This window comes from Pseudomonas sp. PICF6 (assembly GCF_009831705.1).
GTDB classification, from domain to species: domain Bacteria; phylum Pseudomonadota; class Gammaproteobacteria; order Pseudomonadales; family Pseudomonadaceae; genus Aquipseudomonas; species Aquipseudomonas rhizophila.
The window spans coordinates 165,864-221,486 of sequence record NZ_WUUD01000018.1 but is presented as its reverse complement, the minus strand read 5'-3'; the positions used below and the strand labels follow the sequence as shown (position 1 = coordinate 221,486).

Annotated in this window: 50 protein-coding genes; 32 read left to right on the top strand and 18 right to left on the bottom strand. The window is 60.2% G+C overall.

Features of this window, described 5'->3' with window-relative positions; translation table 11 throughout:
- Positions 1-484: AraC family ligand binding domain-containing protein (locus GSM73_RS27245; RefSeq protein WP_256676868.1), on the bottom strand; the 484-nt coding region annotated here is incomplete at its 3' end.
- A gap of 215 nt (positions 485-699) precedes the next feature.
- Between GSM73_RS27245 and GSM73_RS12120 the strand changes: the two genes are divergently transcribed.
- Together GSM73_RS12120 and GSM73_RS12115 are read left to right on the top strand one after the other, a co-directional pair.
- The gene (locus GSM73_RS12120) at positions 700-1,776 is read left to right on the top strand and encodes an aromatic ring-hydroxylating dioxygenase subunit alpha (RefSeq protein WP_047226530.1); all 1,077 of its coding nucleotides are present in this window, start codon (positions 700-702) and stop codon (positions 1,774-1,776) included.
- Positions 1,773-2,723, top strand: a complete 951-nt coding sequence (locus GSM73_RS12115) for a PDR/VanB family oxidoreductase (protein WP_076384957.1) — start codon at positions 1,773-1,775, stop codon at positions 2,721-2,723. Before GSM73_RS12120 ends, GSM73_RS12115 begins: the two co-directional genes overlap by 4 nt.
- Positions 2,724-2,850: 127 nt before the next feature.
- Here the strand turns inward: GSM73_RS12115 and GSM73_RS12110 are convergent, their stop codons facing one another.
- The 4 genes from GSM73_RS12110 to GSM73_RS12095 all read right to left on the bottom strand — a co-directional run bounded on the left by GSM73_RS12110 (position 2,851) and on the right by GSM73_RS12095 (position 8,217).
- Positions 2,851-3,564 (bottom strand): GntR family transcriptional regulator, encoded by a 714-nt coding sequence (locus GSM73_RS12110; RefSeq protein WP_160892651.1) that lies wholly within the window; start codon positions 3,562-3,564, stop codon positions 2,851-2,853.
- Positions 3,565-3,820: 256 nt separating this feature from the next.
- Complete coding sequence (locus tag GSM73_RS12105; RefSeq protein ID WP_047226637.1) at positions 3,821-5,689, bottom strand: feruloyl-CoA synthase; 1,869 nt, start codon at positions 5,687-5,689, stop codon at positions 3,821-3,823.
- Positions 5,690-5,831: 142 nt separating this feature from the next.
- A complete protein-coding gene (locus GSM73_RS12100) occupies positions 5,832-7,280 on the bottom strand; it encodes an aldehyde dehydrogenase (protein WP_160892649.1) in 1,449 nt (482 codons plus the stop codon).
- Positions 7,281-7,386: 106 nt separating this feature from the next.
- Positions 7,387-8,217 carry a p-hydroxycinnamoyl CoA hydratase/lyase gene (locus GSM73_RS12095; protein ID WP_003202420.1) on the bottom strand — a complete coding sequence of 277 codons (831 nt, stop codon included), beginning with the start codon at positions 8,215-8,217 and terminating at the stop codon, positions 7,387-7,389.
- A 216-nt stretch (positions 8,218-8,433) separates the two neighbouring features.
- On the opposite strand from GSM73_RS12095, the gene GSM73_RS12090 reads away from it, so the two are divergent.
- From GSM73_RS12090 to GSM73_RS12050, 9 genes are all read left to right on the top strand, one after another.
- On the top strand, positions 8,434-8,922 hold the full coding sequence (locus GSM73_RS12090; RefSeq protein WP_047226534.1) for a MarR family winged helix-turn-helix transcriptional regulator: 489 nt from the start codon (positions 8,434-8,436) through the stop codon (positions 8,920-8,922).
- 57 nt (positions 8,923-8,979) lie between these two features.
- Positions 8,980-9,543 carry a nicotinamide riboside transporter PnuC gene (gene pnuC, locus GSM73_RS12085; RefSeq protein ID WP_047226535.1) on the top strand — a complete coding sequence of 188 codons (564 nt, stop codon included), beginning with the start codon at positions 8,980-8,982 and terminating at the stop codon, positions 9,541-9,543.
- The gene (locus GSM73_RS12080; RefSeq protein WP_047226536.1) at positions 9,540-10,064 is read left to right on the top strand and encodes an AAA family ATPase; all 525 of its coding nucleotides are present in this window, start codon (positions 9,540-9,542) and stop codon (positions 10,062-10,064) included. Before pnuC ends, GSM73_RS12080 begins: the two co-directional genes overlap by 4 nt.
- Before the next feature lie 320 nt (positions 10,065-10,384).
- Complete coding sequence (locus GSM73_RS12075; protein WP_076384961.1) at positions 10,385-10,834, top strand: hypothetical protein; 450 nt, start codon at positions 10,385-10,387, stop codon at positions 10,832-10,834.
- Position 10,835: 1 nt separating this feature from the next.
- Positions 10,836-11,414, top strand: a complete 579-nt coding sequence (locus GSM73_RS12070; RefSeq protein ID WP_139050352.1) for an adhesin — start codon at positions 10,836-10,838, stop codon at positions 11,412-11,414.
- 63 nt (positions 11,415-11,477) lie between these two features.
- A complete protein-coding gene (locus GSM73_RS12065; protein WP_107322510.1) occupies positions 11,478-12,461 on the top strand; it encodes a heme utilization protein in 984 nt (327 codons plus the stop codon).
- 65 nt (positions 12,462-12,526) lie between these two features.
- On the top strand, positions 12,527-13,207 hold the full coding sequence (locus GSM73_RS12060) for a C39 family peptidase (RefSeq protein WP_092397940.1): 681 nt from the start codon (positions 12,527-12,529) through the stop codon (positions 13,205-13,207).
- 58 nt (positions 13,208-13,265) lie between these two features.
- A complete protein-coding gene (locus tag GSM73_RS12055) occupies positions 13,266-14,012 on the top strand; it encodes a hypothetical protein (protein ID WP_076384967.1) in 747 nt (248 codons plus the stop codon).
- A 46-nt stretch (positions 14,013-14,058) separates the two neighbouring features.
- Positions 14,059-15,321: a transporter gene (locus GSM73_RS12050; protein ID WP_076384969.1), complete on the top strand. Its 1,263-nt coding sequence runs from the start codon at positions 14,059-14,061 to the stop codon at positions 15,319-15,321.
- 119 nt (positions 15,322-15,440) lie between these two features.
- On the opposite strand, the gene GSM73_RS12045 is transcribed toward GSM73_RS12050, so the two are convergent.
- Positions 15,441-16,766 carry a sigma-54 dependent transcriptional regulator gene (locus GSM73_RS12045; protein WP_047226543.1) on the bottom strand — a complete coding sequence of 442 codons (1,326 nt, stop codon included), beginning with the start codon at positions 16,764-16,766 and terminating at the stop codon, positions 15,441-15,443.
- Positions 16,767-17,106: 340 nt separating this feature from the next.
- Here GSM73_RS12045 and GSM73_RS12040 point away from each other — a divergent pair, with 340 nt between their 5' ends.
- Together GSM73_RS12040 and GSM73_RS12035 are read left to right on the top strand one after the other, a co-directional pair.
- Positions 17,107-17,373, top strand: coding sequence for a hypothetical protein (locus GSM73_RS12040; RefSeq protein WP_047226544.1), 267 nt, complete (start codon positions 17,107-17,109; stop codon positions 17,371-17,373).
- A gap of 187 nt (positions 17,374-17,560) precedes the next feature.
- Positions 17,561-18,850 carry a hypothetical protein gene (locus tag GSM73_RS12035; protein WP_160892647.1) on the top strand — a complete coding sequence of 430 codons (1,290 nt, stop codon included), beginning with the start codon at positions 17,561-17,563 and terminating at the stop codon, positions 18,848-18,850.
- 13 nt (positions 18,851-18,863) lie between these two features.
- Here the strand turns inward: GSM73_RS12035 and GSM73_RS12030 are convergent, their stop codons facing one another.
- The 3 genes from GSM73_RS12030 to gnd are packed head-to-tail and all read right to left on the bottom strand — an operon-like array spanning position 18,864 to position 22,202.
- A complete protein-coding gene (locus tag GSM73_RS12030; RefSeq protein WP_047226638.1) occupies positions 18,864-19,685 on the bottom strand; it encodes an HAD family hydrolase in 822 nt (273 codons plus the stop codon).
- On the bottom strand, positions 19,678-21,201 hold the full coding sequence (gene zwf, locus GSM73_RS12025; RefSeq protein WP_076384973.1) for a glucose-6-phosphate dehydrogenase: 1,524 nt from the start codon (positions 21,199-21,201) through the stop codon (positions 19,678-19,680). Before zwf ends, GSM73_RS12030 begins: the two co-directional genes overlap by 8 nt.
- Positions 21,198-22,202, bottom strand: coding sequence for a phosphogluconate dehydrogenase (NAD(+)-dependent, decarboxylating) (gene gnd, locus GSM73_RS12020; protein WP_256244141.1), 1,005 nt, complete (start codon positions 22,200-22,202; stop codon positions 21,198-21,200). The genes zwf and gnd overlap by 4 nt, the downstream gene beginning before the upstream one ends.
- Before the next feature lie 250 nt (positions 22,203-22,452).
- Between gnd and GSM73_RS26420 the strand changes: the two genes are divergently transcribed.
- Together GSM73_RS26420 and GSM73_RS12015 are read left to right on the top strand one after the other, a co-directional pair.
- A complete protein-coding gene (locus GSM73_RS26420) occupies positions 22,453-22,626 on the top strand; it encodes a DUF6026 family protein (RefSeq protein WP_171061379.1) in 174 nt (57 codons plus the stop codon).
- A gap of 349 nt (positions 22,627-22,975) precedes the next feature.
- Complete coding sequence (locus GSM73_RS12015) at positions 22,976-24,715, top strand: phosphoethanolamine transferase CptA (protein WP_160892645.1); 1,740 nt, start codon at positions 22,976-22,978, stop codon at positions 24,713-24,715.
- 36 nt (positions 24,716-24,751) lie between these two features.
- On the opposite strand, the gene GSM73_RS12010 is transcribed toward GSM73_RS12015, so the two are convergent.
- From GSM73_RS12010 to GSM73_RS11995, 4 genes are all read right to left on the bottom strand, one after another.
- On the bottom strand, positions 24,752-25,246 hold the full coding sequence (locus GSM73_RS12010) for a GNAT family N-acetyltransferase (protein WP_047226549.1): 495 nt from the start codon (positions 25,244-25,246) through the stop codon (positions 24,752-24,754).
- 57 nt (positions 25,247-25,303) lie between these two features.
- On the bottom strand, positions 25,304-26,425 hold the full coding sequence (zapE, locus tag GSM73_RS12005) for a cell division protein ZapE (RefSeq protein ID WP_076384977.1): 1,122 nt from the start codon (positions 26,423-26,425) through the stop codon (positions 25,304-25,306).
- A gap of 151 nt (positions 26,426-26,576) precedes the next feature.
- Positions 26,577-26,918, bottom strand: coding sequence for a nuclear transport factor 2 family protein (locus GSM73_RS12000; RefSeq protein WP_047226551.1), 342 nt, complete (start codon positions 26,916-26,918; stop codon positions 26,577-26,579).
- A gap of 51 nt (positions 26,919-26,969) precedes the next feature.
- Positions 26,970-27,686, bottom strand: a complete 717-nt coding sequence (locus GSM73_RS11995; protein WP_047226552.1) for a YafY family protein — start codon at positions 27,684-27,686, stop codon at positions 26,970-26,972.
- Between the two features lie 191 nt (positions 27,687-27,877).
- Here GSM73_RS11995 and GSM73_RS11990 point away from each other — a divergent pair, with 191 nt between their 5' ends.
- Positions 27,878-28,348, top strand: coding sequence for an LEA type 2 family protein (locus tag GSM73_RS11990; RefSeq protein WP_047226553.1), 471 nt, complete (start codon positions 27,878-27,880; stop codon positions 28,346-28,348).
- Position 28,349: 1 nt separating this feature from the next.
- Here the strand turns inward: GSM73_RS11990 and GSM73_RS11985 are convergent, their stop codons facing one another.
- Complete coding sequence (locus GSM73_RS11985) at positions 28,350-29,273, bottom strand: carbon-nitrogen hydrolase family protein (RefSeq protein ID WP_076386674.1); 924 nt, start codon at positions 29,271-29,273, stop codon at positions 28,350-28,352.
- Between the two features lie 94 nt (positions 29,274-29,367).
- On the opposite strand from GSM73_RS11985, the gene GSM73_RS11980 reads away from it, so the two are divergent.
- Positions 29,368-30,267 carry a LysR family transcriptional regulator gene (locus tag GSM73_RS11980; RefSeq protein WP_172833799.1) on the top strand — a complete coding sequence of 300 codons (900 nt, stop codon included), beginning with the start codon at positions 29,368-29,370 and terminating at the stop codon, positions 30,265-30,267.
- Between the two features lie 3 nt (positions 30,268-30,270).
- Here GSM73_RS11980 and GSM73_RS11975 read toward each other — a convergent pair whose 3' ends face one another.
- A complete protein-coding gene (locus GSM73_RS11975) occupies positions 30,271-30,525 on the bottom strand; it encodes a hypothetical protein (protein ID WP_076384979.1) in 255 nt (84 codons plus the stop codon).
- A gap of 160 nt (positions 30,526-30,685) precedes the next feature.
- Between GSM73_RS11975 and GSM73_RS11970 the strand changes: the two genes are divergently transcribed.
- On the top strand, positions 30,686-31,003 hold the full coding sequence (locus tag GSM73_RS11970) for a YqjD family protein (RefSeq protein WP_047226556.1): 318 nt from the start codon (positions 30,686-30,688) through the stop codon (positions 31,001-31,003).
- 100 nt (positions 31,004-31,103) lie between these two features.
- Here GSM73_RS11970 and GSM73_RS11965 read toward each other — a convergent pair whose 3' ends face one another.
- Positions 31,104-32,135 (bottom strand): Ldh family oxidoreductase, encoded by a 1,032-nt coding sequence (locus GSM73_RS11965; RefSeq protein ID WP_076384981.1) that lies wholly within the window; start codon positions 32,133-32,135, stop codon positions 31,104-31,106.
- A 226-nt stretch (positions 32,136-32,361) separates the two neighbouring features.
- Here GSM73_RS11965 and GSM73_RS11960 point away from each other — a divergent pair, with 226 nt between their 5' ends.
- Positions 32,362-37,200 carry a dermonecrotic toxin domain-containing protein gene (locus tag GSM73_RS11960; protein WP_160892643.1) on the top strand — a complete coding sequence of 1,613 codons (4,839 nt, stop codon included), beginning with the start codon at positions 32,362-32,364 and terminating at the stop codon, positions 37,198-37,200.
- 196 nt (positions 37,201-37,396) lie between these two features.
- On the top strand, positions 37,397-38,398 hold the full coding sequence (locus GSM73_RS11955) for a FecR family protein (RefSeq protein WP_160892642.1): 1,002 nt from the start codon (positions 37,397-37,399) through the stop codon (positions 38,396-38,398).
- A 49-nt stretch (positions 38,399-38,447) separates the two neighbouring features.
- Here the strand turns inward: GSM73_RS11955 and GSM73_RS11950 are convergent, their stop codons facing one another.
- Complete coding sequence (locus tag GSM73_RS11950) at positions 38,448-40,796, bottom strand: acylase (protein ID WP_160892640.1); 2,349 nt, start codon at positions 40,794-40,796, stop codon at positions 38,448-38,450.
- 267 nt (positions 40,797-41,063) lie between these two features.
- Between GSM73_RS11950 and GSM73_RS11945 the strand changes: the two genes are divergently transcribed.
- Entirely contained in the window at positions 41,064-41,444 is a 381-nt protein-coding gene (locus tag GSM73_RS11945) for a fe2+ zn2+ uptake regulation protein (RefSeq protein ID WP_047226560.1), read from the top strand.
- Positions 41,445-41,453: 9 nt separating this feature from the next.
- Here the strand turns inward: GSM73_RS11945 and GSM73_RS11940 are convergent, their stop codons facing one another.
- Positions 41,454-41,642 (bottom strand): hypothetical protein, encoded by a 189-nt coding sequence (locus GSM73_RS11940; protein ID WP_047226561.1) that lies wholly within the window; start codon positions 41,640-41,642, stop codon positions 41,454-41,456.
- 308 nt (positions 41,643-41,950) lie between these two features.
- Between GSM73_RS11940 and GSM73_RS11935 the strand changes: the two genes are divergently transcribed.
- The 11 genes from GSM73_RS11935 to GSM73_RS27240 all read left to right on the top strand — a co-directional run.
- The gene (locus GSM73_RS11935; protein WP_160892638.1) at positions 41,951-43,186 is read left to right on the top strand and encodes an MFS transporter; all 1,236 of its coding nucleotides are present in this window, start codon (positions 41,951-41,953) and stop codon (positions 43,184-43,186) included.
- A 27-nt stretch (positions 43,187-43,213) separates the two neighbouring features.
- Entirely contained in the window at positions 43,214-44,341 is a 1,128-nt protein-coding gene (locus GSM73_RS11930; RefSeq protein WP_160892636.1) for an acyl-protein synthase, read from the top strand.
- 1 nt (position 44,342) lies between these two features.
- The gene (locus GSM73_RS11925) at positions 44,343-46,754 is read left to right on the top strand and encodes an acyl-CoA reductase (protein WP_160892634.1); all 2,412 of its coding nucleotides are present in this window, start codon (positions 44,343-44,345) and stop codon (positions 46,752-46,754) included.
- 52 nt (positions 46,755-46,806) lie between these two features.
- Positions 46,807-48,081, top strand: a complete 1,275-nt coding sequence (locus GSM73_RS11920) for a phenylacetate--CoA ligase family protein (RefSeq protein ID WP_160892632.1) — start codon at positions 46,807-46,809, stop codon at positions 48,079-48,081.
- Positions 48,078-49,022: a GNAT family N-acetyltransferase gene (locus GSM73_RS11915; RefSeq protein WP_160892630.1), complete on the top strand. Its 945-nt coding sequence runs from the start codon at positions 48,078-48,080 to the stop codon at positions 49,020-49,022. Before GSM73_RS11920 ends, GSM73_RS11915 begins: the two co-directional genes overlap by 4 nt.
- Positions 49,023-49,225: 203 nt before the next feature.
- Positions 49,226-51,220, top strand: coding sequence for a methyl-accepting chemotaxis protein (locus tag GSM73_RS11910; RefSeq protein WP_047226567.1), 1,995 nt, complete (start codon positions 49,226-49,228; stop codon positions 51,218-51,220).
- Between the two features lie 259 nt (positions 51,221-51,479).
- A complete protein-coding gene (locus tag GSM73_RS11905) occupies positions 51,480-51,926 on the top strand; it encodes a DUF411 domain-containing protein (protein WP_076385001.1) in 447 nt (148 codons plus the stop codon).
- Positions 51,926-52,360, top strand: a complete 435-nt coding sequence (locus GSM73_RS11900) for a YqaA family protein (RefSeq protein ID WP_160892628.1) — start codon at positions 51,926-51,928, stop codon at positions 52,358-52,360. Before GSM73_RS11905 ends, GSM73_RS11900 begins: the two co-directional genes overlap by 1 nt.
- Positions 52,361-52,446: 86 nt before the next feature.
- Entirely contained in the window at positions 52,447-53,478 is a 1,032-nt protein-coding gene (locus GSM73_RS11895; protein ID WP_047226570.1) for an alpha/beta fold hydrolase, read from the top strand.
- An 11-nt stretch (positions 53,479-53,489) separates the two neighbouring features.
- A complete protein-coding gene (locus tag GSM73_RS11890) occupies positions 53,490-54,455 on the top strand; it encodes a D-2-hydroxyacid dehydrogenase family protein (RefSeq protein ID WP_160892626.1) in 966 nt (321 codons plus the stop codon).
- A gap of 558 nt (positions 54,456-55,013) precedes the next feature.
- On the top strand, positions 55,014-55,623 hold a 610-nt coding region (locus tag GSM73_RS27240), incomplete at its 3' end, for a glycogen/starch synthase (RefSeq protein WP_372241381.1).

The following is a 55,623-nucleotide window of genomic DNA, read 5'->3' as shown; positions in this document are numbered from 1 at the left end:
CACGCCAGTGCAGGTGCTGGGTCAGGTTGGCCAGCAAGGTGTCGAGGGCCGTCTGGCGCACGATGCGCATCTCCTGCTGATGCAAACTCTGGAACGCCATGGCCGTGGCGTTCGCCAGCCGCGCATCGTCGGCCAGGGTGGCGGCGAATCCCAGCTGTGCATTATCCGGAGCCACGTCGAACAACGACCGCAGTTCGCGCTCCAGCCACTGTGGCTCGAGGTACAACGTGCGATAGGTGAAACCGCTGGCGTGGGGCGCGTTGCCGTCATGCAACTCCCCAGGCTCGAGCAGAAACACCTTGCCCGGCGTGCTGTTGTGCTGCTGGCGGCGACAATGGAACTGCTGCACGCCCTGTTCGGTCACGCCCACCAGATAGGCGTCGTGCCAATGGGGATCGTAGGCATGCCCCTCGAAATGCGCGCGCACGGTCTCGATGCCGGACGTGGCGTCCTGCTTGAGATCGATCCAGTTGCGCGTTGTCATGGGCAGTCTCGTTTTGTGTATCAGCACGAGCAGGTTAACCGCTGGCGGCGAGGGTGTCTGGAAGATTTGTGCAGTTTTGTTTTCGCCGAAACGAAGCAAATGGATCCATTAAAGACTGCCAACCGTCTACCAGGACACCAAAAATATTGACAACCGAATTAGTTAAGAGAGTTAATGGATCCATAAGCACAACAACATCCGCCCGGAGATCCGTCATGTATCCCAAGAACACCTGGTACGTTGCCTGCACCCCCGATGAAATCGCTGACAAACCTCTGGGCCGCCAGATCTGCGGCGAGAAGATGGTTTTCTACCGTGGGCATGAAGGCAAGGTCGCGGCTGTCGAGGACTTCTGCCCCCATCGCGGCGCCCCGCTCTCTTTGGGTTATGTCGAAAACGGTAACCTGGTGTGCGGCTATCACGGGCTGGTGATGGGGTGCGACGGCAAGACCGTCGAAATGCCCGGGCAACGGGTGCGTGGGTTCCCTTGCAACAAGACGTTTGCGGTGCAGGAACGTCATGGGTTTATCTGGGTCTGGCCCGGTGACCAGGCCTTGGCTGACCCGACGCTGATCCATCATCTTGAATGGGCCGAAAGTGACGAGTGGGCTTACGGCGGCGGCCTGTTCCATATCCAGTGCGATTACCGCCTGATGATCGACAACCTGATGGACCTGACCCACGAAACCTACGTGCACGCCTCGAGCATCGGCCAGAAGGAAATCGACGAGGCACCGCCGGTGACCACGGTCGAAGGTGACGAAGTGGTCACCGCCCGGCACATGGAAAACATCATGGCCCCGCCCTTCTGGCGCATGGCCTTGCGCGGCAACAACCTGGCCGACGACGTGCCGGTGGACCGCTGGCAGATCTGCCGTTTCACCCCGCCCAGCCACGTCCTGATCGAAGTCGGCGTGGCCCATGCCGGCAACGGCGGGTATCACGCCGCGCCGCAGTTCAAGGCGTCCAGCATCGTGGTGGACTTCATCACCCCGGAAACCGAGACATCCATCTGGTACTTCTGGGGCATGGCCCGGCACTTCCAGCCCCAGGACGAAGCACTGACCGCCAGCATTCGCGAGGGCCAGGGCAAGATTTTCAGCGAAGACCTGGAGATGCTCGAACGCCAGCAGCGCAACCTGCTGGATCACCCGCAACGCAGCCTGCTCAAGCTCAATATCGATGCCGGCGGCGTGCAGTCGCGTCGAGTGCTGGATCGTTGGATTGCCCGTGAGCGCGAGCCACAAGCGGGATTGATTGCCAGCACCCATCAGGGAGAGCAGCGAGCATGATTGAAGTCCAGGTCACGGCGCGACACAACGAAGCCCAGGACATTTGCAGCTACGAGCTGACGAGTGTCGACGGCCAGCCTTTACCGGCGTTCACCGCCGGTGCCCATATCGACGTACACCTGCCCAACGGCATGATTCGTCAGTATTCGCTGTGCAATCATCCCGAGGAACGGCATCGCTACCTCATCGGGGTGCTCAAGGATGCCGCGTCCCGAGGCGGTTCGCGCAATTTGCATGAACAGATTCTGCCAGGCGCGCGCTTGCTGATCAGCGAACCGCGCAACCTGTTCCCCCTCGCCCCCGAGGCTCGACGTAGCCTGCTGTTTGCCGGCGGTATCGGTATTACGCCGATCCTGTGCATGGCCGAACACCTGGCCCAGAGCGGTGCGGCGTTCGAACTGCATTACTGTGCCAGGTCCAGGGAGCGTGCAGCCTTTATCGAACGCTTGCGCCAATCGCCTTATGCCGACCGGGTGTTTCTGCACTTCGATGAAGAGCCTGCAACCATGCTGGACGCTGCCAGGGTCCTGGCCGCCCCCAGTGAGGATCTGCACCTCTATGTGTGCGGTCCCGGTGGCTTCATGCAGCATGTCCTCGACACCGCCAAGGTTCAGGGCTGGCGGGAAAGCTGTGTGCACCGCGAGTACTTTGCCGCTGCGCCCACCGACACCCGCGCGGACGGCAGCTTCTCGGTGAAAGTCGCCAGCAGCGGTCAGGTCTTCGAAGTACCCGCCGACCGAAGCGTGGTCCAGGTGCTGGAAAGCCATGGCATCGAGATTCCGATCTCCTGCGAACAGGGCGTGTGCGGCACCTGCCTGACGCGTGTGCTGGAAGGTGTGCCGGAGCACCGGGACATGTTTTTGACCGAGGCCGAACAGGCTTGCAACGACCAGTTCACGCCGTGCTGCTCCCGCTCGAAGACGCCACTTTTGGTGTTGGATATCTGACCAATACCCTGTGGGAGAGCTTTGTGGGAGCAAAGCTTGCTCGCGATGGCGGCGACTCAGTCAGCATTGCTATCGGCTGACAGACGGCTATCGCAAGCAAGCTTAGCTCCCCCAGCCGTATGCGCGCTCACTGCGACCGAACAATCACCTTCACCCGCTCATCAGCCAACGTCGAGCCGAACACCTCGGCATAACGCAAAGTCGCATTGGCATGTTCGCGCATGATTGCCTCGGCGCGGGCTCCCTGGCGATGGATCAGCGCATCGAACACCGAGTGGTGCTGCATGTGGGCGTAGTTGAAGCGGCGAAATTCGCCGGCCATGTTCTGACGATCCACCGCCAGGGCGGTGACTGAGGCAAATGGCAGGTGATCGTTGCGAGCCAGGGCATCGGCAATCGCCGGGTTATGGCTGCCCTCGACGATCACCTGATGAAAGCGCATGTTCAAGTCGTGATAGACCTCAAGGTCATCCTCGGTCACATAGCCCTTGGCAAACAGTTCGTCGCCCTGCACCAGGCATTGTTCAAGTGCCGCTCGCCCCTCTTCGGATAAGCCACGCTCGGCCGTTTGCCGCGCGGCCAGGCCTTCGAGCACACCACGCACCTCCACGGCCCCGGCGATTTCCTCGGCACTGACCGAGCGCACCTGGAATCCGCGACCACCGAAGCGCACCAGCAGCCCTTCCTGCTCCAGGGTACGAAACGCCATGCGCACCGGCATTCGCGAAACACCGAACAACTCAGCCGTGGGAATTTCCATCAAGCGCTCACCGCCCGCCAGCTCGCCTGAGGCGATCATCCTGCGCAATGCGACCAGCACCGTTTGGCCGGGCTTACTCATCCAGGTTCTTCCAGAGAAAACAGAGTCGCCATAGTAGAAGGCTTGGGACGGTGTGTCACGGCGGGAGTATGGAGCGAACGCAAGAGCAATCGAGCGCAGGAAAATCAGCGGGGCAGCCAGACCGCCATCGCGAGCAGGCTCGCCCCCACAATGGGTCCGCCATAGATCCTTGTGGGAGCGAGCCTGCTCGCGATGGCGGCAGACCAGACAACATTGATGGCAAGCCTTGCTGTCACGGATTTTGGGTCTGGACCGACTAGTTCGCCCGCAGGATCGACAGATCTTCGCCGCAATACAGCGCCTCGACTTTCGCCGCGCGCCATTGCAACACCGCCCGTTGGTTGATCGAGCCCTTGTCGGTGATTTCACCACGATCGATGGAGGGCGGCTCATCGAGCAAGGCAATCCACTCTACGCGGCTGGCGTTGCCGCTCGCCTCGCGGTTAAGACGTTGCAGCCAATCGGCAAACCACTGGCGTACCGGTGGGCTGGCCAAGACCTCGGCATCGCTGGCGCTCGGGGACAGGCCTGACAAGCGCCGGCATTCAGCCAGCCGTGGGAACACCAGCGCGCCCAGGCACTCGCGATCCGGCGCGGTCACCACCAGGTCCTGGACGTACGGGGTCCCCTCCAGCACCGCTCGGTTGCGCAGCGGCCCGACACTGACGAACACCCCGGAGGACAGCTTGAAGTCCTCGGCTATCCGTCCGTCAAACATCAGGCCCAATTGCGGGTCATGGGGATCGGCCAACTTGATCGCATCGCCCGAACAGTAAAAACCGTCTTCGTCGAACACCTCAGCGGTCTGCTGCGGCGAGCGCCAGTAGCCGGGCATGATGTGCGGTCCGCGGAAGCGCCCTTCGAACTTGCCGTCCACCGGCACCAGCCGTACCTCGCAGCCGGGTGCCGGCAAGCCGATGTAACCGGCCATGGACAACGGCCCGGTGGTAAAAGTGCAGGACGGCGACGCCTCCGTCATGCCCAGCCCGGCCATCATGCGAATGCGTTCGCCGCAATGCTGTTCGGCGACCTTGTCGAGCCGGTCCCAAGTACTTTGGGACAGACCCGCTGCCGCAAAAAAGAACAGACTGATGCGCTCGAAGAACCGCTCGCGCAACTCGCCGTCCTGCTCCAGGGCACTGACCAACTCTTCCCAACCTTTGGGCACGGTCAGGTACGCAGTGGGAGAAATCTCCTTGAGGTTGCGCAAGGTTTCGGCGAAGCCCTGGGCGGTGGGCTTGCCGTCGTCCAGGTAAAACGTGCCGCCGTTGTACAACACGATGCCGACGTTGTGACTACCACCGAATGTGTGGTTCCACGGCAACCAATCCACCAATACCGGCGGCGCTTCACCGAACACCGGAAAGGTCTGCAACAGCATTTGCTGATTGGCGCAGAGCATGCGTTGGGTCGTGATCACAGCCTTGGGCAGCTTGGTGGAGCCCGAGGTGAAGAGAAACTTGGCAATGCTGTCCGGTCCGGTGGCGGCAAAGGCGCGCTCGGCCTCAATACCACCGGGTTGCGCCAGCAGGCTGGCAAAGCTTGCCCTGGACCTTGCGGCCATTTCCCCACGTACCGTGATCAAGGGAATGTCCGCCGGCAACACCGCATTGATCGCCCGCTCAAACGGCGCGGCCTCGCTGACAAACACCAGCCCCGGCTGCAACAAATCGCAAACGTGCCGCAGCTTGGCAAAATCCTGGGACAGCAACGAATAGGCCGGCGACACCGGGCAATAGGGAATCCCAGCGTACATCGCGCCAAGGGCCATTTGCAGGTGCTCGATGTCATTACCCGATAGCAGCGCCAGGGGCTTTTCGGCTGACAGGCCATAGCTCAACAAACCTTGAGCGATGGCCCGCACGCTGTCGAGCATCTGGGCATAGCTGACTCGCCGCCAGTCCCCGCCCGCCTGGCGGGCTGCAATAAAGGTCTGTTGCGGGCGCACCTCGGCCCAATGCACCAGGCGATCAAGCAAGCGCGTCGGCAACGCAGCCAACGGCTCCAGGGAGCGCATGTGCAGGATGCCCTGCTCTTCTCTGACTTCAACGGCTGGATGACCAATCGACACCTGGCGATAGCGCCCGGGGCCGGCTCGGGAGGACGATCTGAACTCAACACTCACGTACATTTCCTCCATCAAGGCACGCCGAACCCGCGCGAAGCGAGCGGAGCGTGGCAGCATCTGGCTGCGGCCTTGTTATTGTTATGTCTGGCCTGCATCGGGCCGGCGATGTCCACGCGCCGCCGCCCGCATGCAACGGATATCAGATCGGGTAATGCCGGGCGCCGTTCTGCATCGTCACCCAGCGCAACTGGGTGAAATGCTCGATGGACGCCTTGCCGCCAAAACTGCCGTAACCGCTGGACTTGACTCCACCGAAGGGCATCTGCGCCTCGTCGTGCACGGTCGGACCATTGATGTGGCAGATGCCCGACTCGACCCGTTGGGCCAAAGCCAACGCCCGAGTGGTATCGCGGCTGAAAATGGCTGCCGAAAGGCCGAACTCGGAGTCGTTGGCCAGGCGCAACAAGGCTTCGTCGCCTTCACCACGCAGCAACACGGCCACCGGACCGAAAGACTCTTCGCGGTACAGGCGCATGTCTGGAGTGACGCCGTCGAGCAAGGTCGGCTGCAGAATGCTGCCGTCCAGTTGCCCTCCCGCCACCAGCGTCGCGCCTTTGGCCAAGGCATCGTCGATCAACTCCTTGATACGCTGGCCGGCACTGACGTCTACCAGCGAACCCAATACCGAATCACCGGCCGCAGGATCACCGGCACGCAAGGTGGCGATCTTGGCGCTCAGCCGGGAAACAAAGGCATCGGCCACGCTGGCATCGACGATCAGCCGCTCGGTGGACATGCAAATCTGCCCCTGATTGAAGTACGCCCCGAAGGCGGCGGCTTCTACCGCTGCATCCAAGTCAGCGTCATCCAGCACCAGCAACGGCGCCTTGCCGCCCAGTTCCAGTAATGCCGGCTTGAGGTGGCGCGCCGATAGTTCGCCAACGATGCGCCCGACATGGGTCGAGCCGGTGAAATTGACCCGGCGTACCGCCGGGTTGGCGATCAGCCGCGCGACAATGGCCGGCGCATCTGCCGGGGCATTGCAGATGACATTGACCACGCCATCGCCCAGTCCGGCGTCCTGCAATACCTGGCCAATCAAGCGGTGCACCGCCGGGCTGATTTCAGAAGCCTTGAGCACCACGGTGTTGCCGCAGGCCAGCGGCATGGCGATGGCGCGGGTGGCGAGAATCACCGGGGCATTCCACGGCGCGATACCCAGCACCACACCACACGGCTGACGCAGGGCCATGGCGAAACTACCAGGCACATCCGAAGGAATGATTTCGCCGTTGATCTGGGTGGTCATGGACGCGGCTTCGCGCAGCATATTCGCCGCCAGATGCACGTTGAAACCGTACCAGTTGGCCATGGCGCCCGTCTCGCCGGCAGCGGCGATGAACTCGCCAGTGCGCGCCTGCAATTGCTCGGCGGCACGCAGCAGACGCGTGCGTCGCTCATTGGGCGCCAGCGCTGCCCAGACGGGAAACGCAGCTTGCGCGGCGGCCACGGCGGCGTCGGCATCCTCCAGCGTGGCAGCCGCCACACGGGAGACCACTTCACCGGTTACCGGATTGCAACGCTCGAAAGTCCGACCGTCACGGGCGGGGCACGACTGGCCGCCGATCAACAGGGGCACGTCCAGCATGGTGATTCCTCTTTATTGTCTTTATAGGGAACACATTCACAGTAGCGCCAAGGGCTTTTGAACAACAGCCTGCGGGCGCAGGATAGACACCCGCCGCGCCGTCGTCTCAGCGCTTGTAGGTCTGCAACCCCGGCTTGATGCTCTTGTCGTCGAGGAACTGCTTCATCCCCTGCTCGCGACCACCCTCGGTGTCGAGCAGGCGCGACTGATCGAGCTTGGCATACAGGTAATCCTCATTCTGCTCCCAGGTCAGTTCGCGGCAGCGTTTGAACCCGTGCTTGGCTGCTCGCAACACCACCGGGTTTTTCTCCAGCAGGTTACGCGCCAGCTCAACGGTGACTTCGCGCAGTTGCGCCAGGGGCACGCTTTCGTTGACCAGTCCCATCTCGGCGGCTTTCTGCCCGCCAAAGGTTTTGCCGGTCATGATGTAGTACAGCGACTGGCGATGGCCCACAGTATCAGCCATGGCCTTGCTGACCAGATTACCGGGCGGGATGCCCCAGTTGATTTCCGAAAGGCCGAAGGTCGCCTCGTCAGCGCAGATCGCCAGGTCACACGCCACCAGCGGGCTGAAGCCGCCACCGAAGCACCAACCATTGACCATCGCAATGGTCGGCTTGGCGTACATGCGCAGCAGTTTCCATTGCCACTGGGAGGCTTCGCGACGGATTTTTTCTTGCAGGATTTCAGGCCCGGCATCTACTTCGCGGAAATACTCCTTGAGGTCCATGCCGGCCGTCCAGGCATCACCGGCCCCGGTCAGCACCAGTACACCGGCGGCCGGGTCCTGCTCCAGGGTTTCCAGCACGTCGATCATCTCGCGATTGAGCGTCGGACTCATGGCGTTGCGTTTTTCCGGACGATTGAGGGTGACCCAGGCAATGCCTTCCTCGATATCGACCTTGACCGTTTTCCAGCGACCTTCGTAATTGCTCATGGCGGGCGTGCTCTCTTGTTCTTGGCTGAAGATGAGCAAAAATTAAACTCGAAAACTAGTTATGTCAATTAACTATTAATCCATTTATCTGTATTTTTCCCAACGGACAGGACAAAGCGACAAATCACGATTTCGATATCCACCATAGCCATCGCGCTTCAACCTCGGCAAAATGGATAGCCTTGTTAATCACTCACCTTGAGGATGCTCCCTCCGATGGCCAAGTCTTCCAAGCTTGCCGAACCCGCCGAGCCCCAGGCCAGCGGTACCGACGCACAGGCCCCGCTGGACTCCGCGCTGGATGATCTGATCGGTTACGCCCTGCGTCGCGCCCAGTTGAAACTGTTCCAGAACCTGATCGGTCGACTCGCCATCCACGATCTGCGGCCCGCCCAATTTTCGGCCCTGGCGATCATCGACCAGAACCCCGGCCTGATGCAGACCGATCTGGCCAAGGCCCTGTCGATCGAACCGCCGCAAGTCGTGCCCCTGTTGAACAAGCTGGAAAGCCGGGCACTGGCCGTGCGGGTGCGGTGCAAGCCCGACAAACGCTCCTACGGGATATTCCTGAGCAAAACCGGCGAAACCCTGCTCAAGGAACTCAAGCAAATCGCCGCACAGAGCGACCTGGACTCCACCTCAACGCTTGACGGTGCCGAGCGCGAAGAATTGCTGCGCCTGCTCAAGAAGGTTTACCAGGCATAGAAAAACGGGCGCCAGCGTTTACAATCGCCGCCTTCTCCTACTACCCAAGGAATCGCCATGTCCGGGCTTGAACTGTTTGCCGCAGCCCTCGGCGTGATTGCTGTCTGGTTGACCGTCAAGCAGAACCCCTGGTGCTGGCCGATCGGCCTGGTCATGGTGCTGCTCTATAGCTGGATCTTCTTCGAAGTGAAGCTGTACTCGGACATGTTGCTGCAGTGTGTCTACGCCGTACTGCAACTCTATGGCTGGTACCAATGGACTCGTGCGGGGCAGCATCATGAGGGGCGACAAATCACCCGTCTGGGCGCGCCTTCAGTATTGCGTGGCCTGGCGGTCGGCGCGGCAGGCAGCCTGATGCTGGGTGCTGCCATGGCGCACTGGACCGACGCCGCCCAGCCCTGGCTCGACGCTGCACTCACCGGCTTCAGTCTCGTGGCGCAGTGGTGGATGGCGCAAAAACGCGTGCAATGCTGGCCGTTGTGGATCGCCCTGGACATCATCTTCGTGGGCTTGTTCATCTACAAGGACCTGTACCTGACCGCTGCGCTCTACGCTTTGTTCACGCTGTTGGCCGTACAAGGCTGGCGCGAATGGCGCGCCGACCCGGTCCTGCGCACATGAAGGTGATGGTGCTCACCGGCCCGGAGTCCAGCGGCAAGAGCTGGCTGGCGGCGCAGTTGCAGGAGCACTTCGGCGGCTTGCGGGTGGACGAATACGTTCGCCACTTCATGGAGCAGAACCCGCGTGAGACCCGCCTGTCGGACATCACCGATATCGCCGCAGGACAGTTGGCCTGGGAAGACGCAGCCCGCGCCGGTAAACCACCGTTGTTGATCCTCGACACCCACCTGTTGAGCAACATCCTCTGGAGCCAAACCCTGTTCGGCGACTGCCCAAGCTGGCTGGAGCCGGCCTTGCTGGCCCGCCATTACGACTTGCACCTGCTGCTGAGCCCGCAACAGGTCGAATGGACGGGCGACGGCCTGCGCTGCCAACCCGAACTGGAAGACCGAATGAGGTTTTTCGAGGCTATCGAGCAATGGCTGGTTCGGCATCAGCAACCCTTCCAGGTTATTGAAGGCGATTGGGCGCAACGTCGGGAACGGGTGTTTGCAACCGTGACTCGACTGCTCCAAGCCTGATTTACCCCTCTGTTTGTACCACTCTTGAAACACCCCAGTCGTGGCAAACCCGGCTCCAGAGCACTTCGATGGTTTTTCCAGTGCCTTTGTCAGGTTCTTGAAACACCTGCTTGCGAAGCCTTGAACCAGAGCCAAGCGATAGCGCCCGGCCATTAGCCTCTATCGGCATGTCTCACGGATGAAACAGGTGCTGGGCGAAACTCCCCTTAAATATAGCAAACCATTGAATTTGATAGATTTTTTATAACCGGCACAACACCTGCTCTTCCTCCTTCGCAACGCTGGACCAAGGCCAGCCCACCGAAGAAGGAATCGATGCCGTGGGGACTTTCAATAGAAGCTTGACCTGCCTGCTGTTGATCGGCTGCGCCGCTGGCGCGACGTTCAGCCTCCCTGTGCAGGCCGAGGGCAACGGCGTCATTGTGCTCACCCGTGACGTACAGCCCGTTCATATCGGTCGCAACGGTGGCAAAGACCCCTACCCGAGCACCGTCAACGCCAACCCATCTGATCGAGTCAATCAAGCGACCGCCAGCATCGAGCTGAGCGACGGCGAATTCGCCAGCGTCGCCAGCGGCTCGTCGATCCGCAACGCCGTGAACCCGAACAACACCGGCGTACAAGGTCTGAACATCGTGACCAACCCCAACGGCTTGCCGGGCATGCGCGCCGGTCACGGTGGCGGCAACGGTGGTGCCATCTCCGGCACGATCAACCGCTCGCTGAGTTCAGGGCTGGCCCCGCTGGGCCGGCTGGCCGGAGGTCAGTGACATGAAGCCAACCCTGTTTCTGCTTGCCCTGCTCGGCTCGTCCACCGCGTTCGCCGATCCGGGCGCGGCGGTGATCAGCAATGCCAATCTGCAGGATTCCGGCAGCCGCTATACCGGCAACTTCAACGTCAACCAGGCCGCTGGCGATCAGACCCAGCAGACCAACACCCGGGCCATCGCCATCGGCACTCACGCCCAGGCCACCACTGTCGTGCGTCAACGACTGGACACCGCGGCCGACCCGTCGATGAACGCAACGGCCCGCATCGGCGGCAGCTCATTTAGCAACGGCAACGGAGTACTGGGCGTGAACCAGTCCGCCGGCGCCAACAACCAGATGGCCAATGTCATGCGGGTGGGCATCAGTGCCCGGCCGCAGAGCATCGACGATAGCGCCCTTTCTCAACAGAACGTGGCGTTGTTACCAAACTCAGGAGCAACTGGCACCCCAACCGGCAGTCGCCAGGTCGTCACCAGCGACCAGGCCTTCACCGGCAGCCGAGGGGTTATCCAGGTGAACCAGAGTGCCGGGGTGGGGAACCGCATGGCTAACACCCTGAGCATCCGGGTCGCTGACTGACCCGAAAAACGTGGGCATAAGAAAGTACTGACACTTAACCAACGACACGCAAGGAGAAACACCATGAAACCAACAATGGCACTTAAACCATTGGTTTTCGCTCTCGCCGCTGTCATGGCAATGGCTGCACAGGCTGATGGAAACGGACGTGGCAACGGGCACGGCAACGGGCATGGCAATCACGGTCCGCAAGGTCCGTCGTTTGAACAACTGCTTTCGATCACCGCCGGGGCTAGCGCGACCGTGATGGATGAGCAGAACAGCGACGGCAACGTGGTGACCAACCAGGCCACCCGCAACACGGCTGAAGCCGCTGACTCGCTCAATGGCAGCAACGGCAATATGGGCGCCAACATCGCCGCCGGCGATGGCAACCAGCAGGACAATGCCGCCGCCATCGCCACCGCTGACGAAGCATTCATCTTCGGCTCGGCGGTCGCGACCTCCAGCGCCATGCAGGTCAATAACAATAACTACGTCAAAAACAACTCGACCCGAAACAACGCCTCGCTCACCAATGCGGGCAACAATGGCTCCGGCAACATCGGCATCAACGTGACGGCCGGCAACTTCAACCAACAGAAAAACAACCTGGCCATCGCTGTATCGGGCGGACGTGTCGCAGAGGCCGCAGCCTCGGCTGATCAGTCTTCCACAGGCCTTGTGGTCGACAACAAGGGCGTACGGACCTACAAGACCGACACCCTCACCAGCACCTATGCCGCTTCCGGCACCTTCAAGGCCAAAGGCACCGGCACCGTTGAAGACGACGACCATGGTGGCTGGGGCAACAGAGGCGGCTACGGCGGCGGTCACGATGACGACAAGTTCAAGTTCTCCGCCGTGGGCACTTTCGAACTGGCCGGCAGCAACACTCAACAAGTGCTGACCCGCGATGGCTGGAAAAACCCTGTCATCAACAACGCGACCATGACCAACTCCATGAACGGCTTCTCCGGTAACGGCGGCGCCAACGTGTCGGCGGGCGTGGGCAACCAGCAAAGCAACTCGCTGTCCATTTCGGCCGGTTGCAGGGCTTGCATGTAAGCGCGATCGAAACGAAGCCCCGGAAACGGGGCTTCTTTCCCAGGTGTGCATAAGGCGTATCGATCATGCGAGCGGCAGCCCTTTCTCTGCTCCTTTGTCTGGCCGGCGTGGCTGAAGCTGCGCAGATGCCGGTCGCCGCCCTGCCCGGCGGCATGCTGGTCTACAAGCCAGTACAGAGTGTGCGCGAGCGCAAATTCAGTGACATCGTCGAACAGAAAACCGATTTCAGTTGCGGCGCCGCCGCGCTGGCCACGGTACTGCGCCAGGCCTATTGGCTTGACGTGGATGAAGAGCACGTCATCAAGGGCATGCTGGTCAAAGCCGACCATGACCTGGTCCGCACCCAGGGATTTTCCATGCTCGATATGAAGCGCTACGTGGAAAGCATCGGCATGCGCGCCAGGGGCTACCGGATACCGCCGGAAAAGCTCGAGGCAGTGACAATTCCGGTGGTGGTCCTGATGGACATCCGTGGCTACAAGCACTTCGTGGTATTGCAGCGAGCCGACCAGCAATGGGTTTATATCGCCGACCCCGTACTGGGGCACAAGCGCTACGCCCATGACGATTTCGTCAAAGGCTGGAACGGCATCGTGTTTGCCATCGTCGGCCCGGGTTACGACAAGACCAACGCACTGCGCACCCCTCCGCAACCGCTAACGGCGCGTAACAAACTGGACGGGTTCAACCCGGTCAAAGATGCAGAGCTGATGGATTTTGGTTTCATACAGAGCGACTTTTTCTAATCGCCGACCAATCGCCAACCATAAGTACAAAAGGAGCAGGAAGCTCCGGGAGCAGCACATGAAAACTTCACGTTGGCTGGCGTTTGCCAGCCTTGCCGCGGCTGTGTCGGGCCATGCCCACGCCGGATTCAAACCCATCGAAGTCAAGGATCAGGAGCTTGCCGAACTGCGTGGACGCTATGTCATGCCCGGTCGGGTCATCAGCTTCGGCATCGTCATGAGCAGCACCTGGCGCAACGCCAGTGGCGACCTGATCGGCGCGAGCAGTTCCATGCAAATCCAGGCGGCCACCGTCAAACCCCAGTTCTATGTTTCAACGATCAAGCAGACCGGCAATGGCCAGGCCCCGCAACAGGGCAGCGGCAACATTGTCGGTGGCGCGGGCCTGGCCGGTGGCCAGGGCGTGACCCAGAGCGTGCGCGCCGCGGGCGATGGCAATTCCGCCTACAACAACGTCAGCATCAACGTCAGGGAAAGCAACCAGGCACCCGCACTGGTGCCTGCTCAAGGCCAACTGCTGAGCAAAGGCCAAACCATCAGCGGCAGCAACGCCGCCGGCAGTGTCGCGGTTACCGCCACCGGCAGCGGCGTGCAGATGGCGATCCAGGCCAACCACAACCAGGGTAGTTCTCTGCAACAAGTCGCCCAGGGCGGCTTGCTGCAAAACACTCGCTTGCTGGGTAACAGCAACCTGGTCAACAACATGACGCAACTCAACGTGGTGTTGAACAACAACGGCCTCAGCGCCGGAGCTTTGGACTGCAACCTGACCCAGCTGCGCGGACTGCGCAATCTCGGATATTGAACTACGCTGCCTTGCGACCACTGGGCAAATAGGGACGGCATATTTCATGTATCGATCCGTATCGTTGCGCGCTGTGATGTGCGTAAGCACCCTTTTACCGGCGCCCCTGCTGCAAGCAGCACCTGACGCCGACATTCAAGCACTGAAGCAGGAGCTTCTCGAGCTCAGACAACGATACGAGGTCCAGCAAAGAGCCCTGGCGGTACTCGAACAGCGAGTCCGCCAGGTCGAAGATCAACCCGCTGCTCCCGCGCCCAAGCGCCTGGCCAAATCCCCAGCCGACATGAAAGGCAACCAGACTGCGGCTGGCGGCAGCGGTTACGGGCAGTCCCTAGCCGATGATTCACAGCCCGCCCAGAGTGTCTCCAACCTCTATGACGAGGCCAGCGGCTTTTTTGGCGGTGGCAAGTTCAGCTTCGAAACCGGCGTGACTTATTCGCGCTACGACACACGACAATTGATTCTGAACGGCTTCCTGGCCCTGGACTCGATTTTCCTGGGCAACATCAACCTGGACAGGATCAAGGCCGACACCTGGACCCTGGACCTCACTGGCCGTTACAACTTCGACAATCGCTGGCAGTTCGACCTCAACGTACCGGTGGTCTACCGCGAATCCACCTATCAGTCCGGTGGTGCCAACCAAGGGGCAGCTGGGGTGACCAGCGAAGAAACCGTTACCCGCGATCCCACCATCGGTGACGTCAACTTCGGCATCGCCTACAAATTCATGGACGAATCGATCAACAGCCCGGACGCGGTGCTCACTCTGCGCGTCAAGGCGCCAACCGGCGAAGAGCCGTTCGGCATCAAGCTGCGCCAGTCCCAGGCCAACACCAACCTGTTCGTGCCTGAAGAGCTGCCCACCGGCAACGGCGTATGGTCGATCACACCCGGGATCTCGCTGGTCAAGACCTTCGATCCGGCCGTGCTGTTCGGCAGCCTTTCCTACACCCATAACTTCGAAGAATCCTTCGACGACATAAGCTCCACCGTCAACCAGAGGATTCCGGGCAAGGTGCGGATCGGCGACAGCTTCCAGATCGGCGCGGGCATTGCCTTCGCGCTGAACGAGAAGATGAGTATGTCGTTCTCGGTTTCCGACCTCATACAAAAGAAAAGCAAGCTCAAACAGGACGGCGGAGATTGGGAATCGGTGGTTTCCAGCGACGCCAATGCCGGCTACTTCAACATCGGCATGACCGTAGCCGCCAGCGACAACCTGACCATCGTCCCCAACCTGTCCATCGGTCTGACCGACGATGCACCGGACTTCACCTTTAGCCTGAAATTCCCGTATTACTTCTAACGCAGTGCCCTGTGGGAGCGAGCCTGCTCGCGGTAGTGGTAGATCAGTGACCTGTTGGTGACTGACACACCGCTACCGCGAGCAGGCTCGCCCCCACATCGAATAGGGCAAGGCTTGATTCAGCGGATTTGATGCTTGTGCAGAAGCCGGTAGAACGTCGGTCGGGATATGCCCAGCACGCGGGCAGCAACACTCAGGTTGTCACTGTGCCGGTTAAGCACATCGCTCAACGCCTGGCGCTCAGCACGGGTCTTGTAGTCTTCAAGGGTGCCCATCGGCGCCACCGGCCCTTGATGACCTGTCAGGCCAAGGTCCATCGCTTCGATCTGCCGCCCCTCGGCCAACACCAGGCCGCGACGTACCCGGTTGGCCAGCTCACGCACATTGCCCGGCCAGTCATGCTTGCCCATGGCCACCAACGCGTCTTCACTGAAACTGCGAGGCCGGCGACCGGTTTCCTGACTGTAGAAATGCGAGAAGTGGCTGGCCAGCATCGACAAATCGCCATGGCGTTCACGCAACGGCGCCATCAGCACCTGCAGCACGTTCAAGCGATAATACAGGTCTTCACGAAACAGCTTGTGCTCGATGGCTGCTTCCAGATCCACATGGGTGGCGGCCAAAATCCGCACATCGACGGCGATCGGCTGGCTGCCTCCGACCCGCTCGATGTGTTTCTCCTGCAGGAAACGCAACAGATTGGCCTGTAGCTCCAACGGCAGGTCGCCAATTTCATCCAGAAACAACGTGCCGCCGTGAGCCGCTTCGATCCGCCCGATCTTGCGCTGATGGGCACCCGTGAAAGCGCCTTTCTCGTGCCCGAACAATTCCGACTGGATCAAATGCTCCGGTATCGCGCCACAATTGATGGCAATGAACGGTTTGTTGCGCCGATGGGATTGGCGATGCAGCGTGCGCGCCACCAGCTCCTTGCCGGTGCCGCTTTCACCGCGAATCAACACTGGCGATTCAGCAGGTGCCAGCTTGCTCAACAATTTGCGCAGCTCCCGAATGGGTTTGCTGTCGCCCAGTAATTCATGTTCGGGCTCATTGATGTGAATCGAGCCCTGTCCGCGCAAACGCGCCATGCCAAAGGCGCGCCCCAGAGTCACCTGAACCCGGGACACGTCGAATGGCAAGGTATGAAAATCAAAAAACCACTCGCAGACAAAGTCCCCCACATTCTTCAGACGCAACACTTCCTGATTCAGCACGGCGATCCACTCGGTGCCGCTGCGGCTGATCAACTCCTTGACCGCCTCCGGCCGTTCCAGATGAAAAGGTTGAAGTCGCAACAGGCCCACATCGCACGTTCGATCGCCCGCATGTTCAAGGGAACAGCTCTCCACGTCCCAGCCAATGGTGCGTAATCCGGGCAACAGGCGATGGCAATCATCGCAGGGATCAACCACGAGCAGACGACGCGACGTACTGGCTTCGATCATGACTGATCCTTGGCGCCAAAATAAGGAATATGAGGAAAAACAGTCGTTTGGCGAACCTGCATGTAACAGTAGCAAGAAGTTGACACCTGCTTGTATCAATTGATTATCGAGTTCGCTTTAAAGTGGTTATAAGCGCGCGTTTCGTTAGTTGTCGCCCGCTTGAATCTTTCATCAAGCTTTCAAACAAAAGTCCAAAAGCCGGGTCTGAAAGAAAATCGAAATTTATTTAAGGAATGTGTGACCTGCCCCCCCTTACAAGACATCAGTACAAGTAACCAGCCGCCCGGTACGCCCAACCGACGGCACATCATTTGATTGGGCATACTTAAGAGATAACGCCATGAACGCCCCGCTCCGTATCAACGAAGCTCTTTTGATTGCCGACCGCGCCTTTCGTCCTTTTCAATGCGTGGCCTGGGCTCCACAAGACGGTAATGGTGAACTGAGCCTGACCGTCATTGACCGCACCAATACTCATATTGGCCGCACTCAGATTCCAAGCAGTGCCTACACCGACCCGGCCCAACTGGCTGACTGCTTGAAACAGGCCCGTGCCGAGTTGAGCCAGGAAGGCTACACCCTGCAATCCTGGTCCATGCCTGAGTAAATCCTTAGCGGTAAACCTGATGATGGATTGCAGGCTTTGCACTGGATCGAAAAGCCAGTGTTCTGGCACGATTCGCTGCTGTTTCTGCAGCGTCTGATAGTTGTGCATTGTCACATTCAGGGATTGAATGTTGCCCTCATGCAGTCGTCGCCCCTCCGGGCTTATCGACACGCAAGGAGAGGCATGCATGCTCGATCAAACCGCGTTTGCAATGCCGACGGCCGCAGCCTGTGCCGGCCAACTCGACCCAGGCTTTGCCGATAACGGTAAAGTCTGGGTGCATTTTACCGGTAGCTTCGGGAGCCGGACCACGGGCCTGACGGTCGATCATGCCGGAAGGATCCTGGTGGCAGCCCGGATCGAAACGACCGAAGGCAGCCGGTTCGGGCTTGCACGGCTCAACCACGACGGTTCGGCTGACGCGAGCTTCGGACACCATGGCTATGTGATCGGCTCTTTTGAGCGCGGCTTCGAAGCCACGGCAGGCAAGGTGATGGAATTACCCGACGGCCGTATCCTGCTGTCCGGTCTGCACTACGAAAACACCGACCGCACCCTGCCCGCCATCGCGCTGTTCGATCAGCAGGGCCGCGCCGTTCAAAGCTTCGGCAGCGCCGGGCGGCAGGTCATACGGCTGTGCGGCAATCTTTCCCAAGGTCTGCGCGACACCTGGCTCCCACCCGGCGTACCGGGTCTTGAAGCCTGCGACATGCGGGTGCAGGCCGATGGCCGGATCCTCATCCTCGCCAATCATCATTACCAATTATCTGACCATGTCGGCATCCTGATCCGGCTCCTGCCCGACGGCGCATTGGACACTTCGTTCAACAACCGCGGCTTTGTGATGGTCCGGCATCTGTTGAAAAACACTTGGCTGGGTTGTGTGGCGCTTCAGGCCGACGGCAGCATCGTGGTCGGCGGAGTGATTGACTTGCCCCAACAAGGTTTGATGGCCCGCTATGATCCCAGCGGCACACTTGATGACAGCTTTGGCGAGGACGGTTTCCTGTCCATCACGACCCAACAGCACAGCGTGATGGTCAGCCAGATCGTCCAACTTCCAGACGGTGATCTGCAAGCACTGGGCAGCAGCCGCGACCCGATGCATTGCCTGTCGCTAAGAGTGGGCAGGGACGGCAAGCCGGACCCTCGCTGCAATCAAGGACAGTGTCAGTTCCTGAAATTTGGCAACAGCGCCAGTCAGTGGACGGCGGCCCAGCTTCAAGCAGACGCAAAGCTGGTGAGCGCTGGGGCCACCATCGGCGGTATCGAAACTGACTTCGTTCTGGCCCGGCACTTGCCGGACGCCAGCCTCGATCCGGATTTCGGTGAGGGCAGAGGTTGGGTCCGCACTCGGCTGGGCTACAGCCTCGACACCGCCACATCCCTGGCGCTGCAGGCAGACGGGAAGATCCTGGTGGGCGGCTATTCTCTGCATGGCAAGTATCGAGCAGTGGTGGTGCGGTACCGGCCCTGAGGATTTGCTTGGTTCATCGAGCCAGAATGAATCGCTCGATTGCCAGCGCCGCGCCGTCTTCGGTGTTGGCTGCGGTGATGACATCGGCCTGACGCTGAATCGCCTCCTCCGCCTGCCCCATGGCAATCGACAACCCCGCACGGTGAAACATCGCCGGATCGTTGCCACCGTCGCCCATGGCGGCAGTCTGTTCCAACGGCACCCCCAGGAACGCTGCCAGGGTCGCCAGCGCTTCACCCTTGTTTGCCCGCATCGCCGTCACATCCAGATAGATCGGTTGCGAACGCGAGACCTGAGCCTGGCCCTTGAGCAGCGGATGCAAACGCGCCTCCAGCTCAACCAGTAGCTGCGTATTGGCGCTGGTGGCGACGATCTTGTCGATACGTTCCAGGTAAGGCTCGAAACTCTCGACTTGCACCGGCGGATAGCCAAGCCCACGCGTCTCCACCGGCACCATCGGACCGTTGGCGTCGCGCACCAGCCAGTCGCCGTCGGCAAACACCCAGACCTCGATATCAGGCTGGTCGGCGTACAAGGCCAGCGTCGCCAAAGCCGCCTCAGGTGGCAGGTAGTGCACGGCGAGGAAACTGCCGTCCGGGTGGACCAGCGTACCGCCATTGAACGCGGCGGTAGGCAGGTCCACGCCCAAGGCTTCGATCTGCTGCAACATCGCCCGGGGCGGCCGCCCGGTGGCGAGGCTGAACATCACGCCCGCCTCGCGCAGCGAGCGAACGGCCTCGATAGTGCGCTGGTTGAGACTGTGGTCGGGCAGCAACAGCGTGCCGTCCATGTCACTGAGTAAAAACCGGATGGGGTGTTTCACCTGATCACTCATCGAGCGCATGCCAAACGCGGCCATCGCGTGTCAGCAGGTCATCTGCGGCCGACGGACCATCTTCACCGGCCTTGTAGAACTGGACCGTCGCGTCCTGTTGCCAGGCATCGAGGAACGGCTGGACCACACGCCAGCCGTTTTCAATGTTGTCGGCACGCTGGAACAAGGTCTGATCGCCGGTCAGGCAGTCGTAGATCAAGGTTTCGTAGCCCGTGGACGGTTGCATTTCGAAGAAGTCCTTGTAGGCAAATCCCAGCTCAATATTCGCCATGTCGAGGGTTGGCCCCGGCCGCTTGGCCAGCAGGTCGAACCACATGCCTTCATTGGGCTGGATCTGGATTCTCAAGTACGTAGGTTGCAGTTCATCGACTTCGGTATCGCGAAACTGCGCGTAAGGCGCCGGTTTGAAGCAGATGACAATTTCCGTGTCCCGCACACTCATGCGTTTGCCTGTGCGCAGGTAAAACGGCACCCCGACCCAACGCCAGTTATCGATCATCACCTTGAGGGCGACGTAGGTTTCGGTATTGCTGTCGGGCGCGACATTCGCTTCCTCGCGGTAACCATTGACCGGTCTGTCGCCGACGTGGCCTGCGGTGTACTGGCCACGCACCGAATTGGCGCGGGCCTGCTCCACCGACCAGGGGCGAATGGCCCCGACCACCTTGGCCTTCTCACCACGCACCGCATCGGCGCCAAAGGCGGCCGGCGGTTCCATGGCCACCATCGCCAGCAACTGGAACAAGTGGTTGGGTACCATATCCCGCAGGGCGCCGGTGTGTTCGTAGAAACTGCCACGGGTTTCCACGCCAACGGTTTCCGCGGCGGTGATTTGTACATGGTCGATGTAGTGATTGTTCCAGAAGGCCTCGAACAGGCTGTTGGAAAAACGGCTGACCAGAATGTTCTGCACCGTTTCCTTGCCCAGATAATGGTCGATCCGGTAGATCTGTTTTTCGCTCATGACTTTGAGCAGGCAGGCATTGAGCGCTTCGGCGGTTTGCAGGTCGGAACCGAACGGTTTCTCGATCACCACACGCCGGAAGGCATCATCCTGTTCCTGAAGCAGCCCAGCCGCGCCAAGGCGGCGGACCACTTCACTGAAAAAGCGCGGCGCGGTCGCCAGATAGAAAACCGCGTTGCCGGTGCCACTGGCGGCGATTTTCGCCGCCAGTGCTTGGTAGGTGCTGTCGTCGAGGAAGTCACCCTGAACATAACTGATGCCCCGAGCCAGGCTGGCCCACAGCACCGGGTCGAGCGCCCGGTCGGCATCACCGCCCTTGCTCGCCGCCTGGTGACGGATGAAATCCTCGAGTTTCCGGGCGAAGTCCACATCACTGATAGCATTATGGTCAACGCCAATGATCTGCAGGCCATCCCCCAGCAGCCCGTCGCGACTGAGGTGGTACAGCGCCGGCATCAGCAGACGCTTGACCAGATCACCATGGGCGCCGAACAGAAACAGCGTGGTCGGCGGCGCGGGTTCTGCCTTGGATTTCCTGCCGATCGAGGTCATTTTTTCGGCGTCTCCACGTGACCACCGAAGCCAAAGCGCATGGCCGAGAGCATCTTGTCACCGTAGGTGCTCTGCTGGCGCGAGCGGAAACGGGCGAACAATGAACTGGAGAGCACCGGCACCGGCACCGCTTGCTCAATGGCCGCTTCGATGGTCCAGCGCCCTTCACCACTGTCGGCAACCTCACCAGAGAAGCCGTCCAGCTTCGGATCGCTGGCCAAGGCGTCGGCGGTCAAATCCAGCAGCCAGGACGACACCACACTGCCGCGACGCCAGACTTCGGCGATATCGGCCACGTTCAAGTCAAATCGCTGCTCAGGTGGCAGGCTTTCGCTGGATTTGGTCTTGAGGATGTCAAAGCCCTCGGCGAAGGCCTGCATCATTCCGTATTCAATGCCGTTGTGGATCATCTTCACGAAATGCCCCGAACCGGCCGGGCCCGCGTGGATGTAGCCGCGTTCAGCGCGATCATCGTCGGACTTGCGGTCGCGGGTGCGCGGTATATCGCCCATCCCTGGCGCCAGGCTGTCAAACAAGGGGTCCAGGCGCTTCACCACTTCGGCGTCACCCCCAATCATCATGCAATAACCGCGTTCCAGGCCCCAGACGCCGCCGGAAGTGCCGACGTCGATATAATTCAGGCCCTTGACCGACAACGCCTGCGCGCGACGGATGTCATCCTTGTAGTACGTGTTACCGCCATCAATGATGACGTCGCCCGGCTCCAGCAACTCGCTGAGAACGTTAATCGTGTCTTCGGTGGGTGCGCCGGCAGGCAACATGACCCAGACAGCCCGTGGTTTTTCCAGACCGGCCACCAGTTGCGGCAGATCCGCGACGCCCGTTGCGCCCTCCTGGCTCAGGTTTTCAACAAAGGCGGCATTGCGATCGTAGACGACGGTGGTATGCCCATTGAGCATCAGGCGCCGCGCAATATTGCCGCCCATGCGGCCCAGTCCAATGATCCCGAGTTGCATGTGCTGATGCTCCCTACTACAAATAAAGGTGTGTCAAAGGTTTAGCTCAATCGACGAGTGGAGGTTAGTCCAGAGCATTGCTGCATAGTTTCCGGGTAATTCGAGCGATCACAAGGGATAACGCTCCAGATCCGGCCAAAGACACAGCGACCATGAAAAATAAAAAAGTTCCAATCACAAGCAAAAGAAATCAGAATCGGCGCCGATAGTAGAGGTGTCGACCAAATACTGGCGACATCTCTATAGTTGATGTACGCCATTTGCGAGGTGAGCAATGGACTCCGTAGTTACCGCACGTCCTCCCCAAACCCTTTACGTGACCATTCGTCGCGACGAATTACGCCTGCTCAAAGAAGAGCGTGATCTGCTGCTTGATGAGGTGACGCAATTGCGCATGCAGTTGCAACACTCCCAGCTGTCCCATCAGAGCCAGGCCCTGGCTCGGTAACCCCCGAGCAGAGGCGCGGCGCCGGAAGTGGCACTGGACAAACCGGTGTCATTTCCATGTGTACCCATTCGTGCCAAGGGCATGTGTTCTTGCCGCAACACGTAGCGGCCAGCCCCTGAGTGCGCGGGTTTCAGTGCGTGAGGTTGCAACGCGACCACCGGAAATAAACCTCCTCGCCACAAATAACGCCTTCGCCACAGCCCCCCCGACATTCGTTTTGTAACCAAATATCTAACAAACTTTTCACACCCCCATCGCGATACTCCCGGCCTTTTAGGTAGTTCGGCGCATGTCTGTGGGCATCCATTGGGTGCCAGCGGCTTTGTCGACAGGAAGGCTGGAGCGCTTGATGAGTTTGTTCAAACGCAGCACAACGACTGCGAAAAGTTTCGACTGGGCCGGGTTTGGCTGGTTATTTCTGTTTTTCTGGTATTTCTCGGGCATTACCCAACTGCTCATACTGGTAACCGACACCTCTGGGTTCACCGGGTTTCGCCAGGCATTCGTGATGAGCGCGCTGTGGCTTGCGCCCACGCTGCTCTTTCCTGCCCGGACCCGTTTACTTGCTGCGCTGATCGGCGTGGTCCTGTGGGCTTGCTCCATGGCCAGCCTGGGCTACTTCTTCATCTATCAGCAGGAGTTTTCCCAGAGCGTCATCTTCATCATGTTCGAATCGAACGTGTCCGAAGCCGGCGAGTACATGACGCAGTATTTTGCCTGGTGGATGGTGGCGGCCTTCCTGGCCCATACCGCCGTCGGATATTGGCTCTGGACACGTCTGCGCCCGGTGTACCTGCCCCGCGGCCAAGCCATGGTCGCGGCGACTGCGATTGTGGTGGCAGTTGCCGGCTATCCGCTGGTCAAGCACACCCTGCGTGCAGGTACATTTGCCGGTGGCCTGGAGAAATTCGAAAGTCGCATCGAGCCGGCCGTGCCGTGGCAGATGCTGGTTGCTTACCGGCGCTATGGCGAACAACTGGAAAACATGCAGGGCATGCTTCACAGCGCCAGCAAGATCGCCCCCCTGGGCCACCTGAAGGACGCCATGGCCGACCAGCCCGCCACTCTGGTGCTGGTCATCGGCGAGTCCACCAACCGCCAGCGCATGAGCCTGTACGGTTACCCAAGGAAAACCACGCCGGAACTGGACAAGCTCAAGGACCAGCTCTCGGTTTTCGACAATGTCATCACCCCGCGCCCCTACACCATCGAAGCGCTGCAGCAGGTGCTGACGTTCGCCGATGAACAGAACCCAGACCTTTACCTGAGCACACCGTCCCTGGTGAGCATGATGAAGCAGGCCGGTTACAAGACCTTCTGGATCACTAACCAGCAGACCATGACCAAGCGCAACACCATGCTCACGACCTTCTCTCAACAAGCCGATGCGCAGGTATACCTGAACAACAACCGCAACCAGAACGCGGCGCAATACGACGGCGATGTGATCGCCCCGTTCAACCAGGCCCTGGCAGACAGCGCTGCGCGCAAACTGATCGTGGTGCACCTGCTCGGCACCCACATGAGCTATCAATACCGGTATCCGCCCAGCTTCAAGACGTTCACCGACCGCCAGGGCGTACCGGCGGGGGTGCGTGACGACCAGGTCCCGACCTACAACAGTTACGACAACGCGGTGCTGTACAACGACTTCGTAGTGTCCAGCCTGATCAAGGACTACGCCAAAACCGACCCCAACGGCTTTTTGCTGTACCTGTCGGACCATGGCGAAGACGTGTTCGATTCGCCGGGCCACAGCACGCTTGGCCGCAACGAAGGCAAGCCGACCGCGCCGATGTACACCGTTCCGTTCATCGCCTGGGCCTCGCCCAAGTGGCGTGAAACTCATGACTGGAACTTCAGCGCTGACCTGTCACGCCCCTACAGCAGCGCTCACTTGATCCACACCTGGGCAGACCTGGCCGGTTTGAGTTTTGATGAGCTGGACCGCAGTAAAAGCCTGGTGAGCGATGACTTCAAGGCCCGCCCGCTGTTGATCGGCAACCCTTATGAACACCAGCGCAAAGCCTTGATCGACTTCAGCCTGATGCAGCCCAAGGCGCCTGCGGTGCGGGTCGTGCAAAAATAACCGCACCGCCCTCGCCCGCTACCACAGGAGCGGCCTCTACAGGGGCTTTGTCCAGAACAGCATACGGCCATGGGCCGGGTCGAACATGCCAGGGGCAAAGCCAAACCTGGTATAGCTGGCCTGGGCGATGGCATTGCCTTCAAGCACTTCCAGGGTGATTTTGCAGCAACCACGCTGGCGGGCGATATCCTCGACCTTCTGCAGCATCTTCTGGCTCAACCCCAACCCGCGGAACGGCTTCATCACCACAACATCGTGGACATTGACCAGCGGTCTGCAGGCGAAGGTCGAAAAACCTTCGAAGCAATTGACCAGGCCCGCTGGTTCGCCGTTGACGAAAGCCAGTACGCTGAAGGCATGCGGGCGCTTGGCCAGTTCCTCGGGTAGATGCAGCAGCACTTCCGGCGGCAGCGACTGACCACCGCCCATTGGATCTTCGGCATAGCCGTTGAGCACATAACAGATTGCTTCGGCGTGGACTGCATTGGTGTAGCTGGCTTGCAATACAAGAATGTCCCTGGTTTCTTCCACGGCGTTCCATCTCACTTCGGTAGTACCGACGGCTCCGGTGCCGTCGGCGGGATACGGTCAGGCGGACTGACCAAAACGCTGCATTTGCATTTCCTGCAGGCGGCTGAGCGTACGACGAAACGGGAATTGCAGATAGCCCTCGGTGTACAACCGGTCCATCGGTACCTGTGCCGAAAGGTACAACGGCACCTTGCGGTCGTAGCATTCATCGACCAGGGCAATGAACCGTCGCACACCGTCATCATGAATGGACAACTGCGGCAACTCACGATCACCGGCCTCGACCCTTTCAACCCCGTCTTCGGTTCCACGGGCAATGCGCCCCTCGCGCTGCTCGGCGCTCAGATTGGGTACGTCGCTGATCAGAATGGCCTTGAAACGGTCGCACAGTGCCATGAAATCCATGGCTGAGAACGGCTGTTCGCACATATCCGCGTAACGACTCCAGAGCACCGTATCGCTGGCCCGCACGGGCTGAAGCAGACGATGGCCAACTTCAATCGGCAAACTGTTGGACGCCTGTCCTGCGGTCAACTGGGCAAAAACAGCCTCCAACGGATCGGGTTGTCCGCCGTCGCGTAGCCAGTAGCGCTGCTGCAATGCTCCCGGATGCTGGCGATGATCTTGCCATCCGTTCACCGGCACGACCCGCATGTGCTGCTTGATCGCCGTGATGGTGGGCAGGAATCGCTCGCGGTTGTGGCCGTTGGCATAAAGCTCCTCGGGCGGCAGGTTGGAGGTGCTGACCACCACCATGCCCCGCTCGAACATGACCTGAAACAGACGGCTCAGAATGATGGCATCGCCAATGTCGGTGACGAACAACTCGTCGAAACACAACACCCTGACCTCTTGGCTCAGTTCTGCAGCCAATGCCTGCAAAGGGTCCGGCGTGCCCGTAAGCTGGAACGAGCGCTGATGCACCCAGGCCATGAAATGATGGAAATGCTGACGACGGGCCGGCACCCTCAGGCTTTCGTAGAAACGGTCCATCAACCAGGTCTTGCCGCGGCCGACCGGCCCCCAGAGATAAACGCCCTGGATCGACTTGCGCCCCTCGTGCAGTGCCTGGTGGCACTCTTGCAGAGCCATGATGGCCAGTTCCTGGGCTTCATCCTGGACAAAGCCATGGTGTTCGATGGCATGCTGCCAGGCGCTCAAGGGGGAGTCGAAAGTCATACGGCCCTGATCCGGAAAACGAGGTCGGGGAGTATGCCATGTCGGCGGCTTTGAGTGAGTGATCTCACCTGTCTGTGAACCCAAACAAAACCCTGTGGCGAGGGCGATCTATCTCCTCGCCACAGGTGTTGACGAACCAACGTGCAAACATCTAGATCGAGATATCCAGCCGACTGATCTTCCCTTGCTCGTCGAGCCGGAAGGTGTAGCGCAACTCCAGCGGGCTGCCGGGGAAAGTTCCGGAGATCAGGTTATGCACCAGCACCTTGCCGGTGCGTTGCTGCACATTGAGCACCTCGACCCGAGGCTGTAAACGCCGGGCGGTGTCTTCCATCCATTGAGCGATGGCCTGGGTACCGGCGCGGTGCTGGCCTTCATCGAACACGTTGGCATCCTCGGCGAAAAAACGCGTCACCGCCGAACTGTCACGGGCATTGGCGGCTGCAATGTAGCCGGCAATGGCCGGGGCCAGGGAAGAGACGGGATTGGACATGGTAGGGCTCCTTGTTTTATCGATCTGACACCATGCTAGAACAGCCTTGTGTCAGTTTTTGTCAGGAGTGAAACGCCCCATTTCGTCCAGTTCCATCAGCTTGAACCAGGCGCGCAACAAGTCGCTGCGCCGGCCAGGATAGCGCTCGCCCTGCTCGGTGGCAGAAGCAATCCGGTCAGTGCGAAAGGTCCGATAGGCGCCGCGTAGTTCACACCAGGCAACCACTACCCGCGCCTCATTGAAAAAACCCAGGGCCAACGGCCAGATCAGGCGCTGGCTGGGGGTTTTGTTCACGTCGGCGTAATCGATATGCAGCTTGGCTTGGGCGCGAATGGCCTGGCGGTACACATTCAGCTCCACCGTATTCTGTGGATAGCCATAGCCAGGAGGCCCGGGCAATACCGTGGGGTTGCGCAGGGCATCCCGGACGTCAGGCGCCAGCACTGCGGCCACCTTGGCCAAAGCGTCGGCAGCAGCCTTGCCCAGCACCTCGTCGCCACGCTGATCAACGTAGCGCAGCCCCAGCACAATGGCTTCGATTTCATCAGCCGTGAACATCAATGGCGGCAGGAACAGGCCGCTGCGCAACACATAGCCAATGCCCGCCTCGCCCTGGATCGGCGCCCCCAGGGCCGAGAGTTCGGCGATATCGCGGTAGAGCGTGCGCTCGGACACTTTCAACTCGGCCGCCAATGTCGCAGCGGTAACCGGGCAGCGCTTGCCTCGCAAGACTTGCAATAATGTGAGCAGTCGAGTGGTACGCGACACGATGGACGATCCGGAAAAAAGACTGACGCAGATTAGCAGAGCCTGGTGTCAGAAACTGTCAGGAGCCATGAGCCCTGTCTGGATTGAACTGGACGGGAAACCGCGTGATGTGCGGTGGTTTGAGAGAGATGTGGGTTATCGTGCTCAACAGCTCGCCCGTTTGCCCTACCTATTATCGTGAGAGTTTATCCATGCGCAGAGCCCTCGGTGTGTCCCTTTTCCTGATGTTGCTCAGTCTGAGCGCCTGCGCCCTCTTCCCGCACCGCGATCCGCTGAACATCACCGTGGTGGGCATCGAACCGTTGCCCAGCCAGGAGCTGGAGATGCGCTTTGCCGTGAAACTGCGATTGCAGAACCCTAACGAAACCGCCATCGATTACAACGGTGTCGCGCTCGACCTCGAGGTTAATGGCCGGACACTGGCATCGGGGGTCAGCGATCAGACCGGATCCATCCCACGGTTCTCCGAGGCGGTACTGAGCGTGCCAGTGAGCATCTCGGCTTTCTCCGTGCTGCGCCAGACGCTGGGCCTGAGCCAGACCCAAAGCCTGGACAACCTGCCTTATGTACTCAAAGGCAAACTGGCCGGTGGACTGTTCGGCACCCTGCGCTTCGTGGATCGCGGCACCCTGGACTTGCCGGGTACCGCGGCCACTTGGTAAATCAACGAGTGAAACGCACGCCGGGTTTGGCCCGCTCGTCCACCACCAGTTCGAACACATCTGGCCTGGCGTAATGGCCGACCACGTCATAGTCGTAGCGCGCCGGTACCAGTTCATCGGTATCGATTTCGGCGGTCAACAACCCGCTTGTGCCTTTAAGCGGACCGGCCAGGACGTCCCCCATGGGGCCGACAATCACACTGCCGCCGGCAATCAGGGGACGCTCGGCAGGCCAGTTCGCCACTTCAATGCCCAGCGCCTGAGGCGAGGCCTGAACCTGACAGGCGCTGACCACGAAGCAACGACCTTCGTGGGCGATATGACGCATGGTCACCTGCCACATCTCCCGCTCATCCACCGTCGGCGCACACCAGACCTGCACCCCTTTGGCGTACATCGCGGTGCGCAACAGCGGCATCATGTTCTCCCAACACACCGCAGCGCCTACACGACCGACCTGGCTGTCGATCACCGGTAAAGTCGAGCCGTCGCCCTTACCCCAAATCAGACGCTCAGTGCCAGTGGGCATCAGCTTGCGATGCTTGGCCACCAGGCCGGCATCGGGCTCGAAATACAGGGCGGTGCAGTACAAGGTACTGCCGTCACGCTCAATGACACCCACTACCAGACTTGCCCCCGTGCGCGCCGAAAACCCGGCCAAGGCCTCGGTTTCACTGCCCGGCACGTCGATGGCGTTGGCAAAATAACGAGCAAAGGCCTCGCGTCCCTCGGGCAACCGGTACCCCAACTGTGTACCGAAGCTTTCTCCCTTCGGATACCCACCCAGCAGCGCTTCGGGCATCACCACCAAGCGTGCTCCGGCCTGGCGTACGGCATCTTCATAGGTAAGGATCTGCGCCAGGGTGTCAGCTTTGCCTCCGGGCAACGAGCCGATCTGCAGGGCAGCCACAATGGATTTGGGCATGGTTTTCAACTCCTCGATCATCTGGGGTTGCTGATTTTCAGGTGCCAGACGATCATGAATAAAGCCCCATACGCTGCTAAATGATATGAGTGTTATGAATATCGCGGATGTCGACCTTAATCTGCTCAAGACCTTCGAAGCCCTGCACGATGAATCCAGCGCCAGCCGCGCCGCGCTACGCCTGGGCGTGACCCAGTCGGCCATCAGCGCGGCGCTGCGCAGGCTTCGAAACCTGTATGACGATCAATTGTTTGTGCGCACTGGCCGCGGCCTGGCGCCGACCTTACGGGCCAATCAGCTCAAACCGGTGATCAGCGACGCACTGAATAAATGTCGCCAGAGCCTGGCGATGGTTGACCCCGATGCCAGTCATTACGAAGGTCGCTCGGTCATCGTCGGGTTGTCCGATGATTTCGAAATTGCCCATGGCCGGCGCTTGATCGAGGACGTGGCACGACGGGCGCCGGGGCTGCGATTGATTTTTCGCCAGACCCATAGCCAGATCGTCGGCCGGGCGCTGATGGAGCGCAGTTTCGATCTGGCGATCACGGCGGGAGGGTTTACCGAACGCTTGCTCAGCCGTCAGGTACTGGGCGAAGGCGACTACGCCTGTCTCGTCGACCCGGCCAGCCTGACGCAGGACCAGCAGACGCTGACCCTGGAGGCGTTCGTGGCCCGTGAGCATCTGCTCGTGTCTTCCGGTGGGTTCATCGGCATCACCGACGAAGGGTTGGCCGGCCTTGGCCTGAGCCGGCGGGTGTGTGCCTCGACCACCCACTTTGCCGCCCTGCCGTTCCTGCTCAAGGGCAGCCAGGCCGTGGCGACCATTCCGCTGCATGCCGCCGCGGCGATCGCCTCCCTCAGTGGCCTGGCGTTGCTGCCCTGCCCGCTGGACCTGCCCCGCTACCCGATCGAACTGGGCTGGCGAACCCATACGCAGATGGACCCGGCCGTGGTCAAGGTGCGTGAGGCTATCATCGCGACCTTTGCCTGAGGTTTATTTGTTGGCTGCCATCAGACGATTGACTTCACTGCGCACCATGTTGGCGTACTCAGGCGGCGACATGCCGTCCAGTTCGGCACGTACCCATTCGGACCACTTGCCCTTGCGCTTGGAACGCTCGCCGAACAACCGGGCCGCGTCACCCTTGGCCTTGCCCAGATTGTTTTGCCACAGTTCAAAAAGTCGGGACTTTTCGTCTTCCAGTGCCGCGCGCTCGGCCAGGGGCTTGTCAGCCAGATTGAAACTCATGGGAATTACCTGTTGCGTAAATATGCGCCATCTTACACCTTGAAGAGGCGCGTCTTAACCACGTTTTATGATCCACAGTGCTGCCGCTGCCAGACGCTGCAACTTTTGCTCAAGGGCAGCACTCCATTGTTCACTGCCATCATCAGCAAGGAGTACCTCAATGGCTCGCAAAAGCACGCTGCAAGGGAATGGAGAGCAAATCAAGGATCAAGCCTTCAGTGAACTGAAGGCTTTGATTGAGGAATCGGAAAAGCTGCTCAAAAGCAGCGCCTCACTGGTCGGCGAAGACGCTGAAAACCTGCGCGACCAGATCTCGCAGAAGCTGCAACAAGCCCTGGATTCGGTTGCCAGCGCACGGGAGCGGACCCGGCCGATGGTCGATGCCACCGAAGTCTATATCGGCGGACATCCATGGCAGACCGTGGCCATTTCCGCAGGCTTCGGCCTGGTGGTGGGGTTGTTGCTCGGACGCCGTTAAGCCCTTGGCAAAAACCTGTTTGAATGATCACTGATAGTGTGGCGAGGAGATTTCCTCGCCACAGATGCGTGAACCGCCAGAGCCTCATCCGAAGCCGGCTTTACAAACCCGCCAACTCCCGCAACTGCGCCAATGTCTGCCCGTCCAGTGCGATCCCCCGCTCATTGGATTTGCTGCGCTCGTTGTGTCGACGATCACCCGGCAGCCGTCGCAACCCGACACCATGCATCTGCCTGACCAGCTCCTGGCTGCGCTCGGCGAAGTTCTGCCCGGCGGCCTTGCTCGGGTCGATCACGATCAACAACTGACCGGTCCAGGGTGTCTTGGCCCCAGGATGGTTGTGCCAATCGAACTCGAAGGAAAAGTTGCCACCGGTCAGGGCGGCCGCCAGCAGCTCGACCATCATCGACAACGCCGAGCCCTTGTGTCCGCCAAAAGGCAGGAGCGCCCCGCCTTCGAGAATCGCCTTCGGATCGCAGGTCGGCTGACCGAGGCTGTCCACCCCCATTCCTGGCGGTAGTGACTCGCCCTTGCGTGCAGCAATCTGCACATCTCCGTGGGCAATCGCGCTGGTGGCCAGGTCGAAGACAATCGGCTCACCATCGGCCCGTGGCGCAGCGAAGGCAATGGGATTGGTACCAAAGAGTGGACGGTCAGCACCGTGAGGCACCACGCACGTCATGCTGTTGACCACGCTCAATGCCACGAGACCTTCATAGGCAAACGGCTCGACATCCGGCCACAGGGCAGCGAAGTGATGGGAGTTGCGGATCGCCAACACTGCAATCCCGGCGCTGCGGGCCTTGGCCACCAGCAACGGACGTGCGGCGGCCAGGGCCGGCTGGGCGAAGCCGTTACCAGCGTCCACCCGTACAAACCCTGATGCCACATCTTCGACCGTGGGTACTGCCTGACCATTGACCCAACCACTTTTCAGCGTCGAGACATAACCGGGAATGCGAAACACCCCATGACTGTGGGCGCCATCACGTTCGGCTCCGGCGCAGTTTTCGGCCAGGGCCCGCGCGACCTCGGCCGACGTGCCGTGTCGCAGGAATATTTTCTCCAGCAAGCTCACCAAAGCGGAAAAAGACAGGGTGCTTGAACCGGCATGATCGGATAGCGCAGACATCTGAAGCTCCAGAGTGATTGTTGGAGGTAGCAACAGCGTAAGGGGAACCAGCCGGCTGATTAAACACCGCTTCACTGTCGGAGCAAAGCTTGCTCGTGCCGGATTACGCTGATCACCGCGCTTGGGTGCGGTAACTATGTACCACCTTGGCTCATTGATCGTTGCCTAGTCTGGCCGCTCATCCACCAAACGTGCCGCCTCGCGGCGCCTTGAGCGAGAAGCAACGATGACCACTGCAACGACGCCGTTATTATTTCCCGAGGTATTGGCCGCCAATAACCTGGAGGACTTGAACGCCCCCCACGGATTGACCCAGGCCGACCTCGACTGGCTGCACCATGTGTCCCTGTCCAACCATACGCTGCGCGCCGCACAGACGCCCCCCATGTCTGCCGAAACGATTCGCTTGCAGGTCGACGCAAACGCGCCGATCCCGCTGGCCGGCTGCCTTGTGCTCAAAGCGCTGACAGACGCAGACGCAGCGCAGACCCAGCCTGCGTTCCTCTACACGCCCTACGGCGGAATCAGAAAATTCGACAGCCCCGAAGCTCTCGAAGAGAAGATGGAAGCAATGCTGGACAGTCCAGCCGAGCGTGACGATCTTTTTCGGCTGTTATCGATTTCCCAGCGCGCCGAACTCAACAGCACCTCCGCGATCAGGACTACCCGGCAACGTATCGACGGTGACGTCTTCAACACCCTGGTCGAGTCCATCGAGTTCGCTCAAAGCCTCAACGCCCGAACAATGGTGGATGAACTGATCAAGTTACCCTCCCTCAGTACGATGCTTGACGCGATCTTGAATGAGGTGCTGTCCAACTTTGATCATCGACAGACCCGCGTAACCATGAGCACGTGGAGTAGCGCGGGGAATCAGAAGACAAGCCAGTTGACCAGAAGCATGACACTCAGCGAGGCGGTCCTGGCCTACTTCCACAGCCAGGGTCGGCCCGCCGGGCAAGACGTTGACTTCATTCATCCAGGCATCACCGTATCACCGCAAAACAAGCGTCAATGGGAGAGCGTGTTGAAGGTGACCGCCAGCAACCTGATCCCCAGCCTTGCCCACTGTATCGACGCTTATTGGGACGCCACCGGCCCGTTCAATACCTCGCGCCGGCGCTTTCTTTCCCAAGTTCTCAGCGATGCGCTACAAGCCACGATTCTGATCAAGCGGGAGAAAAGACAACTCACCGAGGCCCACGCCCAGGAACTGCTGCGGCTGTACAGGCCATCTCGCCCGGACGAACCGCTGCTGTTTATCGAAACCCTGCGTCTTTGGGAATATGAGCCGCTCTACGTAGAGCTGGCGGGTTCTTTGATGATCAGCGCCAAGGGACACTATCTCTATACCCCCAGTCACGGCCTTGAGAAAGTCGACAACTACCTGGGTTTCAAGGATGCACTGCTCAATACCCCCACCGGCGCAGGGCGAAAGGAAGAACTCTACAGTCTGCTCAGCCTGGAGGAGCGCAACCGCTTCCTGCGCTTTGACGATCCCCAGGTGTCAGGTAAGGCGGTGACGTGGCCGGTATTCGAGTCTCTGGCTGATGCGATCATCGGCAAACAGTCGAAAAACCTTCATTTCGCAATGGAGATGTCCCGCCAGGGGGACGTGGACGTCCACGCGCTCGTTGACAAGGCCCTGGACATACGCAGCCTGATCGGCAAAAACCTGCTGACGCAAAAAACCGCTGGACACTGGGGCACGCAGCCGGTTTTTTACGGGGACCTGCGCCCGTCCAATTTCATGGCTGATCAACTGGAGAGGAAGATCAAGAGCTACGCCAGTGTCGAAGAGGCCTTGAATGCCGAACTGAGCCGATTGCCACTCTCCAGCGACACCTCGCTGCGTCACGCATTGAAAGGCCTTCTTCCTAAACTGACCAACGTCTTTTCCCTGGGAATACGTGCAGAAGCCGAACTCAGAGAACTCAACGCAACCCTGTCTCCCGCCGCGCGCGACCTTATCGCCGCGGTCTTTGCCTTTGATGCCGAATATCCGGACCGCACTCAACGCATCGGGGTAAAGGGCTTCCGGCCCGATGTCTATTCGCTGAGGCTGGCATGTACCGAGGACGGCAAAACCGTCTCTTTGCCGCTGGCCAATTGTTTCCTGCTGACCGAACGCGGCGGGCTGGATACGCCTCATTCCGGCCTGGCAATTCTCTGGACACCGGCCGACGGTTTACAAGTGTTTGCCTCAGTCGAACTTGCCACCCAGCAATTGAATCGCCACCTGCTCGACTCACGAAAGCGCTCTGGTCTGCTCGCCAACCTCTGGCCCGCCCAACGCAAGCCCCATGGACGCTATCAACTGGATGTGTTTGAGCTGATCGAAGACAACGTGCTGCTCAATCGGATGAAGTCGTTCAACGCACTGTTCGAGGCCCAATACAGGTATCTGAGCACGCTAAAGAGCGGGGACTGGCAACTGACAGGGCCTGAACGGGTAAAAAGCCTGGGCACATTGCTTGAAAAGGCCGCGCCTACCAATCTGACACACGCCACACGTATCGCCCAGGCGATCCGCTTGCAACAGAAACTCCCCGCCTGGCTTGGCGCCGCACCACTTGAAGAACAGCGCCTACAGGTTGACCTGCTTGAGCAATACAGAAGCAGTGTCGACGATGACGAGGATTATCTGGACGGTATCGAGCCCCTGCACACCTATGTGAGCAAAAAGCTCAAAGCGCTCCTGGATGCGCGTTTCGCCGTAAAAGACCTGGATCCTGCCACCCTGTTGATCACCCCGAACCATGCGTTGGCGGGGCCCGCCAGCAGCTTGACCGAGTTCGCCCTCAATCATGCCGACTTCACTCAAAAGACAGGCTTCAGGGTGTCCTCGACCTCCGGGCGCGCGTTGCCCGACAGCCTGAACGAGACGGCTGTCAGACAAATGCTGCTGTCGTTGGACATACCCTCTGCCTATAAAAAGATCGTTCTGGACGAACTCTCCACTACCTCGACCGATGGCCAGAAAAGAAAGCAGCGATTTCGCCGGCAGTTGCCCTGGCAACTGTTGCAACATGCCCACGCACTGCATCTACAACAGCACCTTTCTCCCACAGGGTTTGACTTGATTCGCCAGGTACTGGACATGCCGGATGCCATCGCACGCCAGGCAGTGGACGGCGCCAGCGCGTTGATTCGTCCACTGGAGCTGATCAAAACCCGGGGAGCTGCGGCGATCAAGGCACTGGGGCTCTACCTGATCGGATCAAGCACCGATGATACTGCCCCCCATGTGCTGTATTCCCCCTACCATGCGGGCCACAACTTCACCGAGTTCAAGGACCAGGGCAGCCTCATTGCAGCCTTCAACACGCCGGGCGCGTTGCAGGACCTGCTGATTCGTCGACTTCCCGAAAGCCAGCAAGCCACGTTCAAGAACCTGTTCGCCGCCACGGTCGGTTCTCTATCGGAAATCACCCTGGCTTCCAATCCGATCAAGACCAACCTGTTCGATGTATTGTTCAACGACAATACAACCCTGTTATCGGACATGCTGAGCGCACAAACAGAAAAAAACCGCCAGTTTGACTGGGAAACGGCCCTGCATTTGTTCAGCGCCGGCGTCAAACTGGTGGGGCGGCAGTTGCAAGGCAAACTGACGTTTATCGAAACGCTTTGGGAAAGTTACCAAGACTTCAAGGCCTCTTCTGAATCCCTGCAGCAGCATGACTGGAAAGCAGGCTTGCACGACTTCATCGCCGGCGCGGCAGAGATGGTCTCACTTGGCTTCCTGAATCGCGACGACACCTTCGGCCTGCTCGACCCGATAAGTCCCGGCACGCAGAACGCCTCCATGGCGACCCCGCCCCGCTGGAAAGACATCGCCTCCACCGCCCCGACGCGCACCAACCTGCGGGCCTTCGAAGCCACGGAGGTGAGCCTGCACAACCTGCAGAAGAACCGGATCGACGGAACCTACAGGGCCCCAGGGTCCGACAAGCTTTACGCACCTGTTGCCGGCATGGTTTTTCAGGTGGCCAAAGCCAATCAGGTCTGGCGCGTGGTCCATGAACAGGGAGAGGGCCCAATACTGAGGCAGTCGCCTGATAACCAGCAATGGACCGTAGACCCACAACGGCAGACCATTCGCTACGGCAAAGTGATGTCAACGCTGGCCAATTCCTACAGCGACTACAAGGCTTCAACGTCGCTCAACATTGAGGCTCGGGGCATGGCGCAAATACGCCGCAAATACCCGGCTTACGCAAACATGATCGAGCAGGCCCTGGAGGTGGCCAGGTATTACTCATTCAACGCCCTGCATAATCTGGATCAGATCAAACATCAGGTCCCGCCGGGCTCTCGGCTGGATACCTTCCTGAAGACGTTTTTTGGGGTGAGGACAGTCGACGCCAGCCTGATCAAGAAAATACACACCGCCGTCTCGCCGCTGTGCCGGGCATTGGCTGATCCGTCCTGGGAAACCCGCAACGCCAAGCGCCTTGTAATCGGCCGTTTGAAATACATGGACGATAGAGCCACTGCATTCGTGCTCGAACCGGAAACGGCAGGAAGAATCTATCTCACCCAGTATTTCTTCGAGGTCGGATTGGATTGGTACAAGGATGCGGTCCCGGATTCCTTCAATGTCGATGCCCACGCCCAGGCCGCGGTGCTTATCCACGAAGTTTCTCATCAGCTTTTCGACACGCTCGATATTGTCTATCTGGACGCGGCACTGCCGTTTCTGGACCTGATTTCCAATGCCACTCAGTTCGGACATTCAAAATACAATTATCAAAAGGACCAGCAACGCAACGGGCTGTCGTTGACCACGCCACGATCCAAACTATTCATGGGCTGGGACAGTGCAGCCGGCGGGCTCAAGAGCCTGGAGCTTTTCCCCGAGCATCGGGATATGGCCCGGGAAATCCTGAAGATGACCGGCGCCAGAAGCATGAGCGAGGCGCGCAGTATCTTTCTGGATCCAGGTTCACCGACAGCACGCATCGACGTGATCTTGCGAAACGCCGACTCCATGACGCTACTCATCTGTGAGCTGGGTCGACAGCTGGACTCCCCACCCTTGAGTCCCGCTGCCACGTTTTAAACGGCCTCTGCGAACGCTGCGCGCGGACGGGTCTTGATCTTTTTTTCACGAGATGTATGCCACGCTATAACCACGACATACCGGTGTTCGAGCCTTTGACCGGAAAAAACAGGCTCATTTTGATGTGCAAACGCCATGATGGCGGTTCTCGACAGGTCATGCCGAAGGTTAGAATGCGGCAAACCAGGAAGAGTCAATGACCGAACATACACTCTCGGAAGCCGAATACGACGCCATTACCGATGCGGCCGCGCATTGGTGCATGCGTTTGCACGCCGTCGACTGCACCGACGCCGAACGGCTGGCATTCAAACAATGGCACGATGCCGATCCCCTGCACGCTTTCGAATACCAAGCCATGCTGGAGATCTGGGCCGTGGCCGATCATCTTCCGCGTGTCGAAGCGGCACCATCTCCCGCGCCAATACCGCGACCTCGGTCCCGCTGGAGTCGGATGGCTGTCGCAGCCGCGGTGCTTGTGCTGGGCGTGCCCCTGGCCGCCTACACGGGCTGGAACCTGGGCTGGGTTGCCAACTCCTACGAACGATTCGAAGCGGATGCAAGCGTGCGTCACATCACCCTGGGTGACGGCAGCCAGGTAGAACTGAACCTGGGCAGTGAACTGGTATTTGCCAATTACAAGAATGAGCGTCGGGTGACGCTGAAAAAGGGCGAGGCGTTTTTCGACGTCAGCCATGACACACAACACCCATTCGTTGTACGGGCCGGCCAGGGCCAGGTGCGCGTGACCGGCACTCGCTTCAATGTATGGATGTATCAGGATCAGGTCCGGGTGACGCTGGTGGAGGGCTCGGTATGGGTGACCAGCAACCAGGCACTTGCCAGTAACGGCTCGCAACTGTCGCCGGGCATGCAGGCCAGCTACAAAGCTGGCGACTACCAACCGCAAATCCGTGAAGTCGATGCCAACGACAGCTCGCTGGCGTGGCGCAACGGCAAGCTGGTGCTGGACAACCTTGCCCTCAGCGATGCGCTCCCGCTGATCAATCGTTATCTCGAGCATCCCGTCATGCTGGCCGACAACAGCACGGGCGCCCTGCGTATCGGTGGTATCTACAACCTCAACGAAGTGAAGAACCTGGTGCCTTCGTTGCCCAAAGTCCTGCCGGTTTACCTGACGCAGAACCAGGACGGCAATCCAGTCCTCAACTCCATCGGTCAACGGCCGTCCAACTGAAAAAGCCGCGACCTGATCAGGTCGCGGCTTTTGTGTAAAACAACAGCGATCAGTGCGCGGCCACCCTGCCCGCCTCATCACGCTCACGGATAATCACCGCCTGATAGTGCGGATCGGCTTTGATCTGCTGTTCGGTGAATGGTAGCGCACTCCATTGCTTCTTCGAGAATGCCTGGGTCTGGTCGGCCGAATACGGCGATGCCGGGTCGCTGGAAATGGAAAATGCCAACAGACCTTCAGCCCGAGGTCCTTTGCCATCAAAACTCACCACTTGCAGATAGCTGGTGCCGCTGACCACTTCCCGTTTGCCGTTGGCCCCTGGCACGCTCTGAATCGCGTTATAGATCCCCAGCTCACCGGGGCCGCCGTGGATTGGCGTCTGCCGGCTGCCACTGCTGGCAACCTGGATGTCCTGCCAGCGGCTATCCTTCGGCAATCCGGCGGCCTTCACAGAGGCCTGCGAGGCCAGCATGGCTTGACGCACAGCCTTGTGCACCGGGGCACGCTCAATCGCCAGGCCGTTTGGAGTATGTCGCGGGTCTTGCGGATCGAACGGGACACGCCATGAATCAGGCACCCCCTGCAACTGCGCCATGATGCGCTGGAAATGAATGAAGCCCAATCCGCTGTCCAGGCCAGCGGTTCGATCCCAGACCCTGAGATCGTTGCACACCTGGGTCAACGTCACGGCATCGGCCCCCAGGTCACCGGCACAAAAGCCCAGCAGGTCGGGCATCACCTGATCAGCAAGGTAGACTTGGTCGTCCATGACCATGCGCTGCAAGTCATCGACCTTCACCGGCCCGTCCTTGGCCAGTTGACCCAGCCGCTGCAGAGCAAAACGCGCACGCAGGCCCAGCGGTTGGTCTTGCTGGCTGATCAAGGGCGAATAACCGGACAAGGGTTGTGAAGGGTTGACCATCCAGGCCGAATCGTTGGAATTTTGCACATAATCGCGGCGCAACAACTGCGGTAGCTTGTCGGCGGCGTAAATGCCTTTTTGCACGGCCTCGGGATCGATATCCCAGGCGCATTCGCCGCGTGAGCCGTCCAGTACGATGAGTTGCAGCCCTGCCCGCGGGTCGCTGCAGCGGGCCAACTTGTCGGCATCGACGTTCGGTACCACCGACACGTTCATGTAGAGACTTTGCCCCTGATCGTCCACCGCCAGGGTGTTGACCCATGGAATACCGTGGATCTCATGGACCGCACTCTGCAAGTCCTTGAGCGTGACGGCCTTGTTCATGGCGTACCACTGGGCGAGCACCCGATCATTTTCCCGGTTCGCATCGCGCAGGCTGTAGGCGAACTTGTCATCCCAGTCCAGCCGGCCGGGCCATTGCACGATCGGACCGAACTGCGAGCCGTAGACCACCCGCGAAACGCTCTGCACCTGGCCATCGGGTTGTTTGATGTCCACCGTCACCGTCTGTTGGCTCATCGGTACGGATTGACCATCGAGCAGGTAGCGGGTCGGGTCTTTCGGGTCGAGTTGCAGACGGTACAGCGTGAAATGTTTAGAGGTGTCGACGGTGTGGGTCCAGGCCAGGTGCTGGCTGAAACCGATGTTGATCACGGGCAAGCCTGGCAGGGCCGCGCCCATGACGTCCAGTTTGCCGGGAATGGTCAGGTGCATCTGGTAAAAACGCATGCCCCCCAGCCATGGGAAGTGCGGGTTCGCCAGCAACATCCCACGCCCGTTGAAGGAGCGCTCACTGCCGATGGCGACCGCGTTACTACCACGCTCCAGGGCGAAACGCTGCTGCCGGGTCGCAGCGCCTGCGAAACCTGTCCTCGGCTCGCCAACGTCCGCCGTCGCTTGTGGCGGCTGAGCGCCCGCCAGGGCTTCGGCGAACTGGCCGACGCCACCTTCCACCAACAGGCGCCGGGTCAGTTTGACCAGGTCCAGCGCGGTGATCGGCCGCACCCACTCACTGGCACATTGCTCGGGCAGGCCGATGGCCTTGCGTTCGGCCAGCGCGCGGTTGAAACCCGCCACATAGCCTTCGACCAGTTGCTGTACTTGAGGCGTCTGGGCTTGCCAGAAACCGGAAACGGCTTGCGGCGTGTTGAGCCAGTTGAAAAATACATCGCTGACGCGGTTCTCCCGCTGTTCGAGCGTGACCTGCTCCGGGCCGAAGTAGCGCGAGCGTTGACCATTGACCGTGACGATCTCATTGGCCAGCAGGCATAAATTATCCTCAGCGTACGCATACCCGATGCCGTAGCCCAACCCGCGCTCATCCTGAGCCCGGATATGTGGCACGCCAAAACTGGTGCGGCGGATCTCGGCACTGGCCTGTTCTTTATCACTTTGAGCGCTGGCGACGCAGCTGAACCCCAGGCTCACTGCGAAAAACACACCTGCGAGGCCAAACCTCGATAACTGCCCGGACATTCTCACGTTCACTCCTGATCCAATACTTTCTAAAACCAGGACGGCTGCCTGGGAATTCACATACCGCGTGCCTGGCCGGAATGTGCCTCCCTTGAAAACGAATGGGATGAAAAAAAATTAATGGCCTGGCACCGCCTGACTACGGGCGTTTGATCGCCTCCAGACAAATTTTTCAGCTTTTTGCCTTCATGATTGGCCGCGTTCGTTCGTCCTATTACAGGAGAGTATCCGTGACCTTTTCTGAACAGGCTGGTAAGGAGTTTTTGCATGCATGACGCGCGTCAGCCCATGGAGGGCAAGCCCAGGTCGACCGGCGTTCCGGCGACAGCCACTCACAACCTGTTCGACAGGCCGGCAGAACGAGGTAGCAATGAACACATCAGGCTTTTGCTCAAGAGCTTCGGCCTCAGAACCAGCCTGATTCGCCTCAAGGTCATCGATGCATTACTCAAGGCCGCCGATGAAAACCGCAGCCTGGGTGTGCGGGGCGTACACAGTCAACTGCTGGGGCTGGACATTCCATTGTCCTTCCTCAGCGTGCGCGAGGTGTTGAAGCGCCTGTGCAGCGAGGGTGTCGTCACCCTTAACCCCGATAAGACCTACAGTTTGCACCGCAAGGCCATGCACGTGCTCCAGGGCGGGGAGTGACGCCTGCGCTCAGGGCTTGACCTTGCGTCGCATCACGCCGTTGATCACGACCACGATGACCGCGACGGCAATCGCGATGTATTGAAACAGCTGCTCGCTGATCATGCCGTTGTTCTGCATCCAGGTCAGTCCCAGCATGATCGCCAGAACCACGAGGACCACCAGAATCGAGTATTTCAAACGTTGCGATTGAGTCATTGCCAATTTCCTGAATGTATCCGCTCTGTATCCCCGTGCTTGCCAGCCCCATACCGTGTTTTGGAAATAGCGGGCAGCAGACGGGGTCTCATGGTACAGCCGAACGGGCGTACTCACGCAACCGAAGCCCATCAGATTAATTACCTGCATCACCACAGAAGTCCGCCCCTGGCGGACTTTTGTCTTACAGAATTAACTCATATTTCTGCCACAAACAAAGGGGAAGACTTCTTTCGGCCCTGAATTCCCCCAACGTATTCTCGAATAAGAGGCGCTTACCTCCTTACCGAAAATCGACGTTGGAAATCATGCAAACCTTGCTGGCAACTCTTTCGCCAATACGATTGACAGGTTTTTGCCTGGCTATCGCTCTTTTCGAACTATTGACTTATCTGGCCAGCGACCTGGTCATGCCGGCCATGCTCGCGGTGACCCGGGAACTGGATGCGCCCGCGGATAAAATCCCCTACGCCTTCAATCTGTATCTATTGGGCGGTGTTCTGCTGCCGTGGCTGATCGGTCCGTTATCCGATCGCTATGGGCGTCGTGCATTCATGCTCGCCGGTTGTGCCGGTTTTGTCCTAGCTTGCGCGGCGATCACCCTGGTCACCCACATGCAGGGATTCAACGGGCTTCGTTTGATCCAGGGTATGGGGCTGGGTTTCGTGATCGCGGTCAGCTACCCGGCCATCCAGGAAGTATTCAACGAGTCGGACGCTGTGAAGGTCATGGCGTTGCTGGGCAATCTCGCCCTCCTCTCGCCCTTGCTGGGGCCGCTGCTGGGTGGCTTGCTGCTGCAATGGCTGTCCTGGCGCGAGCTGTTCATGTTGCTGGCAGGTCTGGGGGCAGTGAGCTGGCTGGCCTTATGGACATTCATGCCCCGAAGCCCCGGTCTGGCGCACTCCTGCCCCCGGCAACCGGCCCTGGAGCCGTTCGAACTGCGCACACTCATCAGGCGCTATGGCGCGCTGCTGGGTCACTCCGGCTTCATGGCCGCGTGCGTGGCGCTGGGGTTGATGAGCCTGCCGCTGATTGCCTGGATCGGTCTGTCCCCCCTGCTGCTGATCCAGGACCAGGGCCTGTCGCCCCTGGTCTATGGCCTGTGGCAAATCCCGGTGTTCTCGGGCGTGATCCTTGGCAATCTCCTGCTCAATCACCTGGTGGAGCGGGTGGGCGTGCGCGGGGTATTGCGCTACAGCCTGTGGCCCTTTTCTACCGGCCTCATCGCACTGGTGATCGCCAGCCTGTTCAACCTTGGCGTACCCGCGCTGGTCAGCGGCCTGGCGCTCTACGCCCTGGGGCTGGGCATGGGCAACGCGGCCTTGTATCGATTGGCGCTGTTCGCCAGCGACGACAGTAAAGGGCTGGTCTCGGCCATGGTCGGGATGATTTCCATCGCAGTGATGAGCACCGCCGGCTCACTGCTCGCGCTGCTGGGCGCCGGAACAAGCCTGAACGCCTTTGCCTTGATGGTCGGCATTGCCGGGCTCAGCTGCCTTGTGGCGCTGCGTCTGTTCCTGTCGCAACCGGCCGCTCACGTCTGAAAATCCCCTCCCTGAGGAACGTTACCCATGATTCATTTTCCCCACGCCGATGCGCTGTGTGCATTGGCGCAGCCTTACGATCCCGATTCGGTACCTGCTGGTCTGTTTGATCGGGCCATGGCCCAGATCAGCCTGTTCCATTGCCACCACACCCCCGGCTACGAACACTGGCTCAACGCCAACGGCCTGGCGGTAGAGGATCTGGAGCATTTGACTGACTGGTCGGGCTTGCCGCCCATCTACGCCAATTACTTCAAACAGCGCTTGTTGCTCAGCCCCACCGGCGAGAACGCGCTAGAGCTGACATCCTCCGGCACCAGCGGCCAGAAAAGCCGCATGCGCTACGACGAGCGCAGCATGGCCGCGGCCCAGGGCATGGTGGCGCGCATCTTTGAACATTACGGCTGGTTCACGCCGGATTCGCCCTGCAACTACCTGTTGTTCAGTCACGAACCGGAGAAGGTCAATCACGTCGGCACCGCTCATACGGACCAGTTCTTGCGCAGCTTCGCACCGGCCAATCGGATTTTTCATGCGCTGCGGCGCACCGGAAAAGGTCATGAGTTCGATGTCTTTGGCGCGATCCGGACCCTTCAGGAGTTCGCCGAAGAGGGCCTGCCGGTGCGGATCTTTGGCTTCCCGGCGCTGCTGTGTCATGCGCTTGAGCGCATGCGTGAAACTGCGACGCCGAACCTCAAACTTGCCCCCGACTCCCTGGTATTTCTGGGAGGCGGCTGGAAAAAACAGGCCGCCCAGGAGATCCCCCGCCACGAGGTCTATGAACACATCACCCGGCAACTGGGCATTGAGGCGCACCGCTGCCGCGACGGTTACGGTGCCGTCGAGCACGCCGTGCCGTACATCGAATGTGCGCATCACAGGTTTCATGTGCCGGTCTATTCGAAAGCTTTCATACGTCACCCCTCGAACTTCAGTGTCCAGCCCTTCGGCGAGGCGGGATTGTTGTCATTCGTCTCGCCTTACATCTCTTCCAGTCCCGCCCATGCCGTGGTGATGAGCGATCTGGCGACCCTGCATCCGGCCAATTGTGAGTGCGGCCTGAACACCCAATGGTTCGAGCTGCACGGTCGGGCCGGCACCAGTGCCAGCCGAAGCTGCGCCATGGCCGCTTCCGAATTGATCAAGGAGAATTGATATGTATCTCATCAATGGCCAACTGCACGCTGATCTGCCCCTCGATACAGCCCTTGAACGCCTGCAGACGCAACTGCCTGCTCTTCTGGACGCACCGCCCCCCAGTGATAGCGTGCTCGATTGTGCGCAGGCGTTCGCACAGATGCTGCGGGCCCCAGAACAAACTCCGTTCCTGGACGACGACCAGCGCCAGGCACTGATCGCCTTCTGCGAACGCAAGCATTTGAGCCGCAAACTCGAACGGGAGCTGGGGGCGGACGCGCGCTCGCTGCGCCGAATCGACTATAGCGATGGCCCTTTCGAAAGCTGGCAACCCCTGGGGCTGGTGGTGCATGTCACCCCCGGCAATGCTCCGCTGCTGGGGTTCTTCGCGGCACTGGAAAGCCTGCTGGCGGGCAACGTCAACTGGCTGCGACCCAGCACGCGCGATGCAGACCTGACGGCGCGGGTGCTGGCGACGTTCCTCGATTGCGACCCAAGCGGCCAGTTGCGCGATTACGTTGCGGTGCTGCCAGTGCCCTACCACGAGTGCCGGCGTCTCTTCGCGCTGGCCCAGGGCGTCAGCGCCTGGGGTGGCGAGACAGCACTCAAGGCCATGCGTGACCAGCTTCCAAGCGGCTGCCGCTGGATCGATTGGGGACATCGCATCAGCTTCGCCTATGTCACGCCGCAAGCCGTCAACGAGCAGGCGCTGGACAGTCTGGTGGATGAGGTCTGCCGCCTCGATCAGCAAGCCTGTTCCAGTCCCCAGTGGCTGTTGGTGGACAGCGACGAGCCGGCTCAGATGCTGGCACTGGGTGACGCCCTGGCTGACGCATTTGAACGACGCGCCGGACAATGGCCAGCGTTGGAAACCAGTGCAGCCGAAGCGTGCGAGATCACCACCCGCACGGCACTTGCCCGACTCGACCACAGCTTTGCAGGACAAACCGGCCAGATTTGGGAAGGCCACGGCTGGCGCATTATTTGGGAGCATCACCGCGACCTGTTGCCATCGCCACTGTTTCGCACGCTTTTGTTACGACCGGTGCCCCACGGGCTGATCACCGAAACCCTGCTGCCCTGGCGAAACGTGTTGCAGAGCTGCGCGCTGATCTGTGAACCGCAACGGGCGCCTGAACTGGCACGTCGCGTCTTGGCCGCCGGCGTGACCCGCATCTCGGCAACCGCAGACATCCAGCAAGGCTACGAGGGCGAGCCTCACGACGGCGTCTACGCGCTGCAACGATTGAGTCGTCGGGTATCGGTCGGTCTTGAACCAGAGGTCGCCAGTCATCGTGTGACACTGGACGCCCCGCCGACCACGACACCCATTTCACCCTCGACGCCGATCATGGACAAAGCGGCATTCCTGGCGCTGCCTGCCGCACCCGAGGCCCAGTTGTTCTTCCGCTCAGGTGGTAGCAGCGGCGCACCGGTGCTGTCGCCCTACAGCTACCGCGATTTTGATCGCCACATGCGGGCCGCCGCCGATGGACTGCGCGCGGCCGGTCTGGATCCGGCGAAGGATCGGGTGATGAATCTGTTTTATGGCGGCAACCTCTACGGTGGCTTCTTCAGCTTCTCGAAAATACTGGAGCACATGAACGCCGTGCATTACCCCATGGGTGCGACGTCAGATGCGGACTTTGAAGAGATCGCACGGATGATCGTCGCTCACAAGGTCAATACCCTGGTTGGCATGCCAAGTACCTTGCAGCGCCTGTTTTCCAGCCAGCGAGAAACCCTTCAAGGCTACGGCGGCGTGCGCAAAGTCATGCTGGGCGGCGAGCACCTGGGGCCAGGCTGCCGTCAGTTGCTTGAGGACTGCGGCGTGACAAGTATTCGCTCAGCCATCTATGGCAGCGTCGACGCGGGTCCCCTTGGCCATGCCTGCACTGCCAGCGGCGAGGGTGTATTCCACCTCATGGAGGACATTCAACACCTGGAGATCGTCCAGCTGGAACTGGACGCTCCGGTCGCGTCGGGGGAAACCGGACGGCTGCTGTTCACTTCGCGCAGACGCCAAGCGCAGCCCCTTCACCGCTACGAAGTTGGTGATTGCGGGCGCTGGCTCACCGCTCCCTGCCCGTGTGGCCTGGAGTCACCCCGGTTCGAGTTGCGCCAGCGCCACGGCGCCCTGATACGCATCGTGACGTACCTGATCAATACCCACGAGCTGGCTGAGCAGGCACAAACGGCCATTCAGATCGTACTCGATTACCACAGCAGCGGCTGCGAACGCCTGTTGATTCGCGCCGATGGCGATGCACAAACGGTCCGGAGCCAGGTCATGGGCCTCGAACTGCTGTCCACGCTGGTGGAGTCCGAAATGCTCGTACTGGACGTGCAATCCTGTCCGGCGACAAGTTTCGAACATAACAAACACAGCGGCAAAGTACCGCTGGTGATTGATCGCAGAATCACCGCTTGATTGTTTTCCCGTGTAATTGAATAAGCGGACGTTAGAGTCCGAGAGAACCCTGATGAGCACCTCTTTACCATTCGAACAATGGCTCGCCCATATTCGTACGCATTCAACGTTCTACCGCAAGTCTTTACGGCATTTACCCGCGCAGAATTGCGCTCTGGAGGATGTCCCCATTGTCGACGTCGCCGACTATTGGGCCGGCAGTCATGACCTGGACCATTGGGACGTACTGACCGGCAAAGTCGAAGACGCACTGATCTACAAAACCGGTGGCACGACCAGTCAGGGAAAGCTGTCTGTGTACACCCACGCTGAATGGCAGCGGATGCTCGAATGCTTCGGTCAGAGCCTGGCAGCACAACTGAGGGCTGGTGATCGAATCGCCAACCTGTTCTTTTCCGGAGACCTGTACGCCAGTTTCCTGTTCATTCATGGCGCCCTTGGCAAAGTCGATGTAGCCATCACCGAATTCCCGTTCACCGGGGCGGTGGATCTCGACGTGCTGACCGAGGCGGTGACCGGCCACCGCATCAATGTGCTGGCCGGCGTGCCTGCGCACCTGCTGGCGTTTGCCGACCATTTGGATCAACAGGGGCGAACGCTGCCCGGCATCACCACCGTGCTGTTCGGCGGAGAAAATCTGTTCGACAGCCAGTTGCCTGCGTTGCAGCGCGCCTTCCCACAGGCACGCTTCGCCTCCATCGGCTATGCCAGCGTCGACGCCGGGCTGGTGGGCGCCAGCGCACCGGACTGCAACCTGGGCGAGCACCGCGTATTCGGCGAACAGATACGGGTGGAGATCATCGATGAACTGAGCGGTGAGGTCATCCAGGCGTGCGATCGGCCCGGCAATCTGGTGGTGACCAACCTCACCCGAACCCTGATGCCCATCGTGCGGTATCCAGTGGGCGACCGAGCGTGCTGGCGCGAGCCGGTTGGCACCCCGCGACGCAAGTTCGCGCTTCAGGGCCGCAGCGCGAAAAGCCAGCGAGTGCGGGTAGGCGTTTTCTCACTGTTTTCGCAGGAAATCAGCGACATCATCCGCAGCATTGGCGGTGACCTTCAGTGGCAATTGATCATCGAGCACGCACAGAACAACGACCGCGTGTTGCTCAAATGGGTGCCTGGAGGGCAAACCCAGGCTTGCCAGTCACTCTCCAACACATTGAAAGCTGCCTTGACCAAACAGTATCCGGGTATCGACCAACTCGACCTGCACGTCCAGGCCTGCGGCCTGCAAGCGTTGGAACGCCATCCACGCTCTGGCAAGCACCTGTCGATCATCGACCGCCGCACCTATGCTCCGTTGACAGCGAGGCACGCCGGATGAGCAGCGTGGTCATCCGAGCGTTCAGGCCCACGGATGGCGTCGGAACCAGCGAATTGTTCCGCCGGGTTTACGGCGATCACTACGTCTCACCAGACGTCTACCTGCCACACATGATTGGCCTGCACAACCTGCTGAACCGTTGGCACTCCATGGTCGCCGTGGAGGATGAGCGCGTGGTCGGTCATGCCGCATTGTGTCGGCAGACGGCCGATGGTGAAGACGCGGAACTGGCCCTGATCGCGGTGGACCCCGCGGTGCAGGGCGGCCAGATTGCGACGCGCCTGGGGCAGCAATTACTCGACAGCTGCCAGGACCTCGGACTTGCCAGGCTGTCGATCAAGCAAGTCACCAGCCATTGCTACAGCCAGCGTCTGGCACAACGCCTGGGGTTCCATGACACCGGGCTGCTGCCTGACCATGTGCCCTCACCTTTCGCCACGGTCCACGCCGAAACCATCGTGGTCGGCAGCCAAGTGGTCAGCGGCCATCGCCGCCCGCTGCCGCACCTCAAATGGCCCGCGGCATGCCAATGGCTGACGCAACCCTTGGCATCGCTGTTTGGTACCTCGCTCGAGGCGCCCTTGCCTTCGGTACAGCCTTTTCAAATCCGACAGCTGCCCGGAAGAATCGACATTGTGGCCGGGTACATAGGCCTTCGCCTGGCCGGGCAACTGCTGCGCTTGCCGGCCCATTGGTCACTTTCAGTGCGACTCGGACTGCGTCAGCAATTCGCCGACGATTACCAACGATTGATGGACGCCGGATTCATCTTCACCGGGATCATGCCTGCCGAAGGCGACCCCGGCTGGCAGGCGCTGTTTCACCGTGGCGCCCTGGATCGCCCGCTCACCTTGCATTCGGAGCCGATGCAACGGCTCCACGAACAAGTGCAAGCCCAAGGGCACATCTGGAGGAGTGCCCAGGCAGGTTCGGCGGCGTAAAAACGGAGTATTCGGCGCTGTGGCCACGCAAAAAAGTCGCGCTGAAATGCTGGAAGATCGCGGCGTTCACGCTGCGATCTTTCCCGATCAGCGGTAATGTTTGCTATGTGGGCACCCCTCAAGCTGTCCAGCGACGGGCCGATAAAAATAAGTCAGGCCATTGTGCCAGCTCCCGAAAGACGCCTTCGAGCAAGGATTCCCACATGCCCGCATTTCGCACCATTCAGGCGCGCTACACGCTGTTCCTGATTTCATTCATCCTGTTGTTGTCCATCCTGACCGTCGTGGGTATCAGCTATCTCGTCGCGCCCAAACTGCGCCACACCGAAGAGCAAGTGGCGCTTAATCGCATCAGCGAAGTGGCCGAGCAGATCCAGGGGGAATTGAACAAGGTTCAGGCGCAGCAACGCAGCATCACCCAGACCATCCCGCTGCTCGACAGCGATGCCATAGACAGGGTCCTGCCTGGCTTGGTGGATCAGTACGGCGAGCTGAAAGTCTTTGGTGGCGGGATCTGGCCGCTGCCTAATCAGCGGGCCGAAGGGCGTAGCAAATTCAGCACGTTCTGGCACCGCGACGCGTCGGGCAAACTGGTGGTCAATACCTTCTGGAACAGCGACGCGGCGCCGAATTATTACGATCAACCCTGGCACAAGGGCGGCATGGCCACACCCGCCGGCAAGTGCGCCTGGGCCGCCGCCTATAAAGACGACGCCAGCGCTGAGCCGCGGACCAACTGCGCCATGTCCATCCAGAAGAACGGCGCGCCTTATGGCGTTTCCACCATCGACGTGACCCTGGGCTTCTTCAATGAGCTGGTGGCACGCAAGGAAGCCGAGCTGAGCGCCGAGATGCTGATCGTGGAAGGCGATGGCAAGATCATCAGCAACAGTTCGCGCATCAGCGGCCCCATCGTGCTGAAGAACATCAGCGAACTGGCGGCAACCTCGCCCTTCGCCGCACAGGTCAAGGCCGGCCTGGCCCAACGAGACCAGCCGTTGCAGCGGGTCGAATTTGATAACAAGGGTGAGGCCAGTACCTTTTTCATGCGGCCTATCGAAGGTTCGCCGTGGTTCCTGGCTACCGCCTTGCCAACCCGCCTGATCACCGCCCAGCGCGACGATGTACTGAGCACGTTAAGCCTGCTGCAGATCCCGATGGTGATCCTGCTGGTGTTGATGCAGTTGTACGCGATCCGTCAGTTGACCAACCGCATGAAGACACTCAAGAGCAACATCGATGCGCTGTCCACCGGCGATGCCGACCTGACCCGGCGCATCACCATCCGCGCCGAGGATGAACTGGGGGCGATCGGTCATTCGGTCAACGGCTTCATCGTTTACCTGCAAAACATGATCGGCGAAGTCACCCAGGCGACCGGCGCCATGGCGACAAGCCTGGACAACCTGCAACGGACCTCAGCCCACACCAGCGAAATCCTGATGCGCCACGCCTCGGAAACCGATCAGACCGTCACGGCCATCACCGAGATGAGTTCCACCGCCGAAAGCGTCGCGCAGAACGCCGCCGAAACCGCTGCGTTCACCCAACGCGCCAATGAACATGCCGACCATTCTCGGGTAGTTGTCGCAGAGGCGTCCAACAGTGTGGTGGCCTTGATCGATGAAGTCGCCAGTGCTACCCGCAAAGTCGAAAGCATGCAGCAGGACGCTCAACGCATCACCGAGATTCTCGGCGTAATCGGCGCCATTGCCGGGCAGACCAACTTGCTGGCCCTTAACGCCGCCATCGAAGCCGCCCGGGCCGGTGAGCAGGGTCGAGGCTTCGCAGTGGTGGCGGACGAGGTACGCGCCCTCGCCGCCCGCACCCAGGCCAGCACCTCGGAAATCAACGAAATGCTGACGCGCTTGACCCAGGGCGTGAGTTCATCGGTTTCGGCCATGGAAAACACCCAGGCCAGCTGCCAGTCGGCCGCCGACGCCACGTCCAGGGTCAATTCAGGACTGGATGAAATGGCCGGTTCCGTCAGCCAGATCAACAGCCTGAGCACTCAGATCGCCACCGCTGCCGAACAGCAGAGCGCCGTGACCGAGGAAATCAATCGCAGCATGGTGCAGATCCGCCATATGGTGGAAGAGCTGGTGGAAAGTGGCCTGGCCAGCGAGAACAACACCCGCCAGTTGCTGGAAGCCAACAGCCGGGTGAATGCGATCATGGGGCGGTTCAAGGTGCGCTGAAACGCCCCAGGCTGTTTGCATATGAACCTGAGGGAGCGAGCCTGCATGCGATGACGGCGGCAAGGTCGACACTGGCCAAGCTGACCCACCGCGATCGCGAGCAGGCTCGCTCCCGCAGAGTTCTGCGGGTTTGCGCCGAACTTCGAATCAGCATCGCCCCCAACCTGACAACTCTGTAATCCGCCCCTCAGCCCACTGTCAGCTCACGCTCGCTACTCTGTTATCCTCCTCCCAAACTGTTCGACACGAGACTGTCCCCATGGCCAATCCCCTGCACCTGCTCGCCCTGAGCGCGTTTTTTGTCACCACCCTGGCCCAGGCCGCCGAACCGATCACCATTGACGTACACCGCGATGCCAATTGCGGTTGCTGTAAAAAATGGATTTCACATCTGCAAGAAAACGGCTTCAAGGTCAACGACCATGTTGAAACCGACATGAGTTCAGTCAAACAACGCCTGGGTGTTGCGCCAAACCTGCGCTCCTGCCACACCGCCCAGATCAATGGCAAATTCGTTGAGGGGCATGTCCCGGCCGACCAGGTCCTGGCGTTGAGCAAACGGAACGACCTGCTCGGTGTGGCCGCGCCTGGCATGCCCATGGGTTCGCCCGGTATGGAAACGGACGGCATGAGTGATGCGTATCAGGTGATCGGCCTGAAAAGCGACGGGACTCAAACCGTGGTGGCGGATTACCCGGCCCACTGATGGGCGAGGCTTACATCGGCTTGTTCCTGGCGGCATTCGGTGCCGCCACCTTGTTACCGCTGCAATCCGAAGCACTGCTGGTTGGGCTGTTGCTCAGCGAACGCTATGAAATCTGGCTGTTGCTGGGGGTCGCCACCGTGGGCAACGTACTGGGCTCGCTGGTGAACTGGTGGCTGGGCACACGCCTGGAGCAGTTCAAGGATCGGCGCTGGTTTCCGGTCAGTCCGGCGCATCTGGACAAGGCCCGCGTGCATTATCAGCGTTATGGGCGTTGGTCGCTGCTGCTCAGTTGGATGCCCATCATCGGCGATCCACTGACCTTGGTGGCGGGCGTGATGGGCGAGCCGTGGCGGCGCTTTGTGTTGATCGTGACCCTGGCCAAAGGGTTGCGTTATGGCGCACTCGCCCTCGCGACCCTGGGCTGGATGGGTTGAACGTTCGCGACTTTGGGTTGCCTGTGGTTAATGTCGCCATAATCGGGCCACGCCAGGATCGGCCGGATGCCCAAAGGAGATTGCCCATGTCGCGTTCCACTGCTCGCTGGTTACCCAGCCTGTTTCTGACGGCCGCCCTGCCGCTGTTCGCCCAGGCCGAAAACCCGCCTGAAGGCCCGGCCTATGGCCCGGAACTCCAAGGCTTCGAATACCCCTACACACTCAAGCACTTCCCCCTTCAGTCCCAGGGCCAATCGTTGCAAATGGGCTACATGGACGTGCCGGCCCAGGGCGAGGTCAATGGTCGCACCGTGGTGCTGATGCACGGCAAGAACTTTTGCGCCGCCACCTGGGGCGACTCGATCAAGACCCTCAGCGAGGCTGGTTACCGGGTCATCGCCCCGGATCAGATCGGTTTCTGTACGTCCAGCAAGCCCGCTCATTACCAGTACAGCTTCCACCAACTGGCAACCAACACACAGGCCCTGCTCAAGGCCCTCGGGGTGCAGAAAAGCATTGTGCTCGGCCACTCCACCGGTGGCATGCTCGCCACCCGTTATGCCTTGCAGTTTCCCGATCAGGTCGAGCGGCTGGCGATGGTCAACCCCATCGGCCTGGAGGACTGGAAAGCCCTCGGCGTGCCCTACCGTACCGTGGACCAGTGGTACGAGCGCGAACTGAAACTCAGTGCCGACGGTATCCGCAACTACGAGCGCAAGACCTACTACGGTGGCCGCTGGAAACCGGAGTTCGAGCGCTGGGTGGACATGCTGGCCGGGCTGAACAAGGGGCCGGGGCACACGCAAGTCGCGTGGAATTCGGCGCTGATCTACGACATGATCTTCACCCAGCCGGTCTACTACGAATTCAAGGACCTGAAAGTACCGACGCTGCTGCTGATCGGCACCTCCGACACCACCGCCATCGGCAGCGACATCGCGCCGCCGGCCGTGAAAGCCAAACTGGGCCGGTATGAAGTGCTGGGCAAGCAGGTGGCTCAATTGATTCCCCAGTCGACCCTGGTGGAGTTCGCCCATCTGGGGCATGCCCCACAGATGGAAGAGCCGGACCGGTTCCACCAGGCCTTGCTGGGCTGGCTGAACAAACCCATTCCCTGACGAGGTGTTCCATGGCGGTGCAAATAGCAGTCATCGATGATTGGCAGGACGTAGCGCGGGACGTGGTGGACTGGTCGGTGCTCGATAGCATCGGCCAGGTGACATTTATTCATGAGTACCCTGCCGAGCGCGACACCCTCGCCGCGCGCCTGCACCGCTTCGAAGTGATCTGCGTGATGCGTGAACGCACGCCATTCGACGAAGGCCTGCTGCGCCGCCTGCCCAACCTCAAGCTGTTGCTCACCGGCGGCATGCGCAATGCCGCCCTGGACCTCAAGGCAGCCGCCGAACTGGGTATCCAGGTATGCGGCACCGAAAGCTACAAGCACGCAGCCCCCGAGCTGACCTGGGCGCTGATCATGGCCCTGACCCGCAACCTGGTGCAGGAGGCCAATGCCTTGCGCGCCGGGCTATGGCAACAAGGCTTGGGCGGCGACCTGCATGGCAAGACCCTGGCGATCCTCGGCCTGGGCAGCATCGGCACACGGGTAGCTCAGTTCGGCCAGGTCTTCGGCATGCGGGTGATCGCCTGGAGCCAGAACCTCACCGCTGAACGGGCCGCAGAAGTGGGTGTGACCTACGTGAGTAAACAGCAACTGTTCGAACAGGCTGACATTCTCTCGGTGCATCTGGTACTCAGCGACCGCTCCCGCGGTTTGGTGGACGCCCAGGCGCTGGGCTGGATGAAACCCCAGGCGCTATTGGTCAATACCGCACGCGGTCCAATCGTCGATGAAGCCGCCCTGATCGACGCCCTGCGCGACAAACGCCTGGCCGGTGCCGCCCTGGACGTCTTCGCCGAGGAACCCCTGCCATCCGACCACCCGTTCCGATCCCTGGAAAATCTACTGGCCACACCGCACGTGGGTTACGTCACCCGGAACAATTATCAGAAGTTCTATTCCTTGATGATCGAAGACCTGCAAGCCTGGGCGGCCGGCAAACCGATCCGCCTGTTGACCCCCACTGGCGACTGAACACGTTTTAAGTGGGAGCAAGCCTGCTCCCACAGAAACAGCGTATTTCCGGGCCAACAATGGCCACTAAAATGCCTCTATTTCACCCGCCCCCTGATGGTGCATCGCGCCATTGCATCGCGCACGCCGATGAAACACCCCCTTCCCCTTACACCCATTACGTTTCCAGAAACTGCACTTCGTCGGTGCGTATCCCGCTTTGTCGTGTAAGACATTGCCGCCAACAAAGCTGATTGTCGGACAATTCGACGAAGCGCGCCGCACCGCTCTAGGTTCTGACCTAGACTGCCAAACCGGGGAGAAAACCGACCGGTCGTCCAGACGAAAAAAAGTGGAAACTTTTCGCAACGGCGACGGGTCAGGTTAGAGGTAGGGCAACAACGGCTGGTGCAGTCCTTGCAAGTCCTTGAAGCAGCCCCTTCACCTGATTCGCTTAACCGCATTGGGCAGCGCTTTGCTTACCTTGCGTAGCGCTTGTGCGCCTGGCCGCAGGATTCGGCCAATGAAACAACAGCTCTGGCGCTTGCCGGAAACAGATCGAGAAAATGGGAGAAAGTTATGATCAGTGCTGCCTTGGAACCACAGCAAGTCCGTTCTCAACTTCCGCTGGCGACTGACTCGCCGACGGCACCGGTGCTGGCCACCGGCGGCAAGGCACTGCTCCCGGTCGTCAGGCAGAATCCCAATCGCAAGAAGGTATTGTTCGTAACCTCGGAAATTGCCGACCTGGTCAAAACCGGCGGCCTGGGCGATGTTTCTTCCGCCCTGCCCCGGGCCATGGCCGGCCTGCATGACGTGCGAGTGCTGATCCCCGGTTACCCGCAGGTGATGAACAGCGGCAACCCGATCCACATCATCGGTGAACTGGGCGGCCACGCCGCGCTGCCGCCCTGCAAGATCGGGCGGATGGACATGGCCGACGGCCTGGTGATCTACGTACTGATCTGTCCGGAACTCTTTGCCCGTGAAGGCTCACCCTACGGGGCCAACAACGGTCGCGACTGGCCCGACAACCACATTCGCTTCGCCCGGCTGGGCCTGGCCGCAGCTGATATCGCCGCCAACCTCGCCCAAATCCACTGGTGCCCCGATCTGGTCCACGCCCATGACTGGCCGGCCGGTCTGGCGCCGGCCTATATGCACTGGCGTGGGCAACGCACGCCTACCC

Bases quoted from the DNA above. Each gene is read 5' to 3' on its own strand.
- GSM73_RS12070 (WP_139050352.1), top strand. From the start codon at position 10,836: ATGAAGCCAACCCTGTTTCTGCTTGCCCTGCTCGGCTCGTCCACCGCG.
- GSM73_RS12065 (WP_107322510.1), top strand. From the start codon at position 11,478: ATGAAACCAACAATGGCACTTAAACCATTGGTTTTCGCTCTCGCCGCT.
- GSM73_RS12035 (WP_160892647.1), top strand. From the start codon at position 17,561: ATGCTCGATCAAACCGCGTTTGCAATGCCGACGGCCGCAGCCTGTGCC.
- GSM73_RS11940 (WP_047226561.1), bottom strand. From the start codon at position 41,642: ATGACTCAATCGCAACGTTTGAAATACTCGATTCTGGTGGTCCTCGTG.
- GSM73_RS12080 (WP_047226536.1), top strand. From the start codon at position 9,540: ATGAAGGTGATGGTGCTCACCGGCCCGGAGTCCAGCGGCAAGAGCTGG.
- GSM73_RS11970 (WP_047226556.1), top strand. From the start codon at position 30,686: ATGGCTCGCAAAAGCACGCTGCAAGGGAATGGAGAGCAAATCAAGGAT.
- GSM73_RS12100 (WP_160892649.1), bottom strand. From the start codon at position 7,280: ATGCTGGACGTGCCCCTGTTGATCGGCGGCCAGTCGTGCCCCGCCCGT.
- GSM73_RS11975 (WP_076384979.1), bottom strand. From the start codon at position 30,525: ATGAGTTTCAATCTGGCTGACAAGCCCCTGGCCGAGCGCGCGGCACTG.
- GSM73_RS11980 (WP_172833799.1), top strand. From the start codon at position 29,368: ATGAATATCGCGGATGTCGACCTTAATCTGCTCAAGACCTTCGAAGCC.
- GSM73_RS12060 (WP_092397940.1), top strand. From the start codon at position 12,527: ATGCGAGCGGCAGCCCTTTCTCTGCTCCTTTGTCTGGCCGGCGTGGCT.
- GSM73_RS12115 (WP_076384957.1), top strand. From the start codon at position 1,773: ATGATTGAAGTCCAGGTCACGGCGCGACACAACGAAGCCCAGGACATT.
- GSM73_RS11905 (WP_076385001.1), top strand. From the start codon at position 51,480: ATGGCCAATCCCCTGCACCTGCTCGCCCTGAGCGCGTTTTTTGTCACC.
- GSM73_RS11990 (WP_047226553.1), top strand. From the start codon at position 27,878: ATGCGCAGAGCCCTCGGTGTGTCCCTTTTCCTGATGTTGCTCAGTCTG.
- GSM73_RS11895 (WP_047226570.1), top strand. From the start codon at position 52,447: ATGTCGCGTTCCACTGCTCGCTGGTTACCCAGCCTGTTTCTGACGGCC.
- zapE (WP_076384977.1), bottom strand. From the start codon at position 26,425: ATGACTTTCGACTCCCCCTTGAGCGCCTGGCAGCATGCCATCGAACAC.
- GSM73_RS11965 (WP_076384981.1), bottom strand. From the start codon at position 32,135: ATGTCTGCGCTATCCGATCATGCCGGTTCAAGCACCCTGTCTTTTTCC.
- GSM73_RS12015 (WP_160892645.1), top strand. From the start codon at position 22,976: ATGAGTTTGTTCAAACGCAGCACAACGACTGCGAAAAGTTTCGACTGG.
- pnuC (WP_047226535.1), top strand. From the start codon at position 8,980: ATGTCCGGGCTTGAACTGTTTGCCGCAGCCCTCGGCGTGATTGCTGTC.
- GSM73_RS11960 (WP_160892643.1), top strand. From the start codon at position 32,362: ATGACCACTGCAACGACGCCGTTATTATTTCCCGAGGTATTGGCCGCC.
- GSM73_RS11950 (WP_160892640.1), bottom strand. From the start codon at position 40,796: ATGTCCGGGCAGTTATCGAGGTTTGGCCTCGCAGGTGTGTTTTTCGCA.
- GSM73_RS11915 (WP_160892630.1), top strand. From the start codon at position 48,078: ATGAGCAGCGTGGTCATCCGAGCGTTCAGGCCCACGGATGGCGTCGGA.
- GSM73_RS11945 (WP_047226560.1), top strand. From the start codon at position 41,064: ATGCATGACGCGCGTCAGCCCATGGAGGGCAAGCCCAGGTCGACCGGC.
- GSM73_RS12110 (WP_160892651.1), bottom strand. From the start codon at position 3,564: ATGAGTAAGCCCGGCCAAACGGTGCTGGTCGCATTGCGCAGGATGATC.
- GSM73_RS11930 (WP_160892636.1), top strand. From the start codon at position 43,214: ATGATTCATTTTCCCCACGCCGATGCGCTGTGTGCATTGGCGCAGCCT.
- GSM73_RS11955 (WP_160892642.1), top strand. From the start codon at position 37,397: ATGACCGAACATACACTCTCGGAAGCCGAATACGACGCCATTACCGAT.
- GSM73_RS12040 (WP_047226544.1), top strand. From the start codon at position 17,107: ATGAACGCCCCGCTCCGTATCAACGAAGCTCTTTTGATTGCCGACCGC.
- GSM73_RS12120 (WP_047226530.1), top strand. From the start codon at position 700: ATGTATCCCAAGAACACCTGGTACGTTGCCTGCACCCCCGATGAAATC.
- GSM73_RS11935 (WP_160892638.1), top strand. From the start codon at position 41,951: ATGCAAACCTTGCTGGCAACTCTTTCGCCAATACGATTGACAGGTTTT.
- GSM73_RS12055 (WP_076384967.1), top strand. From the start codon at position 13,266: ATGAAAACTTCACGTTGGCTGGCGTTTGCCAGCCTTGCCGCGGCTGTG.
- GSM73_RS12045 (WP_047226543.1), bottom strand. From the start codon at position 16,766: ATGATCGAAGCCAGTACGTCGCGTCGTCTGCTCGTGGTTGATCCCTGC.
- GSM73_RS26420 (WP_171061379.1), top strand. From the start codon at position 22,453: ATGGACTCCGTAGTTACCGCACGTCCTCCCCAAACCCTTTACGTGACC.
- GSM73_RS11910 (WP_047226567.1), top strand. From the start codon at position 49,226: ATGCCCGCATTTCGCACCATTCAGGCGCGCTACACGCTGTTCCTGATT.
- GSM73_RS11920 (WP_160892632.1), top strand. From the start codon at position 46,807: ATGAGCACCTCTTTACCATTCGAACAATGGCTCGCCCATATTCGTACG.
- GSM73_RS11900 (WP_160892628.1), top strand. From the start codon at position 51,926: ATGGGCGAGGCTTACATCGGCTTGTTCCTGGCGGCATTCGGTGCCGCC.
- GSM73_RS12095 (WP_003202420.1), bottom strand. From the start codon at position 8,217: ATGAGCAATTACGAAGGTCGCTGGAAAACGGTCAAGGTCGATATCGAG.
- GSM73_RS11890 (WP_160892626.1), top strand. From the start codon at position 53,490: ATGGCGGTGCAAATAGCAGTCATCGATGATTGGCAGGACGTAGCGCGG.
- GSM73_RS11985 (WP_076386674.1), bottom strand. From the start codon at position 29,273: ATGCCCAAATCCATTGTGGCTGCCCTGCAGATCGGCTCGTTGCCCGGA.
- GSM73_RS11925 (WP_160892634.1), top strand. From the start codon at position 44,343: ATGTATCTCATCAATGGCCAACTGCACGCTGATCTGCCCCTCGATACA.
- GSM73_RS12000 (WP_047226551.1), bottom strand. From the start codon at position 26,918: ATGTCCAATCCCGTCTCTTCCCTGGCCCCGGCCATTGCCGGCTACATT.
- zwf (WP_076384973.1), bottom strand. From the start codon at position 21,201: ATGACCTCGATCGGCAGGAAATCCAAGGCAGAACCCGCGCCGCCGACC.
- GSM73_RS12090 (WP_047226534.1), top strand. From the start codon at position 8,434: ATGGCCAAGTCTTCCAAGCTTGCCGAACCCGCCGAGCCCCAGGCCAGC.
- GSM73_RS12030 (WP_047226638.1), bottom strand. From the start codon at position 19,685: ATGAGTGATCAGGTGAAACACCCCATCCGGTTTTTACTCAGTGACATG.
- GSM73_RS12050 (WP_076384969.1), top strand. From the start codon at position 14,059: ATGTATCGATCCGTATCGTTGCGCGCTGTGATGTGCGTAAGCACCCTT.